Annotated in this window: 56 protein-coding genes, 1 pseudogene and 1 CRISPR repeat array (1 of these 58 running past the window's edge); of the genes and pseudogenes, 6 read left to right on the forward strand and 51 right to left on the reverse strand. The window is 30.3% G+C overall.

Going from position 1 to position 57671, the window contains the following annotated elements:
* Positions 1 to 215: 215 nt before the first annotated feature.
* The 25 genes and pseudogenes from HLB29_RS06215 to HLB29_RS06335 form a co-directional block, all read right to left on the reverse strand.
* On the reverse strand, positions 216 to 446 hold the full coding sequence (locus HLB29_RS06215) for a DUF6870 family protein (protein ID WP_185624307.1): 231 nt from the start codon (positions 444 to 446) through the stop codon (positions 216 to 218).
* A 483-nt stretch (positions 447 to 929) separates the two neighbouring features.
* Positions 930 to 1339, reverse strand: a pseudogene (locus HLB29_RS06220) (RNA polymerase sigma factor).
* 351 nt (positions 1340 to 1690) lie between these two features.
* The gene (locus HLB29_RS06225; protein ID WP_185624308.1) at positions 1691 to 3145 is read right to left on the reverse strand and encodes a sensor histidine kinase; all 1455 of its coding nucleotides are present in this window, start codon (positions 3143 to 3145) and stop codon (positions 1691 to 1693) included.
* 19 nt (positions 3146 to 3164) lie between these two features.
* Positions 3165 to 3857 carry a response regulator transcription factor gene (locus tag HLB29_RS06230; RefSeq protein WP_185624309.1) on the reverse strand — a complete coding sequence of 231 codons (693 nt, stop codon included), beginning with the start codon at positions 3855 to 3857 and terminating at the stop codon, positions 3165 to 3167.
* Between the two features lie 88 nt (positions 3858 to 3945).
* Positions 3946 to 4740, reverse strand: a complete 795-nt coding sequence (locus HLB29_RS06235) for a lantibiotic immunity ABC transporter MutG family permease subunit (RefSeq protein WP_185624310.1) — start codon at positions 4738 to 4740, stop codon at positions 3946 to 3948.
* Entirely contained in the window at positions 4728 to 5492 is a 765-nt protein-coding gene (locus HLB29_RS06240) for a lantibiotic immunity ABC transporter MutE/EpiE family permease subunit (protein ID WP_185624311.1), read from the reverse strand. Before HLB29_RS06240 ends, HLB29_RS06235 begins: the two co-directional genes overlap by 13 nt.
* Positions 5489 to 6190, reverse strand: a complete 702-nt coding sequence (locus HLB29_RS06245; RefSeq protein ID WP_185624312.1) for a lantibiotic protection ABC transporter ATP-binding protein — start codon at positions 6188 to 6190, stop codon at positions 5489 to 5491. The genes HLB29_RS06240 and HLB29_RS06245 overlap by 4 nt, the downstream gene beginning before the upstream one ends.
* A 315-nt stretch (positions 6191 to 6505) precedes the next feature.
* Positions 6506 to 7411 carry a hypothetical protein gene (locus HLB29_RS06250; protein WP_185624313.1) on the reverse strand — a complete coding sequence of 302 codons (906 nt, stop codon included), beginning with the start codon at positions 7409 to 7411 and terminating at the stop codon, positions 6506 to 6508.
* Position 7412: 1 nt separating this feature from the next.
* Positions 7413 to 8561 carry a hypothetical protein gene (locus tag HLB29_RS06255; RefSeq protein ID WP_185624314.1) on the reverse strand — a complete coding sequence of 383 codons (1149 nt, stop codon included), beginning with the start codon at positions 8559 to 8561 and terminating at the stop codon, positions 7413 to 7415.
* Positions 8562 to 8570: 9 nt separating this feature from the next.
* Positions 8571 to 9266, reverse strand: coding sequence for an RAMP superfamily CRISPR-associated protein (locus HLB29_RS06260; RefSeq protein ID WP_185624315.1), 696 nt, complete (start codon positions 9264 to 9266; stop codon positions 8571 to 8573).
* Positions 9267 to 9289: 23 nt separating this feature from the next.
* A complete protein-coding gene (locus HLB29_RS06265; protein ID WP_185624316.1) occupies positions 9290 to 11260 on the reverse strand; it encodes a Cas10/Cmr2 second palm domain-containing protein in 1971 nt (656 codons plus the stop codon).
* Positions 11257 to 12246 (reverse strand): DUF6602 domain-containing protein, encoded by a 990-nt coding sequence (locus HLB29_RS06270; protein WP_185624317.1) that lies wholly within the window; start codon positions 12244 to 12246, stop codon positions 11257 to 11259. Before HLB29_RS06270 ends, HLB29_RS06265 begins: the two co-directional genes overlap by 4 nt.
* Before the next feature lie 474 nt (positions 12247 to 12720).
* Positions 12721 to 12882: a hypothetical protein gene (locus HLB29_RS06275; protein ID WP_185624318.1), complete on the reverse strand. Its 162-nt coding sequence runs from the start codon at positions 12880 to 12882 to the stop codon at positions 12721 to 12723.
* Positions 12883 to 13022: 140 nt separating this feature from the next.
* Positions 13023 to 13235, reverse strand: a complete 213-nt coding sequence (locus HLB29_RS06280) for a hypothetical protein (protein ID WP_185624319.1) — start codon at positions 13233 to 13235, stop codon at positions 13023 to 13025.
* A gap of 204 nt (positions 13236 to 13439) precedes the next feature.
* Positions 13440 to 13646, reverse strand: coding sequence for a hypothetical protein (locus tag HLB29_RS06285; RefSeq protein WP_185624320.1), 207 nt, complete (start codon positions 13644 to 13646; stop codon positions 13440 to 13442).
* Between the two features lie 331 nt (positions 13647 to 13977).
* Entirely contained in the window at positions 13978 to 14607 is a 630-nt protein-coding gene (locus tag HLB29_RS06290) for a DUF6602 domain-containing protein (RefSeq protein WP_185624321.1), read from the reverse strand.
* A 542-nt stretch (positions 14608 to 15149) separates the two neighbouring features.
* Positions 15150 to 21245: a CRISPR direct-repeat array (repeat unit 30 nt; unit sequence ATTTACATTTCAATCTGATTCTATTATAAG).
* A gap of 175 nt (positions 21246 to 21420) precedes the next feature.
* Positions 21421 to 21699: a CRISPR-associated endonuclease Cas2 gene (gene cas2 / locus HLB29_RS06295; protein ID WP_185624322.1), complete on the reverse strand. Its 279-nt coding sequence runs from the start codon at positions 21697 to 21699 to the stop codon at positions 21421 to 21423.
* Positions 21700 to 21808: 109 nt separating this feature from the next.
* Positions 21809 to 22801, reverse strand: coding sequence for a type I-B CRISPR-associated endonuclease Cas1b (gene cas1b, locus HLB29_RS06300; protein ID WP_185624323.1), 993 nt, complete (start codon positions 22799 to 22801; stop codon positions 21809 to 21811).
* 100 nt (positions 22802 to 22901) lie between these two features.
* Positions 22902 to 23390 (reverse strand): CRISPR-associated protein Cas4, encoded by a 489-nt coding sequence (gene cas4, locus HLB29_RS06305; RefSeq protein ID WP_185624324.1) that lies wholly within the window; start codon positions 23388 to 23390, stop codon positions 22902 to 22904.
* A gap of 107 nt (positions 23391 to 23497) precedes the next feature.
* Positions 23498 to 25810 (reverse strand): CRISPR-associated helicase Cas3', encoded by a 2313-nt coding sequence (gene cas3 / locus HLB29_RS06310; protein WP_185624325.1) that lies wholly within the window; start codon positions 25808 to 25810, stop codon positions 23498 to 23500.
* 94 nt (positions 25811 to 25904) lie between these two features.
* Positions 25905 to 26660, reverse strand: coding sequence for a CRISPR-associated protein Cas5 (gene cas5 / locus HLB29_RS06315; RefSeq protein WP_185624326.1), 756 nt, complete (start codon positions 26658 to 26660; stop codon positions 25905 to 25907).
* Positions 26647 to 27531, reverse strand: a complete 885-nt coding sequence (cas7i, locus tag HLB29_RS06320) for a type I-B CRISPR-associated protein Cas7/Cst2/DevR (protein ID WP_185624327.1) — start codon at positions 27529 to 27531, stop codon at positions 26647 to 26649. Before cas7i ends, cas5 begins: the two co-directional genes overlap by 14 nt.
* Positions 27532 to 29271: a type I-B CRISPR-associated protein Cas8b1/Cst1 gene (cas8a1, locus tag HLB29_RS06325; protein WP_185624328.1), complete on the reverse strand. Its 1740-nt coding sequence runs from the start codon at positions 29269 to 29271 to the stop codon at positions 27532 to 27534. It lies immediately after the preceding gene.
* A gap of 21 nt (positions 29272 to 29292) precedes the next feature.
* Positions 29293 to 30030: a CRISPR-associated endoribonuclease Cas6 gene (cas6, locus tag HLB29_RS06330; protein ID WP_185624329.1), complete on the reverse strand. Its 738-nt coding sequence runs from the start codon at positions 30028 to 30030 to the stop codon at positions 29293 to 29295.
* A gap of 270 nt (positions 30031 to 30300) precedes the next feature.
* Entirely contained in the window at positions 30301 to 31251 is a 951-nt protein-coding gene (locus HLB29_RS06335; protein WP_185624330.1) for a helix-turn-helix domain-containing protein, read from the reverse strand.
* Positions 31252 to 31392: 141 nt separating this feature from the next.
* On the opposite strand from HLB29_RS06335, the gene HLB29_RS06340 reads away from it, so the two are divergent.
* The 3 genes from HLB29_RS06340 (at position 31393) to HLB29_RS06350 (ending at position 34187) form a co-directional block, all read left to right on the forward strand.
* Positions 31393 to 32016, forward strand: coding sequence for an MptD family putative ECF transporter S component (locus HLB29_RS06340; protein WP_243155100.1), 624 nt, complete (start codon positions 31393 to 31395; stop codon positions 32014 to 32016).
* Positions 32017 to 32079: 63 nt separating this feature from the next.
* Positions 32080 to 32715, forward strand: a complete 636-nt coding sequence (locus tag HLB29_RS06345) for an energy-coupling factor transporter transmembrane component T family protein (protein ID WP_330604433.1) — start codon at positions 32080 to 32082, stop codon at positions 32713 to 32715.
* On the forward strand, positions 32700 to 34187 hold the full coding sequence (locus HLB29_RS06350; protein ID WP_185624332.1) for an ABC transporter ATP-binding protein: 1488 nt from the start codon (positions 32700 to 32702) through the stop codon (positions 34185 to 34187). The genes HLB29_RS06345 and HLB29_RS06350 overlap by 16 nt, the downstream gene beginning before the upstream one ends.
* 276 nt (positions 34188 to 34463) lie before the next feature.
* Here the strand turns inward: HLB29_RS06350 and HLB29_RS06355 are convergent, their stop codons facing one another.
* The 17 genes from HLB29_RS06355 to HLB29_RS06435 form a co-directional block, all read right to left on the reverse strand.
* Entirely contained in the window at positions 34464 to 35036 is a 573-nt protein-coding gene (locus HLB29_RS06355) for a nitroreductase family protein (RefSeq protein ID WP_185624333.1), read from the reverse strand.
* A gap of 637 nt (positions 35037 to 35673) precedes the next feature.
* On the reverse strand, positions 35674 to 35937 hold the full coding sequence (locus tag HLB29_RS06360; RefSeq protein WP_185624334.1) for a FoF1 ATP synthase subunit delta/epsilon: 264 nt from the start codon (positions 35935 to 35937) through the stop codon (positions 35674 to 35676).
* Entirely contained in the window at positions 35937 to 37334 is a 1398-nt protein-coding gene (gene atpD, locus HLB29_RS06365) for a F0F1 ATP synthase subunit beta (protein WP_185624335.1), read from the reverse strand. The genes HLB29_RS06360 and atpD overlap by 1 nt, the downstream gene beginning before the upstream one ends.
* Positions 37335 to 37344: 10 nt before the next feature.
* Entirely contained in the window at positions 37345 to 38346 is a 1002-nt protein-coding gene (atpG, locus tag HLB29_RS06370; RefSeq protein WP_185624336.1) for an ATP synthase F1 subunit gamma, read from the reverse strand.
* Positions 38347 to 38385: 39 nt separating this feature from the next.
* Entirely contained in the window at positions 38386 to 39882 is a 1497-nt protein-coding gene (atpA, locus tag HLB29_RS06375) for a F0F1 ATP synthase subunit alpha (protein WP_185624337.1), read from the reverse strand.
* 16 nt (positions 39883 to 39898) lie between these two features.
* On the reverse strand, positions 39899 to 40441 hold the full coding sequence (locus HLB29_RS06380; protein WP_185624338.1) for a F0F1 ATP synthase subunit delta: 543 nt from the start codon (positions 40439 to 40441) through the stop codon (positions 39899 to 39901).
* A complete protein-coding gene (atpF, locus tag HLB29_RS06385) occupies positions 40441 to 40941 on the reverse strand; it encodes a F0F1 ATP synthase subunit B (RefSeq protein ID WP_185624339.1) in 501 nt (166 codons plus the stop codon). The genes HLB29_RS06380 and atpF overlap by 1 nt, the downstream gene beginning before the upstream one ends.
* A gap of 45 nt (positions 40942 to 40986) precedes the next feature.
* Complete coding sequence (gene atpE, locus HLB29_RS06390) at positions 40987 to 41244, reverse strand: ATP synthase F0 subunit C (protein ID WP_185624340.1); 258 nt, start codon at positions 41242 to 41244, stop codon at positions 40987 to 40989.
* A gap of 178 nt (positions 41245 to 41422) precedes the next feature.
* The gene (atpB, locus tag HLB29_RS06395; protein ID WP_185624341.1) at positions 41423 to 42130 is read right to left on the reverse strand and encodes a F0F1 ATP synthase subunit A; all 708 of its coding nucleotides are present in this window, start codon (positions 42128 to 42130) and stop codon (positions 41423 to 41425) included.
* Positions 42131 to 42133: 3 nt separating this feature from the next.
* Positions 42134 to 42523, reverse strand: coding sequence for an MG406 family protein (locus HLB29_RS06400; protein ID WP_185624342.1), 390 nt, complete (start codon positions 42521 to 42523; stop codon positions 42134 to 42136).
* Between the two features lie 4 nt (positions 42524 to 42527).
* Entirely contained in the window at positions 42528 to 42758 is a 231-nt protein-coding gene (locus tag HLB29_RS06405; protein WP_185624343.1) for an AtpZ/AtpI family protein, read from the reverse strand.
* Between the two features lie 206 nt (positions 42759 to 42964).
* A complete protein-coding gene (upp, locus tag HLB29_RS06410) occupies positions 42965 to 43594 on the reverse strand; it encodes a uracil phosphoribosyltransferase (protein WP_185624344.1) in 630 nt (209 codons plus the stop codon).
* Positions 43595 to 43655: 61 nt separating this feature from the next.
* A complete protein-coding gene (gene rpiB / locus HLB29_RS06415; protein ID WP_185624345.1) occupies positions 43656 to 44108 on the reverse strand; it encodes a ribose 5-phosphate isomerase B in 453 nt (150 codons plus the stop codon).
* A 51-nt stretch (positions 44109 to 44159) separates the two neighbouring features.
* Complete coding sequence (locus HLB29_RS06420; RefSeq protein ID WP_185624346.1) at positions 44160 to 45221, reverse strand: L-threonylcarbamoyladenylate synthase; 1062 nt, start codon at positions 45219 to 45221, stop codon at positions 44160 to 44162.
* 13 nt (positions 45222 to 45234) lie between these two features.
* Positions 45235 to 46305, reverse strand: coding sequence for a peptide chain release factor 1 (prfA, locus tag HLB29_RS06425; protein WP_185624347.1), 1071 nt, complete (start codon positions 46303 to 46305; stop codon positions 45235 to 45237).
* 228 nt (positions 46306 to 46533) lie between these two features.
* Positions 46534 to 46863: an AzlD domain-containing protein gene (locus HLB29_RS06430; RefSeq protein ID WP_185624348.1), complete on the reverse strand. Its 330-nt coding sequence runs from the start codon at positions 46861 to 46863 to the stop codon at positions 46534 to 46536.
* Positions 46856 to 47563: an AzlC family ABC transporter permease gene (locus HLB29_RS06435; protein ID WP_185624349.1), complete on the reverse strand. Its 708-nt coding sequence runs from the start codon at positions 47561 to 47563 to the stop codon at positions 46856 to 46858. The genes HLB29_RS06430 and HLB29_RS06435 overlap by 8 nt, the downstream gene beginning before the upstream one ends.
* A 231-nt stretch (positions 47564 to 47794) precedes the next feature.
* Here HLB29_RS06435 and prmC point away from each other — a divergent pair, with 231 nt between their 5' ends.
* Both prmC and HLB29_RS06445 read left to right on the forward strand, forming a co-directional pair.
* Complete coding sequence (prmC, locus tag HLB29_RS06440; protein ID WP_185624350.1) at positions 47795 to 48694, forward strand: peptide chain release factor N(5)-glutamine methyltransferase; 900 nt, start codon at positions 47795 to 47797, stop codon at positions 48692 to 48694.
* A 17-nt stretch (positions 48695 to 48711) separates the two neighbouring features.
* On the forward strand, positions 48712 to 49611 hold the full coding sequence (locus tag HLB29_RS06445) for an alpha/beta fold hydrolase (protein WP_185624351.1): 900 nt from the start codon (positions 48712 to 48714) through the stop codon (positions 49609 to 49611).
* 90 nt (positions 49612 to 49701) lie between these two features.
* Here HLB29_RS06445 and HLB29_RS06450 read toward each other — a convergent pair whose 3' ends face one another.
* Positions 49702 to 50412, reverse strand: coding sequence for an HAD family hydrolase (locus HLB29_RS06450; protein WP_185624352.1), 711 nt, complete (start codon positions 50410 to 50412; stop codon positions 49702 to 49704).
* 395 nt (positions 50413 to 50807) lie between these two features.
* On the opposite strand from HLB29_RS06450, the gene thiW reads away from it, so the two are divergent.
* Positions 50808 to 51314: an energy coupling factor transporter S component ThiW gene (gene thiW / locus HLB29_RS06455; protein ID WP_207719536.1), complete on the forward strand. Its 507-nt coding sequence runs from the start codon at positions 50808 to 50810 to the stop codon at positions 51312 to 51314.
* Positions 51315 to 51387: 73 nt separating this feature from the next.
* Here thiW and rpmE read toward each other — a convergent pair whose 3' ends face one another.
* The 8 genes from rpmE to HLB29_RS06495 all read right to left on the reverse strand — a co-directional run.
* Positions 51388 to 51588 (reverse strand): 50S ribosomal protein L31, encoded by a 201-nt coding sequence (gene rpmE / locus HLB29_RS06460; protein ID WP_185624353.1) that lies wholly within the window; start codon positions 51586 to 51588, stop codon positions 51388 to 51390.
* Between the two features lie 98 nt (positions 51589 to 51686).
* Complete coding sequence (rho, locus tag HLB29_RS06465; protein WP_185624354.1) at positions 51687 to 53258, reverse strand: transcription termination factor Rho; 1572 nt, start codon at positions 53256 to 53258, stop codon at positions 51687 to 51689.
* Positions 53259 to 53386: 128 nt separating this feature from the next.
* Positions 53387 to 54274, reverse strand: coding sequence for a UTP--glucose-1-phosphate uridylyltransferase GalU (gene galU, locus HLB29_RS06470; protein WP_185624355.1), 888 nt, complete (start codon positions 54272 to 54274; stop codon positions 53387 to 53389).
* Positions 54275 to 54339: 65 nt separating this feature from the next.
* Entirely contained in the window at positions 54340 to 55284 is a 945-nt protein-coding gene (locus HLB29_RS06475) for a Ppx/GppA phosphatase family protein (RefSeq protein ID WP_185624356.1), read from the reverse strand.
* A gap of 13 nt (positions 55285 to 55297) precedes the next feature.
* Positions 55298 to 55537, reverse strand: coding sequence for an RNA-binding S4 domain-containing protein (locus HLB29_RS06480; protein WP_185624357.1), 240 nt, complete (start codon positions 55535 to 55537; stop codon positions 55298 to 55300).
* Positions 55538 to 55619: 82 nt separating this feature from the next.
* The gene (locus HLB29_RS06485) at positions 55620 to 55898 is read right to left on the reverse strand and encodes an HU family DNA-binding protein (protein ID WP_185624358.1); all 279 of its coding nucleotides are present in this window, start codon (positions 55896 to 55898) and stop codon (positions 55620 to 55622) included.
* A 115-nt stretch (positions 55899 to 56013) separates the two neighbouring features.
* Positions 56014 to 57468, reverse strand: coding sequence for a bifunctional methyltransferase/pyrophosphohydrolase YabN (yabN, locus tag HLB29_RS06490; RefSeq protein ID WP_185624359.1), 1455 nt, complete (start codon positions 57466 to 57468; stop codon positions 56014 to 56016).
* Between the two features lie 3 nt (positions 57469 to 57471).
* On the reverse strand, positions 57472 to 57671 hold the final stretch of the coding sequence (locus HLB29_RS06495) for a putative polysaccharide biosynthesis protein (RefSeq protein ID WP_185624360.1). Its footprint extends 1420 nt past the window's final position; only the last 200 of its 1620 coding nucleotides appear in the window; its start codon lies beyond the right edge, outside the window; the stop codon is at positions 57472 to 57474.

The following is a 57671-nucleotide window of genomic DNA, read 5'->3' on the forward strand; positions in this document are numbered from 1 at the left end:
ACAATCAATCATTAAAATTTTTAAACGACCTGTTCTTTTGTGATAAAAAATTTATTTATCGATGAGCAAAATCTATATAGTTATCTAAAATATTTATAGATCAAGGCCAGCTTTGCTGTGCATTTATCCTTGACCATAATATTTTGATAACTTAAATTTTGTTACCATCAAAAGTGACATTTTCACAAGTTATTGACACCCTTTTTATCATATTTTTAATCAAGTAGCATCGCTTTCTTTTCTAAATAGGACAAAAAGCAATCCGCTAAACTTCTTCCGTTTCTTGCATAACTGCATTTGACGATAACATTTCCAACTTTCATAAAATACATGGAAAGCGGATCCATTTTTTTCTTGTTCTTTATATCTTCAATGCCTGGAACGAGTCTTTGATCAATCTCATCCACCGACATATTTTTGTATCTTGTTAGTTCTTCTGTGTCCATCTAAAAACTCCTTTCTTTGTTTTAAGTTTTATGACATTGGTAGGTGTCTTGGCTGACAACATAGGAATCTCACCTCCGTCTCTTCTTCCAGACGAGCCGGCATAAACTATTGAAGTATCATTATCACTACTTATTTCAACGAACAGATTGCCACCTCTGTTTCTTATGTATTCTTATTCCTCGCTCACTTCTTTATATCCTCATATACAATGGTATTCATTCAAACCGAAACGAATTGCTAAAAAGACTTTAAAAAGCATCCCGCTTCAGCAAAAAGGTTATGGCGTAAGTCATAATCCTCCATAAGTAGATAAAGTCCTACCTTGGTCTATTCAGTTGTCAAAGTACAAGTATTCGAAAGGGTTCTTTCTTTTTATCTTCCAATTTGCCATAACCGGCATTCTCTTATTTAAAAAAGTAAAAGAGGTCAAACTCCCCTTCACTTTATATAAGGAAAATTTGACCCCTTTGGTTACCGAAATTCTAAATTTCTTCGATAAATTTCTTCAGCTTCGCTAAGATTTTGTTTCTTTTCTTAATCAAAGCCGGTGTGTGATACTTTTTAGCCTTGCTACCGATCGAACGGTTTCATCCTGAAAGTACAACCGCTCTATGATGTCCCTTTCTTCTGCATTTAACCTTGATATAGCGTTTCTGACCGCTTCAATCATCATCTGTGTTTCTACAATCTTTTCGACATCAACACTTTCATCCACGATATTCTCTGCAAAATGTCCATCCTAATCCAAGGACTAAAAAAAGAGCAAGTGTTTTTTTCTGTCCACCTGCTCTAAATACTTTTCGTGTTCTTTTTCCCGCCAGTAGACTTTGTAAATATCCTCACTAACTTTAACCTTTTGTCCGCCTACATATAGATAATATTCTTTTTTCATTTTGAAGTCCTCCGTTTCTTTTGACTGACTGTTTTTCAGACAAAAAAAGGAGGACTTCTGCATCTGGGCATAAGAAGTCCTCGAAAATGGATAATGAAATTCCATTTCATATAACTATTCAACCACCTACTTACATTTCGATTCTGCTGTAAAAGAATATATTTAGCAAAGTGAAAAAGGAGCGTTGCATGTATATGTTTCACTTGTCTTCATGGTAGTTTTCCCTTCCTTATATTTATTTATATTTCTTTGTCGACTTTTTCTCCTTAGTATACCGATTCCAGTAAATTTCTTAAAATTATATATTTTAAAGTACTTTTTGAATTACAGTGGAATTTACCGCGTCTATTATTAACTACCTTTTTCCAAATCATTGTCTATTCTATAATTAGGGTGAGTAAAAATCACACAAGCACCCCCATGGGATCCATTTTTTATTTTAATTGTCCCTTGAAGTTGCTCAACCAGTTGCTTGACAATATATAGTCCCAAACCGGAGTGCCCTCCTTTACTTTTACGTGATTTATCACCTCGATAAAATTTGTCAAAAGCTCTATCCAAGTCTATTAAATTAAACCCTTTTCCTGAATCACAAATTTCATAAGATACATTCTCATTATCTGCTTTTACAAAAATTTCTATCCTACCATTAATATGAGTATGTTCTAAACTATTGGATATAATATTGTCAAGAATACGTTCTAATTTATCTTCGTCAATTAAGAATAGCATTCCCAAATCTCCATGTGTCTTAAGTACAAGATTAATTGCTCTTTCCTCAGCTTGTAACTGGTAATGTCTTACTTTCCTTTCTAAAAAATCAAGTAAATTCACTTGTTTCAGCTGTAATTGTAAATCTCTATTCTCTAAGTCAGAGGTATATTGCATTTGTTGAACAAGATTGGAGCTCTTTTCTACATTTTTAATTATAATATTAAGATACATATAAAGTTTTTTCTCATCTAAATTATTAGAATCCATTAATGCCTCCGAATATCCTTTAATAATAGACAACGGTGTTTTTAAATCGTGAACCAATGCTTCAATCATTTCTATTCGTTCCTGCTCTAATTTCCATTGTGTAAACAAAGAGCATTTTAACTCTTCTTTCATTTCAGAAAAAGCATTGCATAGTCTACCGAGTTCATTTTCCGATTGATAATCAATTTCAAAATCGAGATCTTTTTCTTTTATTTTTTGAGAAGCCTCCATTAATAGTTGTAGTGGGACATTTATAGTTTTTACGAACATCCTTGAAAATAAAAGAGTAAATCCAATCACATAAAAAAATGGAGAAAATAGAGCTATAATAATGACTGCAATCATCAAAAAACCATTGTTTTTAGTATATGAAATTCTTAGTTGATAGGAAAGAGTTACAGCTCCTACAATATTCCCATCATGTATGATTGGAACAACATGGATAAAATTACCTTGGTTCATAAAAGTTGTATTTATTCGATTAATAAGTTCTTTCTTAGCAGTAAATATTCTCTTTTTATTTGTTCCATATAATATTTTTCCACTACTATCTAGAACTTGATAAATGATACCATCCCCACTAATAGCATTCCTCAACCCCTCTTCTTTAGAATTAGAGAGTAACTCTATATTTTTTCCACGAATATAAGTATCAATTCCTGGAATCTGCTTTTCATAATAATTTGCGGGATAGACACTATTATACTGACTTTTAATATATATAAAGGCAGCCAGACCATAAGTAATCACAGTTGCTGTAATACTGGCAATTACAATCCAAACAAAAGTCAATCTAAAACCAGTTACAAGTGAACTATTTTTCATTTTACATCTCCAAAATTTCTCAAATTCTATTCCATTTATATCCGATTCCCCACACTGTAGAAATATACTCAACAGACGGTTCAGACTCAGCAAACTTCGCACGGATTTTCTTTATATGTTCAACTACCGTAGCAGAATCTCCATCAGAATCATAACCCCAAACTTTTTCATATATTTGCTCTCGAGAGAAAACTTGCCTTGCATTAAATGCTAAAAGTTCAACAATATCATATTCTCTTTTTGTTAGAGGAATAATATTATTTTTAATCTTGACAGTACGTTCTCTGATATCTATGCTTAGCATTCCGAAATATAACTTGACCCTTTTATTCTCCTCATTGATATACTGAGATCTTTTTTCCCTTCTTAAATTAGCCTCAATTTTAGCTATTAATTCTCTCAAACCAAAAGGTTTTATAATATAATCATCTCTCCCAAGAGTTAAGCCTTTAATTTTATCTGTTTCCGATTGTCGAGCACTCAGAAAAATAATTGGACATAAAACATCGCCTCGAATAGCATTACAAACTTCAAAACCATCAACTTCAGGCATCATAATATCCAGTATAATAAGATCAGGCTGTTCTCTCGATAACTCTATCCCTTTTTGTCCGTCATAAGCTACCAATACTTTATGTCCCTTTGCCTTTAGTTCGTCTTCAAGCAGCATTACAAGTTCTTTTTCATCATCAATAATCAGTATTTTGCTCAACTTATATCCCTCCTATTCAAAGTTCTAAGTATAACAACATCAATATTAGCTATAATTTACAACTAATAAATCAATTTTTATTATAAACTTACTCATAGTATTTTCTTCCTTCCCATTTACTAAACCAAATCATTCCACAAAGTAACACGATAAAAAGACAGACCCCAACAGATGTAATTCCTATCAAAAATTGTTTAACTGCCCAACCTGAAGAAACAAGTGGCGGTGGTGTAGTCATATTAGCTGAAAATAACAAATAAGGACTGAGATTTTTTACAAGCCTTACAGGTACTGTCCATGGAATAAATTGCCAAATAGAGTTTCCAAGACTGGTTCTGCCAATTAAACCAGCCATTAAGAGTCCGCAAATTCCGATTCCAATCGAAACTCCTGTTCCCCAAGCAAAACTAACCCATAAATGAATAGCAATTATAGGAAGTGTTCCAATAATAACGAGAATAGCAGCTATTAGAAAAAACAACCATATATTCGAAAGCTCTGGAAAAATGAGCGTTATACCAATGTAAAACACGATAGTTGCTAAAAAAGTACTAATCATTATAATAATACTTAGTGGAAAAAATTTAACTAAATATAATTTATATCTTGGAAGCCTTAAACTTAGAAAACCATTAAAACTACTAGCAAGCTCTTCTTGATGCACAACATACCCAGCAAGAATACCTACACCTATAGGAATGACAAATATTGTCCATATTTCAAAGAAAGTTTGGAATGTGGTCATTTGAAAATCACTACTCATTCCACGCAAAGCAACATACCCTATTATACATCCCGAAATTAAAAGAGGTAAGAAAAAATTAATCCATCTAACCATAGTTCTTTTTGTTTTCATCCATTCTGATGAAATTAATCTGACCATTTTATTTCCCTCCTATTAAACCATAAAGCAGTTATCATAATAATAATAATAAGGGTAAGCAGTGATATTACAATTCCAACCGGAATTACAGAAGTATCCAAGAGCTTATCACCATCTTCTAATAAAGTCCCATTTGGATGCACACCAATAATTGGACTCATTAGTCGAATTCCCCATGCCCATGGTATAAGAAACCAATATGAAGTCAGAGCGGATACAATACCCGCAATGAATCCTATAAATCCCAATGCCATACTCGGGAATAATCCTTTCCATGTTGCTGCCCATAGCTGAATAGGAATCAATATAAGCGATACAGTCCATGAAACTAAACTTGCAGTAATAATTTGCTTCAAAGGTATTTGTCCTTTTGCCGTAATCATTCCTGATATAAGTATAGCAATAACTAATACACAAGAAGAAAGCAATGTATGAAATGCCATAACTATTATCTTGCTAATCCAAATATACACGGGTGAATTATTACGAGTCAGCAAAGAACGATAATTTCCAGACTTCCGTTCTTGATTATCGACCAGAAAAGCAAATAAAGCCATTCCAAACGGCAAAAATATCACCGCCCATACATTAAAAGCCATAGCGATAACTAAATCCCATGTTCTCACAATATATTTAGGCATCAATGAAACTCCTGCAGCTGCTTGTATTGAAAAAAATAAAGGTATCAATACAATCAGTTTCCTAGTAAATGTTCTTTTATATTTGAGTAATTCAGAGTTTATCTCATTCATCTTTCTATACCTCCCTTTATTACCTGCATATAAAAATTTTCCAAAGTTTCGTTTGAATTAGGCATTCCTTGAAATAGAAGTTTTCCATAACTAATAATCCCAATATCATCAACTACTTGTGATACTTCAGACAATATATGACTTGATAAAATTACCGTTATACCTCTTTTAGGAAAAGAAGTAACCAAATCACGCATTTTTTGAACTCCAGCCGGATCAAGACCATTGTTAGGTTCATCTAAAATTAGTAATTTCGGTTCTCCTAAAAGAGCAATTGCAATTCCTAATCGTTGCTTCATTCCCATTGAAAAATTCGATACTCGTTTTTTACCGGTATCCAATAAATCAACCATTTCCAAAACTTCATGAATTTTTTCTTTTGATATACCTAGTAATCTAGTATGAATCATAAGATTTTCAACTGCTGTAAGATTTCCGTATAATGCAGGTGTCTCAATCAAAGAACCAATTTCAGCTAGATGATCACGCCTCCAAGGCATATTATCAAAAATAATTTCTCCGCTTGTAGGTCGAAGCAGACCCGTAATCATTTTTAGAATTGTTGTTTTTCCTGCACCATTTGGCCCCAAAAGTCCATAAATAGTATTTCTCTTAATTTTTAGTGAAACATTATCCACCGCATATTGATTTCCGAATTTTTTTGACAATGTTTTCGTTTCCAGAATTAAATCACTCATAAAACTCTTCCTTTCAATTCAAAGTATATTTTACTATCATCAAAAGTATAATCAATAAAAATAAAGAATCCATAATATTTTTAAAAAAATATTTATATCTCTTAAATTAAAATATTTGAATAAAAGAATCACTATTCTATATCATTATCTTTATAAATATTTATTTTTACTTACTATATTTATAGTTTTTTAAATATCTTAGTACTTTAAAATTGCATCTTTTTTGTTTTTCACTAATTTATTTTATTAGACAATAAGAATATGGGGGCTTTTGAGTCAGCCCCGTCGCATAGACTTCAGATTTTATTCTTTATATCAACTCTTATATTCTTTTATTTCTAAGCTCGCTAATCCATATAGTAGCTTACTCTCATCATCAATAAAAAAAGAAGTTTCACTGAATCCATCTACTGAAATTCTATAAGATAAACTTTGAAGCAAGCCTTTAAAACCTCCCAGAAAAATATATACTTTGGGTATAGATTTAATATCTGCGTTCTCTATATCTTTTTCTATCTTCTTTAGCTCCTCCCTTAGTTCAAAAAGATCTTTTAATTTTTCTTTATAGTTCCTTTCCAGTTTTTGCTCTATTGATTCTATTGATTTTTCTTTATATTTTATTTCTAACTTATTAATTTCTTCAATATTATTTTTCAACTTTATCGTAGCAAGGCGATTCATATTTTGGCAAGTCTTTTTCCAATCAACTTCAATATCTTTTACAATTATTTCACCCTTCAATTCCGCTGCTTGATTAAGCATTTCCATCCCTACCTTTGGAAAAAAGGGCTCCAGCTTAGGCTCCTTTATTCCTGTTTCTTGATACAAATATTGATATTTCTGTAAGCTTTTTACTTGTATTAATTTTGAATCCACTTTTATATCAGAACAGATAAAATATTTTCCAATTTTTTCCAATTTATTTTCCAGATTCGAATTCTCTTCTTCTCTATCTGATTTCTCATCACTTGTTACCTCTACTGTATTCTCAAGTTGCAATGCGCCTTTAAAAGATGATGCCGGAATGTAGTAGGAGTCTGCTTTCCTATACTCTTTGCCCGGTTGATTATAGCGGTTATCAAAACTGTAAAACGGATAAATAATTTCATAGTCTGCTAAGTTACTTTTTTGATAATCTATTTTATTGTATAATGCACCTTGCATTCTAGGAGAAAGTATAACCGGTGAAACCGTTTTTAATGTAAACTTATATTTTTTCATATTAAACCTCCAATGGCTCTAAATAAGAATTTCCGAAAATAATGGCATTCGAGTATAGTTGGTTATACTCATTCTTTATTGATGTCCCAATACGATAAGCTTCTTTCTGATTAGACACCAAAATACTCCCTATATTAATAAAACTAATTACTTTTTTGCTATTTTCGGTCAATTCAAACGGTCTTCTATCAGACGAATATATATTAACGATAGATTCCTCCCAACAAATGCTATCTTCTTCCGGAAGAAGCATCCCTAAGTTCAAATAATTAACTTCTCCGTCTTTACCCTCTATATAATCGAATTCTTCAATCGTTTTTAATAAATAGCAATTATACCCACTGCTTGCTTTCGGTCCAAACATCCATATACTATCTTTATAATCTTTTGCACTTCGCAGTTCATCTGCCAGGATAGAATTTTCTTCTACCGCTACGTAAAAGCTAAACTCTTTTTGCAAACTTTCTGTTTTATTTCTATACTCAACAGTCGGTAAAGAATATGCAATATTAGGAAAACCTGGTATCTTCCTTACTTGGCTTTCCAATTTAAACTTCTGCACATATTTTTGATTCTTGGTAATGTAATCATACTGTCTAAGCAAATCTGTGCAAACTTCTTCGGTATTAAGATTTTGTATTAATTTTGTCAGATCTTCCCTTTTAATGTATTCCATTTTCTTAATTGTTTCGTAAATTGCCTTAGCCGAAAAAGACTCGAACTTGCTTGCATTTTCCTCCATTATTTTTTTTATTTTATCAATTTCCTTCCCTTTGTCTCTAATTTGATTTTTTAATTCCTTATTTTCTTTATTATTTTTATTATTTTTATTATTTAATTGATTTAATTCTTTAATTAAAACCTTTAACTCTTTAATCTCTTCTTTCACAGTATTCGTGTTTTCAACTTGCTGATTTTTTTTCTTTGTCTGAATCAAATTCATTAAATAATCTTTTGGAGTTGGCAAATATCCTGTTGGCATCAAGTTTGAGACCATACAATTACCTTTTATATTCTTAATGAATCTATCAATCTCATTTCTTGATAATTTTCCACTTAATTTATTCATCAAGTATCCAAATATTTTCTGGGAATCCGGTAATAAAGTGATATCTCCTTCTACCCGTAGTTTTACCTCAAATTTTTTCATTCTTTTCTCCTACTTTGATATAATATTCTTTTCTAATACCTCTATCCGTCCATATCCTCTTGACTTTGAATTCCCTAATCCATACATTCCTTCATTAAAAAGTAAAAGAACTTCTTTTAACTCTCTAAACAAATCCCCCAACAGTTCACTATATTGTTCAAAGTCTTGAAAAACAATATATCCCTTTAATTTTATCCCTGGTTTTAATACTTTATAAGTTCTAGGTCGTGATAATATTTCTCCTTCTTTTTCTTCTAGAGCATTTTTTGTATCAATTAAAAAATAATCTTGATTTTTGCTTTCTTTCATTATTCGTAAATCAGAGAAAAAGAGTCTTGGTGCATTATTAATTCCCTCTATTCCAAAAATATACTCTGCTTTTACAGGCAACTGACAAATCTCTTCTACTTTCTTTATCACTTTCTGTATTGCATCCCTTTCCTTTACATGTTCCTCTAATTCATCATATTTCTGCTTTATATCCTCCAGAATAATCTTCATTAACTCTTTTGTTTTTTTCATTTGATTATCCTGCTCTCTAACCATATTTCGTAAAGCTCCTTTTATCGCCGAGCCATGAATCATCGGATTGCCATTTTCATCCATCGTTGTCGCTTGATCTACACCTCCAATCGAAAAACTCTCTGTTTGATTACCAATTAAGCAATTAGATACTGTTTTTATACTATATTCTATTTTTTTCATTACCTTTCTCCTCTACAAAAACTTTATATTTTTTTGAATTCTAACAAATACTTTTCAGCTTCCTCTTTCTTCATTCTTTGCTCATCGTATTTATAAAATAAGATTAAATTATCCAACCAATCCGCTTTGTGTAATTTCTTTATTTTTTTAAAATATCTTCTGAATTTTTCCTCCTCAAATTCTTTACGGTATTCTACTTTCTTTCCTTCATCTTGTCTGTCTTTTTTTAATTTTTCAAAATCCGCTTCATTTTGCTTAAAGTAATTTATAATTAATCTCTCTATTTGGTCATACTTTTTCTGTTCCATAAATTTTTTCATACGAAATAGCATTGTGACATGCAAAGGCACTTTTTTATAGACGGTAATAATATTTCCATCTATCTTCGGATTTTCTCTACTTATAAAAATCGCTTCTATTCTGTTATTTTCTTTTTTAGGGCAATAAAATTCTATTAAGTAATTCAATGGTTTAGTAAACATTACTCTTATGATGTTTTCAACTTGCTTAGAGTAATTTTCCTTCCTAATAATACTTTTAAATTTACAATCCTTATTTTTATCAAGTGTAACAAATCTATCATCTGTCAACAATAAGACTAGTTTTAATTTTGGAATTAATATAGAGTTTATTTTTTTTGCATCAAATAGCCTTTCTTCCGGCTTATTTTCCTTACTTTCTTTTTTATCTTCCACAACTTGCGAAAGTAAATAATACTTAAAAAGTAAATCATACTTGCTCTTTTCCGTTTTTTGAACATCTGGAATCAAAAAATAAAGTAAATGCCTTAATTGTTGTTCTGTATCTTTTTCACTTGATTCCAAAACACGCAATAAATTAAAAATAAATGAATTGGAAAATGCGTTATGACTCTTTAACCATTTAATTTCTTCAATTTCTTGCGAAAATTTTGAAAAGCCATCTTTTTCTGATGTACCTAGATTCCCTCGATATGAATAGAATAAATTGGCTGCTAAAGATACACCTAAATCTACTCTATCCGTTTTTTCAATTTTCATTTTCTCTTTTATGATACTCAATTCCTTTTCTACCATTTCACGATAGTACCGAATCGGCTGATGATTATCAGTAAAAATCACTCCTACCGCAATCCCTAGCTTTATCTCACTTTGTATATCGGTCTCTATTTCTTCATTTATCTCCTTAATCATCTTACGGAGTAAATCAATTGATGCCAAAAGCGCTTCTATTTGTACTGCATAAAACACATCATCCCCTTCTATATATAACGGAAGTATCTTTTCTGTTAAATCATATTTCTTATAATTTTGTACCAATATTCTAAAGTAATCCACCGATATTTTATTAATTAATAGCTTACTTAATTTATCATATCGTGAGTAATCCTTTATTTCTGAAAAAATCTTCCCCATATTATTAATATCTGCTTTAACAATTGCAATTTTTCCATCTGTACTTTCATTTTCCTTTTTATTGTTATTACGAATCAAAGCATCCATATTTCTTGCAAAAACTCCATCTGTATAAGACACTCCTTGCTTCATTGGTATTTTCGTCAACTCTTGAAAACAGAATAATTCTTCTTTTATATCAAGAATGTTCGTGTTCTTCTTCTTTTCGATATTTAATGCCCTTTTTGCTGATTGAATTATTTTCATTTTATCTTCGGTTGCTTCCGCAGAAAATGAGGTATAACGTAACTGAATATTACCACCATATTCTAAATAAATATCCCTATGTAATTCCTTTAATCTTTGACTAATATCCTTTTGTTCTAAATTAGAAAAAAAGATAACTTTTCCTGAAATCCAAAGAAGCACTGTATTAGAATCCTTTTTATATATTTCAAATTTGTCTTCTATCTTCCCCAAAATATCTTTAGAAACTGCACCGGAAGAAAAAACAATTTCCTGCAATGTTTTACTATCATGCTGATATTCCGCTCGCCTCTCGTCTATCCTATGATAAACATATCTCTGTATTTTTTCTACCTCGATTATTATTCCTCTCATCTTCTCCTTCTTCTCCTTCTTCTCATTATTTCATTTCTTGGAACACTCCGCTTTTTCAAATAGACATTAAACATCTCAACATAGGCTAAATGTGGGAAAAAAATCGGATTATTAATCAGCATCAATAACTGATTAAATTGGAAAATAAAAGATAGTAAACTTGTTTTTCTATCCTCTTCTTCCACCCCAATGGCAAACTCATCTAAATTATGTCCTTTTAAATTTTCAATACTTACAATTGGTTTATTTTGGTAATGACCCTTGTCCTTTTCACTATTATTTAAAAATTCTTCTATTTTATTCTTGCTATCTTCTGTATGATTCAACACTATATACCAGTCAAACAAATTCTTAAGATTTTCACAAAAGAAGACATCTAGCTTCTCTCTGTGCTCATTTGCTTCTAATATAATATCAAACCCTTCTTTTGGTTGATGTCTTACATCCTGTGTAGAAGAAATATAACATAAAATCTTAATTGGTTTTGTTGCTGTTTGTGTATTTAAATACATCGCATTAACATCACCTATATCATCACTACCCACAGCAATCCGACCGGCTATTCGAGCAATAGAACCTTGCGATGTTTTTAAAGTATCCATTTTTTCTAACCAACTTGCAAATTTTTCTGGTTTATGATTACTACTTTTACATTCTATTACCGCTACTACTGCTTCTATAGGTATAAAATTTAAAATTCCATGCTTAAAGATATAAGGCGTATACTCCTCATCAAAAATTGCCAAATCTATTTCCGCAGAACAATTCTTATTAGCATCAATAATAAATACATTACTTGCTATCCGGAATTTCTTGGGAATAATCCTTTCAAATAATCCTTTCCAGATTTTCTCACGATTGCTTCCAATCGTTATTCCTTGCGGATCCCACTTAAAAGTAAGTTGCTTTATAATATCCGCTTCTAAATTTTCATAATTATGAATGATATTGCCCAAATGGTCTTTTGGTTTTTGATTTTTATCCATTTTCTTTTCCCCCATTATACAAAAGTATTATACTGTTATCTATTTCCTTTTCATTTTAATATTATTTTAATAGGAAATCTATAATTTGTTTTATTCTTATCATAAATTTTGTTATCTTTATCCCTACAAAAATGAAAGCCATTCATTCCATCTAAATCTCTACCTCATTCTCTCTTTTTTCGTTTTTTCCTTATCTATCTTCCCCAATCCTACCAAAAAATCATATTCACAATACACTACTTTTATCTCCTAATAAGAATTTACTGCTATCTTTTTCTTTAATTTATCCCTTTCAGCTGGTAAGACTCGACACTTAAAGTATATTTCTATTATAAGATAATCAGACTCTCTTTTCATCCAGTATTCGAAAAAATTTATATTTCAATCTAATTCTAAATCAACTCTTCCATATTTTTCAATTTTCATAGCAACTTTTGCATTGCCAAGTTCCTTTTCCACCTTCTCATGATAATATCAAATTGGCTGATGATTATTGGTAAATACCATCCCGACTGCAATTCCAAGTTTTATATTACATTTAATACTTTTCTCTATATCCTTATTAATCTCATTAATCATCCAGTTCAGCAAATCAATCGACGGCAAAAGTGCATCAATTTGAACTGCATAAAACACATCATCCCCTTCAATATACAGAGGTAATATCTTCCCTTTCAAGTCTGATTTTTTATAATGATCTATTGAGATTTTAAAACATTCTATTGAGATTTTATCAGCCAATAAACGACTTAATTTGCTATAGTTTCCATAATCCTTTATTTCGGAAAAATCTTTCCCATATTATTAATATCCGCCTTTACAACAACAATCTTTCCATCTGTACTTTCTTTTTGCTGTGTCGTATTGCATATTAAGGCATCCATATCTCTTGCAAAAATACCATCTGAATAAGTTACACTTTGCTGTGTCTTTACTTTTTTCAGTTCTTGAAATTGAAACAACTCCTCTTTTATATCCAACAAATTCAAATTATTTTACTTTATAATCTTTAACGCATCTTTTGCAGATTGAATCATTTTCATTTTATCATTGGTGATATCTTCCGAAAACACGGCATAATGTAATTGAATATTTTCACCATATTCCAAGTAAATCTCTCTGTGTAATTCTTTCAGTTTTTTACCAAAATCCTCTTTACTTAAATTCGAAAAAAAGATAACTTTTCCCGAAACCTATAATAAAACTAAGTCAGAATTTGTTTCATTTACTTGAAATACATTCTTTATCTTATGCAGAATATCTTTAGAAATCGAATTTGAAGCTAAAACAATTTCTTGCAAGGTCTTGCTGTCATGTTGATTTTCTGCATGCCTTTCATCTATTCTTTGATAAATATATTTTTGAATTTTTTCTACTACAATCGTTATTCCATTCATCATATCTTCCCCTTTTATTCTTAGACCATATTATCTAAATATTCGCTAAACATCTTAACATATGCCAAATGCGGAAAAAATATCGGATTGTTAATCAGCATCAGCAACTGATTGAACTGAAAAATAAAAGATAGTAAGTTATTTTGTTTATCCCCCTTTTTTCCTTTAACTTCAAAATCCGCTAAACTATTAGCCTTCAATTTTTCAATAGTTCAATCGGTTTGTCATTATAAGTTTCTTTACACTGCTGATGATTATTTAAAAATTTCTCTATTGTGTCTCTGGCATCTTCCGTGTGATTTAGAGTCAGATACCAAACATACAAACTCTTAAACTAATCACTAAAGATAATATCAATCTCTTCTTGATTTTTATTTGCCTCTAACACTATATCAAACCCTTTTTTGGGGTGACCCTGTGTATTTTTAGTGGAAGAAATATAGCATAGGATTTTTATCGGTCTTGATGCTGTTTGTGTGTTTAAATATCCTCCTCCAACTTTATCAATAGACTGGCTTCCAAAAGCTATTTTCCTGGCAATTCTAACAATGGAGTCTTGAGATGTTCTAAGACTATCAATATTTTTCACCCACTCTTGGAACACATCCTCACTCTTGTTTTCACTTTTACATTCTATTACTGCTGCAACCGCTTCTATAGGTATAAATTTTAAAACTCCATGTTTGAAAATATAAGGTGTATACTGCTCGTCAAAAATAGCCAAATCCACTTCGGAAGAACGATTTCCTTCCGAATCTATGATAAACACATTACTTTCTACCTGAAATTTTTTCGGTACAATTCTTTCAAACAATTCTTTCCAAACATTCTCTCTATTACTTCCAATCGTAGTTCCATGTGGATTCCACTCAAAAATAAGTTGCTTTACAATATCCGCTTCTAAATTTTTGTAATTATCAATAATATTTCTCAAATGAATTTTTAAATCTTTACTTTCACTCATTTCTCTCTCCTCCATTCTTAATGAAATAACATCTAAAACTAAAAACCTCAACCTCTAATTACCTGTCGAATTAATTTTCGAAAATAATTCTCACAAAACTCCAAAATTTTTCTTCTTTTTCAATCGACTTTTCTAAAATCTTTAGTTACGATAACCTCCATCGCTACTTGAGGCATCTCTCCAATCAACATATACAGTAGAAAATTTCTTGCTAGCTTCCTATTATTTCTTCCGATATCCTCATAATAACACCTCCATATATTGTTTTAAAACTTATTCCATATTCGTTTGAATAGCGTACTTTAATAAATTTTTACACTACTTGTAAAGTAAAATTTTATCGCTTCACTAAACACTTGTACATCCATTCTGTCTTTATCTTTGATAATATCAAATGTGGTTCTTTCTTTGTCATATACTAATATTTCTCTTCTAACTGGATACATCAGCTTAAAATATTTTTACATCCCATAAAAGCCTCCTTTTAGATCTGATTCTATTACAAATGTGGATTATCAGGAGTGGTTATTATTTAATATTAAATTTATATTTCAATCTGATTCTATTATAAGCTGATAATAAAGATTTATCAGAATGGGTTTTTGATAATTTACATTTCAATCTGATTCTATTATAAGAGGAAGCTTAGAGGGGCACTCAGACTGTATGTAAAGATTTACATTTCAAGCTGATTCTATTATAAGATCGGCCAAAAGCGCCTATTTCCTGTAGCGTCTTTCATTTACATTTCAAGCTGATTCTATTATAAGGACGTAAAAGTATCTAAACAGGATTTAATGTAGGAAATTTACATTTCAATCTGATTCTATTATAAGTGATGATGGTAATTTATATTCAATTAATAAAAATATATTTACATTTCAATCTGATTCTATTATAAGAGGTAATGATAGCAATAATAATTCAAGTATAAAAAGATTTACATTTCAATTTGATTCTATTATAAGTTGCCCTCTACCTACGCCCTTGATTGTCGACGTAGGAATTTACATTTCAATCTGATTCTATTATAAGTTTTCTGAGTATAGATATTTCCCTATTGGAATATCTGCATTTACATTTCAATCTGATTCTATTATAAGTTCAAGTATTCTGCATATATCAACTAATGCAAAATAATTTACATTTCAATCTGATTCTATTATAAGTTATTTCCCTTGCCATCAGTAACCACCTTGACGTTATATTTACATTTCAATCTGATTCTATTATAAGTAACAAAATCAAGCATCGTAATTACATCTTTTTTTGAATTTACATTTCAATCTGATTCTATTATAAGCTAATATATGCAAACTTAATTCATATTTAGCTAAAAGATTTACATTTCAATCTGATTCTATTATAAGAGAAACAAATTGGTATCCGTCACTTCATGATAGCGTTATTTACATTTCAATCTGATTCTATTATAAGAATTCAGAAATGTATAAAGATAGACTTTTCGTAATAATTTACATTTCAATCTGATTCTATTATAAGTATTAAGTGTGATGATAGAATTACTGTAAATGTAAAATTTACATTTCAATCTGATTCTATTATAAGTACTGTATTAAAAGCCATAGTATCATTGGATAATACAATTTACATTTCAATCTGATTCTATTATAAGGAGAATAAATATGGTACAGAAAAATGATAAATTATTATTTACATTTCAATCTGATTCTATTATAAGCTGTGACTGGATTTTCAGCATCTCTTTTACAATCTTAATTTACATTTCAATCTGATTCTATTATAAGGGGTGCAAGAAAAGAGAATCCTGAAATACAAGCTTTATTTACATTTCAATCTGATTCTATTATAAGATCTCCAAACTTAACATGATCTTTACCAATAAATTTTACATTTACATTTCAATCTGATTCTATTATAAGTGCATGATGTCAGTGGTGCTAGTGAAGTTGTAAATCATTTACATTTCAATCTGATTCTATTATAAGCAAAAGGGTATGCATTTGGTATTGTAATAGGTCATGAATTTACATTTCAATCTGATTCTATTATAAGCTATCAGTTCCTGTCATGTGTCACATCCCCCAGAATATTTACATTTCAATCTGATTCTATTATAAGAAATGTTTTAAAGCACTATCTAGCTCTTTAATAACCTGATTTACATTTCAATCTGATTCTATTATAAGAATTTTTAAGATTCATCCAAAACATGTTTAGAAAAAATTTACATTTCAATCTGATTCTATTATAAGGCTAAATTCTGGTTGAATAATCGTAAGCCTGATGAGATTTACATTTCAATCTGATTCTATTATAAGTAAAGCACCTCTTTGTAAGCCTATTCGCACAAATTGCATTTACATTTCAATCTGATTCTATTATAAGTTTTTCTGCTTTTAATTGTTTTGAACTTTTTCCATTATTTACATTTCAATCTGATTCTATTATAAGGCAAAATATGTTTGTCCCAGTGCTATTATATCTTTATTTACATTTCAATCTGATTCTATTATAAGGAGCTTATCAAATTATAAAGGATGCGGCGATAGAATTATTTACATTTCAATCTGATTCTATTATAAGCTGGATCTAATCCCATACTAACACAAGTGTCATAACAATTTACATTTCAATCTGATTCTATTATAAGTCGATAGAAATAATTTTGCTAAGATTATTCATATCGGATTTACATTTCAATCTGATTCTATTATAAGTGATAAATCATTTTTATTAACACCTATTCCATATTTAGATTTACATTTCAATCTGATTCTATTATAAGTGTATATCATTATATAATTATCATCATTGGGCTTATAATTTACATTTCAATCTGATTCTATTATAAGTAGTTATATCGCCTGCATATTCTATATCTTCTATGCAATTTACATTTCAATCTGATTCTATTATAAGAAGTCCAAAGGACTGAATTGAATGAAGGCTTACAAATATTTACATTTCAATCTGATTCTATTATAAGCTTCTAGCAAATCCACTAAATCAACTCTATGTGTTGTATTTACATTTCAATCTGATTCTATTATAAGGAGCAACTACATCTCTGCAAGTCGCGTCATAAAAATTATTTACATTTCAATCTGATTCTATTATAAGAAAACTTAACTTTATATGGTTCTAAGAAAAGGTATAATTTACATTTCAATCTGATTCTATTATAAGCTAATAAAGATACTTGTGAATTACTAAATAAAAAAATATTTACATTTCAATCTGATTCTATTATAAGAGCTTAAAGATGGTGTGTTAAATATACCAAGTGTAGATTTACATTTCAATCTGATTCTATTATAAGTGTTTCTCGCTTAGATGGTTTTCTTTTACAAATTTTATTTACATTTCAATCTGATTCTATTATAAGCAAGCTCTTCTTTTATTAATTCTTCAGTTGTTTTTGGATTTACATTTCAATCTGATTCTATTATAAGAAAAATGGATAAAGAACTTGATAAACTCGAAAAACAATTTACATTTCAATCTGATTCTATTATAAGTGTAGACCTTTATTTTAAATCGTGTTATCTATAACCTCATTTACATTTCAATCTGATTCTATTATAAGGTGGTGAGGTAATATGAGTGAATTTTTCCCTTTTATATTTACATTTCAATCTGATTCTATTATAAGTTGTCAGTTATAAATATTACGCAGTGTATAAAATTGGATTTACATTTCAATCTGATTCTATTATAAGGATATATCTTACAAGTAAGCAAGGCAATTTGCAGAAATTTACATTTCAATCTGATTCTATTATAAGAGTATACAGATGTTCCGTTAACGTCTACAGGGTTTTATTTACATTTCAATCTGATTCTATTATAAGTTTTTAAAACAATGTATCGAATACGAAACCAAAAGAAATTTACATTTCAATCTGATTCTATTATAAGTAGCAGTTACAATAGACCACCATAAGGCATCAGATAATTTACATTTCAATCTGATTCTATTATAAGTACTTTATTTGATTCAGAAAACTACAATTACTTAGATTATTTACATTTCAATCTGATTCTATTATAAGTTGTTGCTAAAAATGAAGACTTAGAACTTTCATATTTTATTTACATTTCAATCTGATTCTATTATAAGCGGTGCAAGGATTACCGCTTGTAGCGGGGATAAAGTATTTACATTTCAATCTGATTCTATTATAAGGCTTAAAGAAGAGCTTAAAGGTAGAGACGGTATTGAATTTACATTTCAATCTGATTCTATTATAAGAGTGGATAGCAAATCCCGAAACCCTGAAAGGACCAAATTTACATTTCAATCTGATTCTATTATAAGAGAGTAGATATAAAGCAAAATAATTATAAAAAAATAATTTACATTTCAATCTGATTCTATTATAAGATTAAGAGAAGTTTATAGAATAGTTTTCAAAAAGAAATTTACATTTCAATCTGATTCTATTATAAGCCAATATAAAACTATAAATGCAGTTCCGGTATATGAATTTACATTTCAATCTGATTCTATTATAAGACAGTATTTGTACCTATAGAAAGATCGACTGGTAAAGATTTACATTTCAATCTGATTCTATTATAAGGAATACTAACCAGATACTTATTCAACGAATACAAGCATTTACATTTCAATCTGATTCTATTATAAGGAGAAGAATAAAATGATTAAAATATCATCAATAATTGATTTACATTTCAATCTGATTCTATTATAAGTATTCTATAACAAAGGTTGATAATATACATACACTAATTTACATTTCAATCTGATTCTATTATAAGTAAATTGTTGCATCAATTAATACCAACAGATAAAGAATTTACATTTCAATCTGATTCTATTATAAGGAAGAATTATTCTCTTTTATGACAGGTATAATTGACATTTACATTTCAATCTGATTCTATTATAAGTAATAGAAGAAGCAAGAAAGCTTCTTAATGATAAAAGATTTACATTTCAATCTGATTCTATTATAAGGAGAAGGTTGGCGACCTTCTCTTTTTCATTGAAAGAGATTTACATTTCAATCTGATTCTATTATAAGTAGTAATTATTCTGATTAGTAGCATTGTAATTTCTAATGATTTACATTTCAATCTGATTCTATTATAAGATGAGTTCGTATTATGAAATAGCTGAAAATCCTGAAATTTACATTTCAATCTGATTCTATTATAAGACTTAAGAAATGCTAACTTAATAGGTGCTGACTTAATATTTACATTTCAATCTGATTCTATTATAAGTAGACCTTTATTTTAAATCGTGTTATCTATAACCTCATTTACATTTCAATCTGATTCTATTATAAGAGGTATTACACATGAATCAGATGATAGTTTCAGAGCAATTTACATTTCAATCTGATTCTATTATAAGTGTACTTCTTATAAAATTCAGGGTATGTCATGTCCTTATTTACATTTCAATCTGATTCTATTATAAGCTTACAAATCCACTTTATTTTAGCACAAAAATAAAGATTTACATTTCAATCTGATTCTATTATAAGTTAATCCTAATCTTTCTTCCCAAATTTTTATTCCCCATTTACATTTCAATCTGATTCTATTATAAGTCTGATGCTAAAAAAGCTGCAGAAGCAATGTTTTCTGAATTTACATTTCAATCTGATTCTATTATAAGTAGTTGTTAATGCTCTATTTGCATTAGCTTTAAGAGATTTACATTTCAATCTGATTCTATTATAAGACAAAACCAATCTTGTAACTGCTATAAATGAAGTGCTATTTACATTTCAATCTGATTCTATTATAAGAGATAAAACACATAAACATGAAAGCTATGCAAGACAAATTTACATTTCAATCTGATTCTATTATAAGAGGAATTCCTACCCATGGAAGCGAAAATAAAATCAGGCATTTACATTTCAATCTGATTCTATTATAAGCAAATAAAATTAAAACTAAAGATAAAGAACTTTTTAATTTACATTTCAATCTGATTCTATTATAAGAAAATTGTGATGTTTCATTCATATTAGCAAATTCTTCATTTACATTTCAATCTGATTCTATTATAAGGTGGTGCAAGTGCAATTGCTGTACTTATATATCTTCTATTTACATTTCAATCTGATTCTATTATAAGTAGTTAAGAAAATAATAGATAATAAATTTGAAACAATATTTACATTTCAATCTGATTCTATTATAAGGATGATGAATGGGTTGATATGGTATTAGTGCAAATTGGATTTACATTTCAATCTGATTCTATTATAAGTGAATAAAACATTGAAGAAATATATAAATAAATTATATTTACATTTCAATCTGATTCTATTATAAGTTCATCCGAGCTTACTATTAAAGCTAATAATTTATTATTTACATTTCAATCTGATTCTATTATAAGTCTTTAAACATATACTCATCTTCTGAAGCTTCAATATAATTTACATTTCAATCTGATTCTATTATAAGCAATTCTTTTTCTGAAACTTTCCTCATCTTCTATATCATTTACATTTCAATCTGATTCTATTATAAGCTATAGTTAATGATGAAAAAACCCCAGTTAATTCTCATTTACATTTCAATCTGATTCTATTATAAGCAACATACGTACAAGGTATGGTGAGTATGACAAGGCTATTTACATTTCAATCTGATTCTATTATAAGACGATTTATTTCCCCCATTATTATACCACCATCACAGCACACATTTCTGTCTATCTGAATAAAATGATACAACAAACATCAATTTTTTTCAATATAAATAAAATTTTTCTCTAAATTCCAATACAAACCAGCACTGTCAATCTACCACTATTTTTAGCATAATACACATCGACAGCTAAATAAATCTACTGGTAAAATCATCTTTTTTACCCCAAAATTCTTTTTGAAGCCACCTTTCCTCTCTGCTTTTAAATATTACCACTGAATCCAAATCTTGTCTAATATGTTTTTTCAGTTCTTTTTCCAGCTCCATAAGTTTCAATTTCGTTAAATTCCCCTCAAATACTGATTTTTGTATGTGAGTTAAATATTTTTTACAAATCGAAAAAACTTTTCGCTGTACTTTAGGACTATTTTCATCTGTATAAATATCATATACTAATATAACATACATTTTTTCACCTTCTCAATTTCTAAATTATACATTAAACTATCAAATATACATTTATTAATTAAAATAAATTTAAAATTTCAATACATTATATTCCGAGTTTATTTTCCAACTACCACCACATTTTAAACCCTTCATATTCCTTTTCCCCTGTAATATGTTTTATTAATTTGTAACATTCTAGTCTCATCAAATACCTATAAGAAACATTTCTATTCAAATTCTTATGTTTAATAGTCTTCTTTAATCTTTCATCAAATTCTTGGATTATTTTTTTTCGACCATTTTCTTTTAAATATGTATAATTCGAATCACTTTCAAAATCTTTTTTGGTGATTTGATTCTTATTTAACATAGAAAAAAGCATTCTGTCTATAATAAGGGGTTTGAATATTTCAGTAATATCCAGAGAAAGTGAAAATCTCCTGGTTCCCGGCTCGTGTAAATAACTTATATATGGAGATAAATTAGTTTTATATATTTCTGATAAAGCCACACTGTATAATAATGAATTTCCAAATGATATTAAAGAATTAATCATATTATCAGGAGGATTTTTAACTCTTTTTTCAAAATCTATCTCCTGTTTTATTATTTTATTCCAAGCTGAGTAATATACTTTTCTTATATTTCCCTCTATTCCCATCAACTCAGATACATCTTTACATTTCCATATTTTTCTTTGCAGCAATTCTATATCTTTTATTTCTTCATTTAAATCTATCTCTCTGGCATTATAATATCTTATATTTCTATGAATATTATGTGAGGCCGCTTCTATTATTTTTTGTGCAATAAACAGCCTCTTATTTTTATTTTGATAATGTTCGACTTGATTCACCAAAATATACCCCGAGCCAGTTTTGTCTCTAGGAAAAAAACTTCCACTGTAAAAACCATAATAATTAAAAATATGCATAGTTACATTATTTTGAGACATAAAATTTAATATTTTAGTATTCATACTTGATTCACCAAATAAAAAAATTTCATCTAACATTTCAACCTTTAAATTCTTTTTAATTCCTTCTTCTGTTATATATTCGATATTATTATCTCTTCTTTTTAAGTTTCCATTACTAAATAAATAATAAGTTTCTCCCATCAATTTCACCTTCTAACTTTTTAATATTAAGCACTAGCAATCACAAAACATAGCAAGCAAGTACATTTTTAAGGTTAATCATATATTTTAATATTAGATACTAGCAATAACAAAACTCATAAAAAGCACATTTTTTACAAATTTTGCTGTTTATATTGTCCGGTGCCTTCTCCTTTTTGCCTATTTCTTCTATTTCCACAAGTACTTGTTCAATTATTTTTCTATCGTCATCGGATAATTCTACTTCTTTTCTTTGTTTTAATAGAGGATAGTCTATCATCCCTTTTTTTATCAATATGCCTTTTTTCTCCAAATAATATATATAATATTTCATTTGCCATATACCGGCCTCTTCAATGGATTTGGATTTTTTAATATCGTGAAGTATTTCCCATCTTTTAATAAAATCGATATTTATTACATTATCTATAGAAATATGTTTATTTTCTTTTGAATATGTCGTTTCATCCAGTAATTTTCCAATACCGACATTTTCACTTTCATTCTCCAGGTTTAAATTTTTTAAATGATACCAAAGCTTTTTATGGCAAACAAAATAATAATATACCATCAATCCTGTTATTTTCATAATACTTGTAACACTTCCTTTATAAAAATTTGATGTAATTTTTAAACCATTCTATCCAATGTACTCAAATGTATGCAATGCATAATCAGTAGTAATTATCGTAAATTCTAAACCATTCTATCTAATATGCTCTGCGGTGAATTTTTTTTCTTATTTGTTGCTCTTTTAATCCCAAAATTTTCAGAATAATCAATCTCAGAAATTATAATGGATTGATTTCTAGTTATATCGATTCTTTCGCTTTTTATTTCATTATATTCAGTAAAAGGAATAGTTATCGTGAAACTATTTAATTTTTCTTTTGCCCTTATCTTTTCGATCGTATATTCTTTTATGTTTACAACATCGCTTATTTTCATCCCCAAAGTATAAATAGATTTTTCTATTTCCAGCCTGTTATTTTCATAAACACATCTAGGAATTACATCAATAGAATTAATATTTCTAAATTCATTTATTGCCTCTTTATGACTTTTTTCACCTGAGTACAACAAATTCAAGTATTTATATGCCCCTCTAAATTGCTCATAAAATTTCGTATTAATCAAATTTCCGGTACTGTAGACTTGATTTATAATATTTTGTTTATCGATTTCCGAAATTTTCCCATCAATATTTTCTATTGCTTTTTTACTAAGTTTAAATATATCTTCATCAACCACTCTGCCTATGCCACTTGGATATTTATTACCTTCTCCTGAAAAAATATAGCAATTATATCCTTCACCATAAAAACTTCTTTTTCTATAACATCTACCTAATCTTTGGAAAAGACCATTGATATCGGATAACTCCGTGATCAAAATATCAAAATCTATATCTAATGATGCCTCTACAACTTGCGTACAGATCCATATACCTTCATCCTGACTTTTTGCAAATTCCAATATTTCTTTTTCTCTTTCTACCCTGTCCTTTTTTATAAAAGCTCCATGAAAAATATGTACATCATCTGCTATGGATTCAATTTCAGATAGTTCTATATATAGTTGTTGTGCTATTCTAACAGTATTACAAATTACCAATATTTTATTGTCTTGATATTTGTCTATTACAAACTCACAATTTATATTTTCTTCCAAAACTTGAATACTATGTCTAATATCATCATTTAGAAACGGTTCCGGTAGAAGAAATGGAATTTTTCTTTCTTTCATTTCATCAATAAAAAATTTTGGCATCGTAGCAGTTAAAATAGCAAATTTTCCGCCTAATTGTACTATCCACTCCAAAGCCGATATAACAACAGCCAATAACTGCGGATTGTACATCTGTATCTCATCTATAATAACTTTTGAATACGAAAGCGTTGCCATTTTCAATTCGCAACCTAAATATTTGTAAACAAAGTCAAAAATCTGATCAATTGTACAAATAGTAAGAGGCATACTAAACTGCCTGGTTCTGGTAATATAATCTTCTAATTGCAAATTTTCATGTTTTTCATCTTCTATTAAGTTAAGATATCTGGAAGCGGTATCCGAATGAAGCAAACCTACTTTTTCAGATAAATTCCCTTGCATATCGGATATAATTCTTTCGTATATAGAATTTATTGCTGTCTTAAGTGGTAATGTAAAAAAGCCTTTGCTATTATCTATCCAAAGCAACCCGGCTTCAGTCTTACCCATACCCGTCTGGGCAATTGCGATAATATTATCGTCTTTATGTTTCTTCATATAATTTTGAAGTTCATTCCATCTTGCTAATGAATTATTCTCTTTCCATTTTTCAAGTACCCCGTCTAAATGATTTCTCAAAAAATCATTCGGATACTCTACTATACCATGAGCACTTGCAGCATAATCTATCCTATTTAATAAACCTTTTATTTTACAGTACTCCAAAAATATAAGCCTATTGTTTTTGCTTTCTTTTGAACCATTAGTATCTCCAACAGACAAGGTAGCAAAGTTGAAATGTTTTTTACTTGGTAGTTTTTCTACTGATATGCCTTTTAATTCATCACTATTAAAGCTTATTTTTTTTCTTTTTATTATCTCTAATTCTGATTCTATCATACTTCTTAATTCATTAGCATCATAAGTCGGTCGTTGTCTATTATGATGAAAAAAAATAGATGAAGCTAATATTTTTTTTCTTACATCTTCATATTTATCGATTTTTTCATTTATATAACAGTCTTTTTCAAATATATTTCTATAATTTATAAAACCTATACTTAAAAAACCATGATGTATTTCATCACCGCTTTTTTCTTTTTTCCCTCCATTTAATTTACTCTGAAATTTATCGTTAATTTTTCCCATATCATGATATATCACCGCTTTTTTCAGTAAAAACCAATCTATTTCTATATTGGGGTATATATTCTTTAAAATATCATAGTTCTTTATTAGTTCCAAAGTATGTTCTTCTAAAGTTTCAGGAGGATTTGATTTAGCCATATATTCATCCATATATATTATCCTTTCAAAAATACTTAAAAGGGGCATAATATAAGCATTATATAAAAACCATAATTATCCCCTTTTTCAAACTATTATTAAGTTATTAATTCAATACAAAAATATCTTCTTTATCACTATAAACTTTACAATCTTCCGTGAAACTGATTTGTGAACCATAAATAACCTTGACCTTATTCCAGTCTCTAAAAAATTTTGGAGCTTTTTTACTGCCATAGTTTTTTAATTGATAATCTCTCGTTAAATTATACATAGTTCCCCTGTATTCTTCCGGTATGCCAATATGTCTATCTATTTTTATATTATTAGTATTGTATATGTCTATTGGTATATAAGTAGAAAACTTATTTCTCAAATTTTTATCTTCTTCAAGTTCTATTTCATCAAAATCTACTATCTCTACTTTATCCAATATAACTAAATCTTCTCTTCTACCTAAACTTATATATTCTCTGGGATATAGAAAGGAATCATATATTTTTTCCACCAACTCCTGTTCTTCCGGAACTATATGTATCATTAATTCCACATCAACAAGCAGCTCAGTAGTTGAAATACCTCTAGCTATTCCATATTCACCGACCTTAATATTATGTCTGCCTTTCTCAAATTTCATAGCATTTTTGAATTCATATCTTGTAAATAAATCATTTACCTTAGAATTATACTTCCCTTGAATACTTATTTTCATAGGCATATATTCTTCAAATTCACATAGATTATGAACCATACCGATTACCGTAGAAAAAGGTGGCAGTGGGTAACTCTCTTTTAGCTGAAAACTGCTAGGCTTTTTATAATTTGCAGTTTCTTGTTTTAAAAAAAGTTTAATTGCCTTCATAATACGCTTTCACCTGCTCTTTTATTTTAGCAAAAAATTCCGGAACGCTTTTGGCGTCTAATTTAATTGCGATATCTTCGCTATTTTCAAATTTACCATTCGAAAAACCTACAATAGTATTATCTTTAATAGCATCAAATATTCCTTCTTTTATTTGATTTACATCAACTTTATTATCTTTTACACTCACTATATTGTGGAAGAAAGGATTTTTTATATCGTATACACCACCAATTACAAAAATCGGTTTTAAGTCTTCTCTTCTTCCTCTTATATCTCTATACAACATTGATATTGTATCTAATAATTTCTGTACTCTTCTAGATTTTTCAATATTATCTATTTCGATTATATTTTCTTTATCAGCATCATCAAACCCTATTTGATCAAGATCTATGACCACTGAGTATTTATACAATGAATGATGTATTTCCGCTTGAGCTATATTCATATTTGAACCAATTCTGTCCGCTAGTCCTTTATTTGTTAAAAAGTCTAAATCTCCTTTATAAGATTCGAGTGAAACTGCATTTGATACTCTGACCTTTGCAGATCTTTTTAGACCGCTACTTTCTTTTTGTGTTTTTAAATATCCAAAAAAGTCCAACTCCGGATAATCCCTAATTGTACAATCTTTAGAATACTGAATTACTCCTTTTTCTCCGCTACCTTCTAAAACTACATCTGCTAGTGGTTCTGATAATTGCTCTACCATATTATACGTTAGAGCTTGTCTGGAAATATAAGTATATTGTTCTCCTTTTCCTCTGGCCATCTTCTTTAAAGATGCAACATTCCCAACTGATTCTCCATAATTTGCACTTTCCGCTTCGAAAATAATAGTCGATGTAAGCCCCTTTATACTATTCATCTATTTTACCTCCTTATCATTATCATTTGATTCTTTATCATTTAATTCTCTATAATCTACTCCGTTAAATCCCATAACAAATGCATATCCATTTGTTTTAAATTCTTCCTCACTGTTTAGGCAATCAATAAATCCCTTTGGTATTTCTTTTCCAATATACATATAACAACGAATAAGTATATCCATAAAAGCATTTACGTTTGATGTTTTTAAAGAGTTTAACATACGATATGATATACCATCAATTTTTTTTACGGCATCTTTGGCCTTATATTCCTGTCTCATATGCCATCCGTATTTTCTCATAGACTCAATAACACTTTTATCCTTGTTTTCCATCAATCCTACCTCCTTTAAATATTGAAAGTTAATATATAGTATGTGTTCTATATTTTTCAAAGTATAGTAACAGCTACTTTTATTTGAAATATAATAATGAATCAATTTGTTTATCCACAAAAATAAATTCTGATTATTAAATAATTTTCTAAGTGTTTCTTCATATAGGTAAATATATTTTTTATTTTCCTTAAAACAACCATATTTCAATCTATCCAGATTTAAATTGCATTTCAAAATTATTTTCAAAATATTTTCATGTAATATATTAAATCTGTATTTTTCATCTTCATAGAAAACAACCTGAACATCTGAAAGCTCATAATGGACGCTCTCTTTTTTCATACTCATTATTGATTCCACTATACCTTTGTATGTAACACTCTTTTCACCGTTAAAGGCATTCTCCAAAACATTATTTTTTAATTTACTATTTACATTCAATAATGCTTCAATATTTGAATTTGCATTAATAAAAATTCCTTTATCATAACCGTAAACAAAACCGGCCGGCATACAAGAATAAACTAATTTACAAAAATCACATATTGCTATATCATTTTGAAAAAACCATATATGAGAAGGTTTTCTCGCCGTATCAAATCCCGTATTAGTTAAAAAACTCAAATTAACGTCTAGATTCTTTATGGGCGATTCACAACAAAAACATTTATATTTATATTTACTCTTATCCGATTCCAAATATTCAGTAGCAGATTTAACAAAATAATTATCAAATTCTTTATAAATGTCTTTTTCTTTTACCTGCCTATTTAAAACACTTACTCCATCCCAATTTTTTCTAATTAGACTATAGATAATATTTTTTCCACCCAAATATTTTTTATATTCGGGTTTTTCCAATATATTAATTGCCTCCAATATTTTATTGCAAACATCATAAATTTCTTCTTTTTTATCCAAAACTGATTCCTTTTTCTTTATGGAAATAGCTTTTATATTCGCAACAATATCTACAACGCAATCAGAGCCTTCAATTAATTCAAATGCGGATTTATAGCTGGCACTTTTTATATAATAACTTAATGTATCCCTTATATAACTATTAATCCTGTCCAACTTTTCATTATTCCAATCTTCATCCTCCAACTTCAAAAAATCTTCTGCTACTGACTTAAAACCTATAATTTTACCATAGCTTATTTGATTGATATAAGTATCAATTAAATAAGAATAATATTTTTCTGTAAAATTTTCCAAATAAGTTTTAGGCATACAAAGTTCGTATCTAATATCAATATTTTCTATATTCTCTCCCTCTACATATTCTTGAGTAAATTTAAAAATATCCATTCCAAACTTTTCAAGAATATTATAAAGACCTACTATCCCTGCATTGTATTGCCAATCACCAAGAGATATTCTAATAATATCACTCAAAGAAATCCCTCCTTTTAAAGCTTAATATTTAATCACTGTTAGCATTCCAAAACCACTTGAGCTCATACTACTTAAATTTCCTGATAAGTAAATATATTTCAATAAATATGGTTTTGCATTTATTCTTAAAGCACATAAGTTTGCCGGAATATTTATATCATAATGTCTAACAGTTACCATCTTTGACTTTATTATTTCTACAGATAATAAATCTATATCAATAGCTGCTTCTTCGCCAAATTTCTTAATTAACATAGCCTTTAAATTTTTCAGAAAAACTTCTTGCCCTCTTTCTGTAGATATATCATGAAAATATGTTAGATTGTTATTATTTTCCTTATGTTCTCTAACAATTATAGGACTTGCAGTCTTAAATTCCGAATAGTCATTAGTAAAAATCTCTTCTCTATCGACATTTAATTTAACGGCTTTTATAATAAGATCCTTATAGGTATGTTCAACATTAATAGATCTCATAAAAATATTGTAGAAACTTAATCCAAGTTGTAAATCATAACACGAAAAATGCATTATAATTTTTTTCTCCGGTACTAATATAGTTTCACGTTCAAATTTTACTCCTCTTTTAAGGTAAAGTGAAAATGTATAGTCTTTTTCCAAAGCCCCATTTTCATAAAGCTCTCTATACAATCTGTTATCATATTTATTCATAAAAAACTTTAACCAGGATAGAAAAATTCGATTTTTATCTTTATATATTTCTTCCTTGTTGATCTCAAACTCCAGCGTTATTCTCAAACTCATCACTCCTTTTCTTAAATTACTCCAAAAAAATATTCCTTGTCATTATTTCTAAAAACCTGTACACTCAGTTTTTATCTCTAAATTTCAATCTGATTCTATTATAAACTTAAAATTTAATAAATATTTTTACATTTCTTATAGATTATATTATTTTTTCTTTAAATTCATTATACATCCAAAAAAATATTTTGTAAAGCTTTTTTAAAAAAATCCTATATAAAATTTAATTAATATAGGATTTATAGTTTTCTACAGACTATATCCTTAAACCATTTTTTTCAAGTCATGCGGATACAATCCGGTATATTTCTTAAACAGTTTAGAAAATCTACTATGCGAATTATATCCAACCAACTTAGCAATTTCCTTTATACTCAATTCAGTAGTGAGTATCATATGCTCTGCCACTTTCACTCTTCTCCTCTGGATATATTCAGTAATTGTCATCCTATATTTTGCCTTAAAAGAATTTTTCAGCTTTGTCTTACTCATCAAAGCTATTTCGCACAACAAAGCTTGTGGAATTTCAGATGAATAATGATCATCAATATAACGAGCCACATTATTCAAAGAAACATCATCATCCATAGACAGTTTACCTTTTTCTCCGGATTGGAAATATTCATTAATAGTTATACTCAACCACTCTTTTGCTTTCACCTCATAAAATAACTCACTTCCGGGAGTGTTTTTTCTATACATCAGTATTTCGTTGGCAATTTTTTCAATATCGCAAGATATATTTAGTGAATTCGAACTCTGAAAAATATTAAATAATTCCTCCTTTTCTATCCCTATCTTTTCAGGTATATATTCTTCCAAAAATTTCTTTTTAAACTCTACTCCCAGAGAAAAATATGGAAAACCTCCATGCAGGAAAAATCTAAAGACATTTGCCTTTACAAAATTGACAAATACCATATTATTACTGACTTCCTGGTATGGGGATAAACACTCGCCATGAACGCACTTTAAAAAAGATGATTGAACCAGAATCTCATTTTTATCTGTAAATTTATGATTTACTATTAAATCTTTTTTAACCTTGAAATCGTGAATATTTATAGAAAATAAATCTGTATCGTAAAACCAATAGTATCCGTCCATTTCATCTGATGTTATTTTATATGTTACTCCCAGCGAAGAGTATTTTTCACAATTGGGATCCAATACAAATCCCATATCAATTAGAAACTTTTCCTGACTGTATGACATTGCTACCCTCCTTAAAATGCTATGATTAGCCCGTTAATATAGTTAGCCATAATACCTGTGATTATATTGAATTGGCATTTTTTTTGATATATTATTAATTTAAAGTTATTATCATTATATATTAAAGGAGGCGTATTAACAATGACACAAAATAAAATTAATGAAAAAATGAATTTAAAAGACGTAATTAAAGTAACTCTTTTTGGTGTTATAGGATTTGTAATCAGTGTAGTTACAGGAATGGCAGTAAGTGCATTAGGCACATTTGGTACATTTGTCCATACTTCATTGGGAGCGATTCTTACCGGACCGCTTGTAATTGTTATGTGTCAAAAAGTGCATAAAAAAGGAAGTATCTCACTATACTATTTAATTAGTGCAATTGTATATTTAGTAATGGGACTTTGGCCAATGTCAATAATTTTAATATTATCCGCTGTAATTTCAGGAATTTTACTGGGAAATAGCAATAACTACTTTGACTATAAAAAAATTGGAATAGCTTATGTAATAGCGGAACTTATATACTCTTTACATGGATTTATATTTATATTAGTAATGGGAGTAGAGGGATTAGTTAGACAATTCCCTAATATGTTTACAGTAGAAAAAGCACAATGGATGAAAGATTTCTTCCTAAATCCAAGAAATATGGCAATAATATTAAGCATTCAAATAATAGCCTCAATCATCGGTGTTTTCTTTGGAAAATACATTCACAAAAAATTCTTTGCCAAAAACAATAATGGTACAGTACTAAATTAGAAAATGAATACTTACACGGAAGAAAAAAGATATTTTCTGCATTTACTCACAATAGTAGTAGTGATGATTATTTTTTCTATGATTTTAATGATTGGGGATAGAAAAACATATGTTGTTACGCTAATATTATCTTTTTTAATAGAGTTAATTATGGCAAGAAAGTACTTAATTAAATCTCTGATAAGTTATTTTTTACTTTTTTGTATTGTATATTTAATGAATAAATATATGATGATGAGCCATATATCAGGTGCTCTATATACCATGCTTTTGATAATCTTAAAACTTTGCCCTATATGGATATTGGCAAAAGTATTATCTTCCCATACTTCTTCAGAGCTAATGAATGCTTTTAGAAAAGTCCATTTTTCTCAAAAGATAACCATATCTATAGCAGTGTTTTTTAGATTTGTTCCTGAGTTTATTACCAGACTTAAAGAAATAAAAGAAGGCGCTAAAATAAGAGGGTTGGGATTTAGTATATTACATCCTGTAAAGAGTTTTGAAATATTTGTTGTTCCCCTAATGTATAAGGCATTGTCGATAAGTGATACATTAACATGTTCTATTATTACTAAGGGAATCGAGTACCCTTGCAAAAAAACCTGCTATAGAACTATGAATTTTACCTATCGGGATGTACTTTTTATTTTTCTGTCACTAGGTATATTGGGAGGTGCAATATGGACGAGATTATAAAAATTAAAATAGATTCTTTTTCATATCACGATAAGCCTCAACTTACTGATATTAATTTAAATATTGTAAAAGGGGAATTTATAGTACTTACCGGATTATCCGGTTGTGGAAAGACAACTTTGACAAGAATTATAAATGGTTTAATACCTGATTTCTATGAGGGAACACTAAATGGAGACGTTCTGATTTTTAATAAAAATATACATAGTTATAAAAAAGGTGAAATCGCAAAATACATGGGAAATGTGTTTCAAAATCCAAGTGATCAATTTTTTTCGACTGTAGCCGAAGATGAAATAGCTTTGGTAGGTGAAAATTTGGGAATGAATACCAATTTGCTAAGAAAAAAAGTTGAAGATGCAATGATAAAGTTAAATATAAAGGATTTAAAAGGAAAATCAGTATTTGAACTTTCCGGCGGTCAACGTCAAAAAGTGGCAATTGCTTCTACTCTAGTATATGACACTGATATAATTATCTTTGATGAGCCGTCTGCAAGTCTGGATTATAAGTCTACCGATGAATTGAGAAATATAATGAAATTATTAAAATCCCTTGGCAAAACAATTATAGTTGCAGAACATAGACTCTATTATTTGAAAGAACTAATGGATAGATTGATAATTATGAAAGATGGAAAAATATCCAACATATATAAAAAAGGTGAGTTAACAGATTTGGTAAGAAAGGAAAATAACCTAAGGTGTTTTGATGAAGAAAATCTCATATCCGAAAAAGATACTGCTTACAAAAATTTTTTAAATAATAAAAATACAAGTAATGATGATTACAATATTAATAAAGAAAATAATATTGAAATAAAAAATCTAAATGTGTGCGTGAGAAAAAAACACCTTGCTGAAAATATTAGTTTTTCCTTGTCGAATGGAGAATGTATGGGAATTATAGGTAAAAATGGCATTGGTAAGACCACAATGACAAAACAACTAACGGGTCTCTTATCAATAAAGTCAGGATATACAAGTTATGGAAACAGCAAAAAAGAAAGAATAAAAAATGTATACTACGTGATGCAGGATTCATCAATCCAGTTATTTTCGCATACAGTTGAACATGAAATTATACCTAAAAATAAATTAAATGATCAAGATTATCTGGAAAAAGCAAAAAAATATTTGAAATCCCTTGATTTGTGGGAAAAAAGAAATATGCATCCACAGGAGCTATCTGTAGGCGAAAAACAGAGACTCGCTATAATTACCGCCTTTTTATCAGATAAAAAGATTATTATTTTGGACGAACCAACTGCCGGACTGGACTATAAAAGAATGAATATAGTTGCCGAACATATTAACGAAAAATCAAAAGAAACTCCTATAATCCTAATAACTCATGACTTGGAGCTACTTTTCAAATCTTGTAATACCGTGTTACTTATGAGTGAAAAAAATAGCGAAAAGATAAATGTCAAAGGTAACGAAAAAAAAATTCTGAACTTTATCAAGATGTAAATTATTTTGTTTTTTCCAAATATTATTTTATTAGTTAATTTAAAGACTGCTATTTCGTTTTTTTAAATTTTTACTAAGAATTTTGGAAAATAAAGAAAAGTATCTCAATTTTATTGATTTTTATTATTAATAATGTTGGTCACATCTTTAATATATGCATTTGATACAATTAAAGAAATAATAAATAAGAATAAATTAAAATAAAAGAGAGCTAGATTCTTTCTAGTCTCTCTTGTAGTAAATACTTAAACTTTAAAATTTTCTTATTTAAAATGATTATTTTAATATAACGACCCTCTTACTTATATCTTCTTTTTCCTTTTTATCCGGTTCACTCACTATACCACCAAAAGGCATCTGAGCAAGAAGAACATAATCTTCAGGTATATCAAATAACTTTTTCACTTTTTCATCAATTACCGGATTGTAGTGTTGCAGTGAAGCTCCGATACCAAGTTCTCTAAGAACAGACCATACACTTAACTGTAACATACCATTAGCCTGATTTGCCCAAACAGGAAAATTATCTGCATACAACTCAAATTTTTCCTGTAACCCCTTTACTGTAGAATTATCATAGAAAAATAAAACTGTTCCTGCTCCTGCCTTAAATGAGTCTATTTTTTCTCTTGGTACATCTCCATTAAATGCATTATAAATCTCATCCCAAAGCAAATCATGTTTATCGCCAAAAGCCACAAATACTCTTGCACTCTTCATATTAAAAGCATCCGGTACCAATTCTGTGACAGATTTTATTGCACTTTCCACTTCCTCAGTCAATACAGGTATATCCTTACTTATATTATAATATGTTCTACGGCTTTCTAAAGATTTAATTATATTCATACTTATTCCTCCTATATAATAAAATTTATATCATAAATATTACATTCGCTTAATTATTTAAATAGTATAATCTCCAAAACTGATTAAATAACTATTCAACACTTAAGACAAACTTCTAAATTATTATCGATATTTTATACATACCCCAATAATAATAAATATATCATAATATATTTATTATTTAGAAGAAATATTAAGTGAAAATCAAAATCCTACAATAATACTCATCCAATTTTTATATCAAATCAAATTTGAATATAATATGACTAACAGGCTTGTACATTAATATAATGAAATCGACCAACTCTATAGCCCTGTGCTCTTATTCATATTCGTTACTACTATTGGTTCTCCCATTTCGTGGGATGCATTTATGAGATTATTAATCTTATCCTGAGTAACTATATTCGTAAAATCATAAGTTAAACAGTTATTTTTATTTATATTTTCCAGTTCATTTTTTATGTCTTCTTTATTGTATTTACCATATTATAAATCTCATTTATTAATTCGCAATAGATTTCCTTTTTTACTAAAATTTTTCATAAAAAAAGAAGTTTAATAAAAACTTCTTTCGCTTAAACTTTATTTTCAAAAAGAATTAAATCCGTAAGCGATTACTTACGGATTTAATACTTTATTCTTCTGTACCCCAGCTAGCTTTTTCAGTAACAATAACAGTTTCAGTATTTCCATCTACTGTTACAAATCCATTACCTATATCTGCATACCTGAAAGTACCATCTTTTTTTATTTTCAATTTACCTTCTTTTATACCGGCAACTATAGGAATATGACCGTTCAATATAGCCCTATCACCTACAGTCGTTTTGAAAATAACCATTTCTGCATTTTCATTATAGAAGGTATTTTTAGGAGTTACTACCTTTAATTTGAACATTAGCTAGCACTTCCTTTCGCCTTTCTCACTGCATCTTCAATAGTTCCAACAAATAGAAATGCTGATTCAGGAAGATCATCATGTTTTCCTTCAAGAATTTCCTTAAATCCTCTAATAGATTCTTTTACCGGAACATATACACCCGGAATACCGGTAAATTGCTCACCAACTGTAAAAGGCTGAGAAAGGAATCTTTGAATCTTTCTAGCACGTGCAACTATTGTTTTATCTTCCTCAGATAACTCGTCCATACCCAGTATGGCTATAATATCCTGAAGCTCCTTGTATCTTTGAAGTATAGACTGAACTCCTCTTGCTACCTCATAATGTTCTTTTCCTACTATATTGGGATCAAGAACTCTGGAAGTTGATTCTAATGGATCAACTGCCGGATATATACCAAGTGATGATATTTGTCTTGAAAGAACCGTCTTTGCATCCAGGTGCGAGAATGTTGTTGCCGGAGCAGGATCGGTTAAGTCATCGGCAGGTACATATACCGCCTGAACAGATGTTATAGACCCTTTTTTTGTAGATGTGATTCTTTCCTGAAGAGCCCCCATCTCTGTTGCAAGTGTTGGCTGATAACCAACGGCAGATGGCATACGTCCCAATAATGCTGAAACCTCGGATCCGGCCTGAGTAAATCTGAATATATTATCAATGAATAATAAAACATCCTGTCCCGCTTCATCTCTAAAATGTTCGGCCATAGTAAGTCCCGTCAAAGCAACTCTCATCCTTGCTCCCGGCGGTTCATTCATCTGTCCGAATACCATCGCAGTTTTATTGATAACGCCTGACTCGGTCATTTCGCCATAAAGGTCGTTACCCTCTCTCGTTCTTTCTCCAACACCTGAAAATACTGAAATACCACCATGTTGTTTAGCTATATTATTTATTAATTCCTGAATCAATACCGTCTTACCAACACCGGCACCTCCAAATAGACCTATTTTACCACCTTTTAGATAAGGGGCTAGTAAATCTACTACTTTTATACCTGTTTCAAGTATTTCAGCCTTTGTTTCCAACTCATCATACTTAGGCGCTTCTTTGTGTATTGGTGATAAAGCTACCCCCTCCGGCATTGGTTTTAAATCTATTGGCTCACCTAATACATTAAAGACTCTTCCTAATGTCTCAGTTCCTACCGGTACAGATATCGGAGCACCGGTATCTACAGCATCCAGTCCTCTTACCAGACCTTCCGTTGCACTCATGGCAATACATCTAACAGTATCATTTCCTATATGCTGAGCAACTTCTGCGATAATCTTTTGATCACCCATCTTTATCTCTAATGCATTTAATAAGTTAGGTAAGCTATCTTCACTATCAAACCTAACATCAAGTACAGCTCCTACAATCTGTACAATTTTACCTACATTTGCCATTTTATCCTCCTTACTTTAGAGCTTCAACACCTGCACTGATTTCAGTTATTTCCTGTGTTACAGCACTTTGTCTTGCCCTATTGTAGCTAAGTTCCAAACTTTGAATCATTTCATTAGCATTGTCAGTAGCAGATTCCATAGCAGTTCTTCTGGCACCTTGTTCGGATGCATAAGATTCGACTACACCACCATTTATTATTCCGGTAATATACGTCGGAATTAAAAACTCGAGAACTGCTTGTGGAGAAGGAAGGTATTTAACCTTCGATCTTGATTTCTCTGACTTTTCTTTTATTTTATTGACAAATTGCATGGCCTCTTCAGCCTCTCTTTGTCTTCTTTCTTCTCTTTCTTTTATTATTTCTTCACTGATGTAGATGTCCGGATCACTTTCTTCCAAAATTTCCTTATATCTCTCGCCACCATATTCAAGAGGAGTGTCAAAAACAAGCGGCAACACCTTAATTACTTTGGCTTCTTGAGATAATGCAGTCTGAAATTCGGTATATGTGAATAATACTTCATCCACTTCACCATCTAAAAACATCTTCATAACCTTATCAGAAATTCTTTTTACATCTTCATAACTGTATTTTTCAGTATATTCAATGCTATCTATCAATTCGATGCCATCCATTTTTGAATAACGATCATATGCTTTTTTACCAACGGTTATTACATAATCTTTTAAAAGTCCCATATATTTTTCGGCTTCTTTAAATGCATTTCCGTTATATCCACCGGCAAGACCTCTATCTCCTGCCACTATTATATGACATCTATTTTTTAATTCACGCTCTTTCAAAAACTCGCTATTAATGCCCTTAGTGTTCATTGATATTTCAACAATTGTTTCATACATTGTATTGAAATACATACTCGACTCATCTGCAGCCTGTTTCGCTTTTCTAAGTTTTGAAGAAGCTACCAGGTGCATGGCATTGGTTATCTGTTTTGTACTATTTACACTGGCAATACGAGTTTTTATCGCCTTCATATTGGCTCCTGCCATTTACATACCTCCTTATTGGATTATGCCTGTATATTCTGACTATGCTTTAAATTTAACCTTGTACTCTTCTATTGCTTTTGTTAAATCTTCATTAAAGTCTTCAGCCTTCAATATTTTCTGAAGTATTTCCGGATATTCATTTTCCATAAATACATATAAACCATCTTCAAAATCTTTTATATCTTCTATTTCTATATCGGCTAATAAATTATTAATTACCGCATAGATAATTACAACCTGATTTTCAACAGTTATAGGTTTATGCTCATCTTGTTTCAATACCTCAACTATTCTCTGTCCTTGGGCAAGTCTTCTTTTAGTATCTTCGTCCAAGTCCGAACCGAACTGTGCAAATGCTGCCAGCTCTCTATACTGTGAATATGCCAGCTTCAGTGTACCCGCAATTTTTTTCATTGATTTAATCTGGGCAGAACCACCTACTCTCGATACGGATATTCCGGGGTCTACTGCAGGTCTGATACCCGAATAGAATAACTCCGGTTGTAAATAAATCTGACCGTCAGTTATAGAAATAACATTAGTCGGTATATATGCCGAAACATCACCGGCCTGAGTTTCTATAACCGGAAGAGCTGTCATTGAACCTCCACCTAATTCATCAGAAAGTTTTGCAGCCCTTTCAAGAAGTCTTGAATGCAAGTAAAATACATCACCCGGATAGGCTTCACGACCCGGCGGTCTTCTCAACAATAACGACATTTCTCTATACGCGACTGCCTGCTTACTTAAGTCATCATATACTATTAATACGTGCTTACCATTGTACATAAATTCTTCTCCTATTGCAGCACCTGCATATGGTGCAAGATACTGAAGCGGAGCGGACTCAGAAGCAGTAGCTGATACGACTATTGTATAGTCCATAGCTCCAAAATTTTCCAAAGTCGATACAAGCTGTGCAACCGTAGATCTTTTCTGTCCAATTGCAACATATATACAAATTACGTCTTTTCCTTTTTGATTAATAATAGTATCTATAAGTATAGAAGTTTTTCCCGTCTGTCTATCACCGATTACAAGCTCTCTCTGTCCTCTACCGATTGGAATCATTGAGTCAATAGACTTAATTCCCGTCTGCAAAGGTTCAAATACAGATTTTCTATCCATTATTCCGGGAGCAGGAGCCTCTACCGGTCTTGTCTTATTAGTAGCTATATCTCCTTTTCCATCTATCGGCTGACCTAGTGAATTTACAACTCTACCTATAAGAGCTTCTCCAACCGGAACCTCAACTATTCTTCCAGTTCTTTTAACTATGTCGCCTTCCTTTATTCCCGAATCATCACCTAGTATAACAGCACCAACTACCTCTTCTTCCAAATTTAGTGCTATACCGTAAATCTTTCCGGGAAATTCAAGTAGTTCACCAGACATTGCACTTTCCAATCCATACACGCTGGCAATACCATCCCCTACATTTAATACGCTACCAGTATCTGTAAGTTTTATTTTATTCTCATAATTTTTTATTTGATTCTTTATTATGGAACTTATTTCTTCTGGTTTTAAATTCATGGGTTCACCACCATTTCTATGATATTACTTGAGATAATACTTCCTTTAAACTATCCAATCTGGTCTTCAAAGTTCCGTCTATCTCTTCATTTCCAATTTTTACAAGGACACCTCCAATGATATCCTCGCTTATTTCATTCACTAGCTTTATACTTCTGTTATATTTAGCAGAAAGATTTGATTCCAACTCCGACAATTGTTCTTCAGTAAGTGCAATAGCAGTAATGACTTTTCCTTCTGATACATTATTCTTATCATTTAACATATTTTTAAATGACAATACGATAGAATCAAGTTCAGTAGTCCTGTTATTATCTATCAAAACCATCAAAAAATTTCTGGAATTTATACTTACACTGTCCGTAAATATCCTGTCCGCTACATTTTTCTTTTCATCCCTTGAAATAAAAGGTGATCTCAATACATCGTATAAATCTACATTGTTTTTGATAAGATCATTCATTTCAAAAATTTCAGAGTATACTTCGGAAGTTTTATTTTCCTCCTCTGCCAGTTGAAATAAGGCTTCTGCATATCTACTTGCCACTTGACTTATCATTATCTAGCATCTCCTACATCTTTAATAAAATCATCGATTAAATCCTCGTGTTTTTCCTTATCAATATCCTTTTCAATTACTTTCGACGCAGCCAAAAGAGCCATATCTGAAATCTCGCTCTTTATATTGTTAAATACTGTCTGTCTTTCTCTGGCTATATCTTCTGAGGCTTTTTCTTTGATATTAGTAGCTTCCACTTTTGCCTGAGCTATTATTTCCGAAGATTTCTCCTCAGCTCTTTTTCTTGCCTTATCAAAAATCTCCTGACTTTCATTTTTAGCAAGGTCAATTTTTTCTTCATATTCTGACTTTAGTCTTAAACCTTCCTCTTTAGCTCTTTCGCCAATTTCCATATCACTTTTGATACCTGCTTCCCTCTCGTCCATAACATGCATTACTTTTTCAAACAAAAGCTTTTTTAATACCAAAAATAATATCAGGGTATTAGCAAGAACAATAAAAAGTTCCGGTGTTAAGCCTACTAATGGCTTAAATTCCATATTTTTCCTCCTCTCCTAGTTAGCAAATCAAACTATGATTTTTAACTATATCCAAGGATTTACGAATATTAATATTATTGCTATAACCAAACCATAAATAGCCGAAGATTCCGCAACTGCCTGACCTAATAGCATTGTTGATATTATATCACCCTTAGCTTCCGGCTGATTTCCTACTGCTTCTGCACCTTTACCTGCAGCGAATCCCTGACCGATACCTGCACCTAAACCTGTTGCGACTGCTATACCTGCACCTATTGCTGAACCTGCAATTGCTATACCTAAACTTAATCCTTCTAACATTTCTTATTCCTCCTAAAATTTTAATTTTCTTTGATATACGGCTTTTTCAATCCGTCATTCTCTGAATACATCTAAGTACAATAAGTTTCTCTCAAAACTTAGACTTTATTTCCCTTTTTTCAATTCTTTCTAATTTAGTTTCATAGTAATAAACTATGCTTCGTTGAATTTATCAACCCTACTGTTCACCTGATGCACTTCCTACAAATACCATCGTCAACATTATAAATATAAATGCCTGTAAACTTCCTGCAAATAAATCAAAATACATATGCAATGGAACCGGTATTAATAACTGGCCAATCGGTATACTGACATTAGGTATCAGGGTTGAAATATAACCTAATAGTTTGTATAGTAATGCCATTATTATAGAACCACCCAAAATATTACCAAAGGGACGGAAACTCAGCGAAATCGGTCTTGCTATTTCACCAATTATATTCAACGGTGCCATTAAAGGCGTTGGCTCCAAAAGCCCTTTAAAGTATTTCATACCTTGGAACTTAATACCCATAGCATAAATCATGAAAAATGTGATTAATGCCCAGCCTACTGTCGTATCCAGGTCAGTAGTCGGGGACCTCAGCCCAAGAAGAGTAACTAAATTCGACGATAAGAAAAACAGGAATATCGTTCCTATATACGACACTATACCCGGTACCCTATTGACAAATTTCTTGCCCATTGTTTCAGTAACTAACTTTCTTAGAGAACCGACAGCCATTTCTAAAAATATTTGTCTCTTTGTAGTTGGAACTTTTTTCAAATCTCTAGTCAAATAAATAGACATGGCTATCAAAAACAGCATTATCAACCACTGAACAATTATCGTCTCGCTAAGCTTAAAGTTACCGATATACAGGACGTATTTAGCTTGGTACATAGACTAGTCCTCCTTTCTGTGTTTTTTCTTAAACACTAGCTGTTGAGTCTTTATTACTATATTTGTGCTAATCAATCCAATAGCTACTGTATATATATTAATATTTTTACTTAACGCAGCGTATATTAGCACTGCGGCATACATGGTTAATCTAATTATGTATCCAAAAGCAGCTACAAAACCAGCTTTTCTTTTTTCTTTCTCTACTAAAGCCTCTATGTTTCTGGCCAGCAAAAAAAGTGCAATCATCGACACTACACTTCCTGCAATAAGACCACCAACAGTATTTACGGAAGCTTTCTTAATTACAAATAGTATCAATATCCCCACTATATTATATATAAATATCCCGGAATATATCTTTTTTATATTTTCTAATAATTGCCTATCCAATTTTTCACTTCCTTTTCTGAATGAAGGATCGAAGAATTCTATATAAACTTGAAAATGCACTTCCTATACCTATTATTATAAAAATAATAGAAAATAATGGAGTCGTTCCGATTTTTTTGTCTATAAATATACCTAAAAATCCACATCCAAATATACATATTACCACTATCAATCCTAGTTGCGTAATCAAAGAAAATGACTTCATTATTTCCATCCATTTTGTTTTCTTCGACATAAACTACCTTCCTTGTCAAATTATACATCGATATTAATATATAATACCACATTTTTTATCATATTATTCAAAAATATATAGTAAATTGAACTAAATTCATAATATCAAACAAAATTCATAATATGTTTTAAAATATTTCAAATTATTTTTATAAAACAATTTAGAGGCTGAGTGTTCAAAAATTCAAACACGCAACCTCATCAATATTATTTAGTGCCAAAAAGTCTATCTCCAGCATCTCCTAAGCCTGGTACAATATACTTATGTTCATTTAATTTTTCATCTACAGCAGCAACATAAATATCTACTTCCGGATACTTACTGTGTACTTCTTCAATTCCTTCAGGAGCAGCTACAAGATTTATCATCCTTATATTTTTTGCTCCTTTTTCTTTCAATAATTCTATTGCTGCAGTCGCTGAACCACCAGTAGCCAACATAGGATCTACTATAAATACTTCTCTCTCACCTATATCCTGAGGCAGCTTGCAATAATACTCAACCGGTAAACATGTTTCCGGATCTCTATATAAACCTATATGACCAACCTTTGCAGCCGGAATTAAACTTATAAATCCATCGACCATACCTATACCTGCTCTTAAAATAGGCACTATTGCCAATTTCTTTCCGGTAAGAACTTTTGCAACAGTTTTTTCAACCGGTGTTTCTATTTCTATGTCTGTTAGAGGCAAATCTTTTGTTACTTCATAACCCATTAACATAGTTATTTCAGTCAACAACTCTCTAAAGTCTTTTGATCCTGTCTCCTTTTTTCTCATTAATGTCAACTTATGTTGAATTAAAGGATGATCTGTAATTATTACTTTCTTCATTTTGTCCTCCTGTATTCTTATCTTTTTATAAAATTATCATCTTTAGTATTATAAAACTTTTTTATCTATTATTCAATAGCTTTTCTATTTCCATTATTTTATCGACTCTCTTCTGATGTCTACCACCTTCAAAAGAAGAATTTAAATAAGCATCTACTATATCCAGCCCAAGACCGATACCGGTAACCCTTTCACCGAGTGCTATCATATTCGCATCATTATGTGCTTTTGTCATTCTGGCTGAAAAAGTATCACCTACTGTTGCGCATCGAATCCCTTTTACCTTATTAGCGGCTATTCCTATTCCTATTCCTGTGCCACACACTAAAATTCCACAATCTGCATCTTTTTGTGCAACCGCCGTTGCAGCCTTAAACGCATAATCAGGATAGTCCACAGAATCCGTTGTGTCAGTTCCAAAATCAACAACTTCATAATTATTTTTTTCAAGGTGTTTTTTTATAGCTTCTTTCAAATTAATACCACCATGATCACAAGCCAATGCTATTTTCATAATCATCCTCCAAATATATTAATATTTTCATCTTAATCAATAAAGTATTCACTAATCCGCCAAGATAATTTTATATCCCGCAGACTTTTTTAATCTGTTCATTATGGCTACTCCTACTCCTACTTCTTCAAAACTTTCAGAATAGGCAATATCTATATTATCTTTATCAAGCTCTATCAAAACATCAAATAAGTTTCTTGCCACATCCTCATAGGTTTCTCCCAACCCATAAACAATTGCATTATAAAGAGGCTTGTTTTTATTTAAGCATAGTACGGCAGACTTTAATCCTTTCTTGGAATTATCGTTTACAAGACTATTTATCTTATCAGCCACTTTTTTAGTTCCTGCACCTGTTTTATCATCGGAATTTACTATAAATATATCCGCATTTGGAGAATAGTGTTTATATTTCATACCAGGTGCTTTGGCATTTATATTATCATCTTTATTCAATATGGAAGGATCAATTTCCACATTGCCCAAAACATCCCTCAACATTTCCAATGTTATTGAACCCGGTCTCAATACAAGGGGAGTATCCCCCGACAAATCTATAATTGTAGACTCAACCCCAAAATTGCATGCACCACCTATTAATATACCATCCACTCTTCCATCCATATCAGATATAATATGTTCCGCCTTTGTCGGAGAGGGCCTTCCCGATATATTTGCAGAAGGAGCCGCTATAGGAACCCCTGCAGAACTTATAAGCTTTCTTGCCACTTTATCCGACGGCATTCTAATTGCCACGGTATCCAGACCTCCACTCGTTCTGTCCGGAATTATAGGCTTCTTCTTAAATATGATAGTAAGCGGTCCGGGCCAAAATTTTTCCATAAGAAGTTTTGCCCTATCTTCTACAAACTCCACTATATCATACACTTGCGATATCTCCGACACATGAACTAAAAGGGGATTATCACTCGGTCTTCCCTTCGCAGTATATATTTTTGATGCCGCATCTTCATTGAGTGCATTCGCTCCCAAACCATATACGGTTTCCGTCGGAAAAATAACCGTCTTGCCATCAGAAAGCATTTTTCCAAATTCATCTATTATTTTATAATCAATATTATCCGGATCTATAGTCTTTACTATAGTTTTCATACTCATCAACTCTTTACTCATTAATTGCAGACATTTTCTCTGTCTGATCAACAGTGATTAACGAATCTATCATCTCATCCAAATCACCATCTATAAAAGAATCCAGCTTATATAGTGTCAGGTTTATTCTATGATCACTTACCCTACCTTGAGGAAAATTATAAGTTCTGATTCTCTCGGATCTATCTCCGGTACCTACCTGACTCTTTCTTTCAGCGGCAATATCTTTTTGCTGTTCCGCCAATGCCTTGTCATAAAGTCTCGCTTTCAATACCTTCATAGCCTTTTCTTTATTCTTTAACTGGGATTTTTCATCCTGACATGAAACGACCTCTCCCGTAGGTATATGAGTAAGTCTCACGGCCGAATCCGTTGTATTTACACACTGTCCGCCATTCCCGGAAGCCCTGAACACATCCACCCTAATATCTTCGGGATTAATATCTATTTCCACATCTTCTACTTCCGGAAGCACTGCGACTGTCGAAGTGGAAGTATGAATTCTACCTCCCGATTCTGTAGTAGGTATTCTCTGAACTCTATGAACACCTGATTCATACTTAAGTCTTGAATAGGCTCCTTTTCCCTTTATCATAAAAGAAACTTCCTTAAATCCACCTACACCCGTTTCATTTGAAGTCAATAAGGATGTTTTCCACCCTCTTCTTTCGGCATATCTACTATACATTCTAAATAAATCGCCTGCAAATAGAGCAGCTTCATCTCCACCTGCTCCTCCTCTTATTTCAACTATTACATTTTTTTCATCATTAGGATCTTTTGGCACAAGAAGGATCTTTAATTCATTTTCTATCGCCTCAAGATTACCTTCAGCCTCCGATAGTTCCATCTTCGCAAGCTCTCTTAACTCTTCATCACTTTCCTCTTCAAGAATCTGTTTAGACTCCGATATAGTTTCACTTACAGCTCTATACTCCCTGTATTTCATAACGATTGGTTCCAATTCCGAAGTTTCCTTCATTAGCTTTTGCCAAGTAGGTTGATCATTTATTATTTCGGGATCTGCCACCTTTTCGCTAAGTTCTGTATATTTATCTTCCAAAACTTTTAGTTTATTTAGCATTTCAAACTTTCCTTTCTAAATTATTACATATTACATAAATTATTAAATATATATAAAACATTATTAAAAAATCAATTTTTTTATTGTAAATAAATATCAATTTTTTATCAGTAGTATGACTCTTTATATGTATTCACCCAATATCGTATTATATCACAAAAAAAACACCTTTAAAAGATTTTATATGGAAAAGCGATATATTTGAAGAGTATTTAGATAGTTTATTTTTTAAGAAAAAAAGTGTAATACAATATAAATTATAACCCCACCGGAAATGACTGAAAGACCGATATTTTTAAACTTAACAGAAATTATTATAACCAATAAAAGTGGAATTAATTTTATATTATCCGGTGATAAAAATATATTCCCCTCTTTAAAAAATACATCTTTTATTACCAAAGCGGTAAATACTCCAAGCGGTATGTATTTTATGAATCTTTCAAATTCTTTTGATGTTCCTTTTTCACCTAGTAGTGCGAATGGTGTATACCTCATTGCAAACATAGCTATAAAAGATACAAATATTATTCCTAATTTCAATACTGTACTACTCATCTTCAATAACCTCGTCTTTATTCATTTTTTTGTCCAAAAAATAGCCTATTGTAGTGACAGTCATAGCTATCACTATCAAATCCAATCCTCCCTGGTATACACTAAGCAGTAGGAAAGATACAATTATCGATACTAATAACATTATAAAATCCAGTTTATTTCTCATTTGTAGTGTTATTAGTACAACAAACATACTGGACATCATAAAAAAACCTAAATCAAGTGGTATATCTACTACTTGTCCAAAAAATCCCCCCAATCCGTTTCCTATCAATCCATAAATACATCCAAAAATGTTCACATATAAAGCCAGTTCTCCATCCCAATCTTTATCTTTTTCATACATGATTTTATTTATAGCAAATGTCTCATCTGTCACATACTGGGCAAATAAAACTTTTTTCCATCCCTTTATATCCCTGGTGTCATTTACTAAGGATGAACTATACATAATGTTTCTCAAATTTGTAATTATAATTGTTGCAGTCAAATAGAGTGAAATTTGAGGGTATATCCCCGCAGATAGCATATTTGCAGATATAAATACAGCACTTCCGGAAAAAACCAGAGTTGACATCAACAATATTTCAACCAGATTGAATCCACTCTTTTGTATTATTGCCCCTCCCATAAATCCCAGCGAAATATACCCAAAAGCTATTGGAAGAGACACAAAAAAAGCCTTCTTAATTTTATTCATTTTTACCTCGCAAAAACCATATCAATATTTACTTTTATTTAATCTAAAGATACTATAATTTTAACATATAAAATTATTTATTTAAATATAACTAAATATATTTATATATTAAATTTTTCATTTTTATATGTTAAAATATATATTATAGTTAGATATTAGAACTACTTATGTTTTGTTTTTCCAATATCAAATTTTAAGCAAGTTCGAACATAGGGTAGAAAGGTAAATCAAATGTTATTGCGAAATTTAATAATAGAATATACTGATAGACTGAAATATATCAGCTCTACGGCAAGGCTTGATGTAGAAATAATGATTTCAGAGGTATTAAAATATGATGATAAAGTACAACTTATTATGGATTATAATAGGGAGATTAAAAAAAGTGAAATAGAATCCTTTGAAGCTCTTTTTGAGAAAAGGCTAAATAATATGCCAATCGCATATATTACAAATAAAAAAGAATTTATGGGGCTTACTTTCTATGTTGATGAAAATGTTCTTATTCCAAGACCGGATACGGAGGTTATTGCAGAAGAATTTATAAGTAAAATTAAAAAACTTCTCTTAAATAGGGATTGTGAAATTATAGCTTTAGATATGTGTGTAGGTTCGGGAGCGATTTTGCTTAGTTGTGCACGTATACTGAAGGATGAACTGGATAAAAATACATTCGAACGGATAAAATTTATAGGTGTTGATATATCGCCAAAAGCACTTAATATAACTAAAATGAATATGCAAAACTTTCAACTGGATAATATTATGTTGGTTGAGTCTAATTTATTTGGCTCCAATGTTTTAGATTGTTTTAAATCAAATATAGATATAATAGTTTCTAATCCTCCGTATATTGAAAATAGTGTTATAAAAACACTCGAACCGGATGTACGTGACTATGAACCAATTATAGCATTGTCCGGAGGGGATTCCGGGATGGATTTTTATAATTCAATAATAGAAAGTTCCGTTAATTATTTAAAAAATGGGGGTCTTTTAATATTCGAAGCCGGACATAATCAAGCGGAAAAAATAGAGTCAAAAATGAAATCTTGTAATTTTCATGATATTTATACAAAAAAAGACATACAAAACTTTGACAGACTTGTATGTGGTAAATTTAAAGTTTAAGTAAAGAAGGGAGTTATATGAGTAGTTTTATTAGTTCAGATGGAAAAAAAATATTTTATAAAGAATGGAACCAGGTGAAAAATCCCAAGGCAATTGTTCATATAGTTCATGGAATGGCTGAACATATAGAAAGGTATGATCATTTTGCAAATTTTTTAAATTCTAACGATATCCTGGTATATGGTTTTAATACCAGAGGTCATGGCAAAACGGGTCAGAATGACGGAAAATTAGGTCACTTCGAAAAAGACGGTTGGAACAAGATTATGGTAGATATTTATAATCTTATGAAAATGCAAACGGAAAAATATCCCAATATTCCATTATTCATACTGGGCCATAGTATGGGTTCGTTTTTGACAAGAAATTTTGTGCATAAATTCCATCCCAAACTGTCGGGTGTAATTTTAATAGGTACAGGTTCTGCCGATGAACATATAGTTTATAATTTTACCAGAAAAGTTGCCAATATGAAAAAACAGGAAGATTTAGCATACTTTATTCATAAAACAGCATTTAAAAACTATAACAATCATATTGAAAATCCAAAAACAACTTATGACTGGTTATGCTCGGATAATAACGTTGTAAAAAACTACATTGAGGATCCTTTATGTGGATTTTGGGTTACAAATGGATTTTACTCTGAAATTATGAGTGGTTTTTTACAATTGTCAAAGTATGAAAGAAATATAAAATTGGATAAAAAACTGCCTATTATATTATTGGCTGGAAAAGATGATCCCGTTGGAAAACTTGGAAAGTATGTAAAAAATGTGTATGAAAAATATAGGAAACAAGGAATGTCAGAAATTGATATTATTCTTTATGAAAATATGAGGCATGAAATATTGAATGAAATAAATAAAGAACAGGTATATAATGATATTTTAAAGTTTATAAACAAAAACATATAGGCACTTAAATCTATTTTAAAAAGGAAGATTAGTTGAAACGTAAATCGAACTAATCTTCCTTATTTTTATATAACAGTTCTTCGCAGACTTTTAAAGTAAGAAGTCTAAATCCAAATTTTCAATATTATCGACTACAGTTTGGGCACCATCCGGCAAAAAATCATTTTTACTTATAAATACGCCTTTGCATCCGGAGTTTTTGGCAAACATCATATCGCCAACCGAATCTCCAATCATTATTATATCTTTAGCCGGAATTTTCCATCTTTTATATACCAAGTTCATTGTATCTGATGATGGTTTTGGATTTTCAACTAAATCCGCAGAAAAAATATCGTCCACTAAATGACTTATTCCTAACTTATCTATACAAAAAACCGCAGAATCGTATTCATCTGAAGTTGCTATTCCTATATTATATCCGATTTCTTTGAGTTTTTTAAATATTTCAATCAATTTGTCTGTGGTGGGAACAACTTCACCACACCCGCAAAATTTTATGAAGCTTTTTTCCATAAAGTCGATTACTTCTTTATCTAAATTGTATCCGTTTTTCTTCATTACATTATGCCATACTACAGAAATTTCATAATTCGTTCCGGCAATTATAAGCCCCTCGTCTATTATTTCCCCTTTATCATCCACTCCTATTTCCTTCATCATTTCCCTGTGAATGTTTTCATCGGTAATTCCTATTAATTCCTTTAATACATACTCTGCTACTTGAGATGATAAACTTACCCAGTAACTTGCCACGTCCATTATAGTTCCATCCTTATCAAATAAAATCCCCTTTTTCATACTTTTCACCTCAAAATCAAATTTTTTAGACTTACTTTTAAATCTTATATATCTATTTTAATAATTATAGTACCAAATTTAACTATAAAATCAAAAATTCATTATCAGTTCCGGGTTTAGAATATAAAATACATAGAAATAAAACTAAAGAAAAAACATAATGAATTAGCTTAATTTTAACACAGATATAATTTTTTTTGAACACTCATATTTTTTCGGAAAAAATACTATACATACTCAAACACAAATTATTAAATATACTTTCTTATTGAATCATAAATGGAAGATAAAGTGGAAATAAAGTAGGGGATATATATTGAAATCCAATAAAAATATGTTACAATTATTTCGTAGGAGCTTGATAAATAGCTCAATATCTTAAAAGGAGAAAAATTATGAAGGAAACAATATCAGTAAAAAAGGTCGTTTTCAGTGGCATCCTGATAGCAATAAGCGTAATCTTTTCATTTTTCTACATTCCGGTAGGTGTGGCAAAATGTTTCCCAATACAACATATGATAAATGTTATAGCAGCAGTAATGTTGGGTCCCGCATGGAGTGTTGGTTGTGCTTTTGTAACTTCGGTGATTAGAGTTTCAACCGGAACCGGAACTCTTCTGGCATTTCCAGGAAGTATGTGTGGAGCACTTTTAGCCGGATTGGCATATAAATATATGAAAAATATTTTTTCGGCTATGATTGGAGAAATATTGGGAACCGGATTATTAGGCTCTTTATTGGCATATCCGGTCGCCGTTATATTACTTGGAAAAGAAGTGGCTATATTTGCATTTCTAATACCTTTTCTTATCAGCACATTAGGCGGGTCAATTTTGGCTGGAATAATACTAAAAACTATGGATAAAACCATAAAAATCGATAATTTAAAAGACAAGTTTTAAGTAAAAAAAGCAACCAATTTGGTTGCTTTTATAATATGTAAATTCGAATTTAAATATTAATTTACAAGAAATATTATTCCATATTGAATCTCTTTTTAAACTTATCGATTCTTCCACCTTTTTCTATATTCTTCTGCTTGCCAGTATAGAACGGATGGCATTCCGAACATATTTCCACTCTGATTTCATCCTGAGTTGAACCTGCTTTGAAAGTGTTTCCACATGCACAACGTACTTCAACTTCATTGTAATTTGGCTGTATATCTTTTTTCATTATTTTCACCTCTTTCTCTAAAAAAATATGGAATCCGTCCCGATCCCTTTGAATTCAACTTAATCATTATAACATAATAATTTAAGTAGTTCAAGAGTTTATAAGTCACTAAAAGTTATTTTTTTTATCATTTCTAAAAAGGCTTTATTACTATTAGTTTTCTTCATTTCCTCAATAATTTTATCAGATACTATCTGAGTACCCTCGTTGCTAAACATTCTTCTTAACTTGTATAATACTTCCATTTCCTCTGATGAAAGTAACAGATCTTCTCTTCTGGTTCCGGATTTATATACATCAATCGCCGGATAAATTCTTTTCTCAGCAAGTGCTCTGTCAAGATGCAGCTCCATATTTCCCGTACCTTTGAATTCTTCAAATATTACATCATCCATTCTGGATCCCGTATCAATAAGTGCCGTTCCTAGTATGGTAAGTGAACCGCCATTTCTTATATTTCTGGCTGCTCCAAAGAATTTTTTAGGTCCATGCAATGCTCCGGGATCTATCCCTCCAGATAAGGTTCTTCCGGTAGGAGAAATTGTTAAGTTATATGCCCTCGCAAGCCTCGTGATACTATCTAGTAAAATTACCACATCTTTACCATGTTCTACCAATCTTTGAGCTCTATTTAAAACCATTTCTGCAACTTTTACATGATGAGAGGCAACCTGATCAAATGTAGAATAAATTACTTCTCCATCTATCGACTCTTTCATATCTGTAACTTCCTCAGGTCTTTCATCTATCAATAATACTATAAGTGTAATTTCCGGAAAATTTTCCGTAATACTGTTTGCAACTTTTTTCAATAACACTGTTTTCCCGACTTTAGGCGGTGCAACTATCAGTCCCCTTTGACCCTTTCCAATAGGCGAAAATAAATCGATTATTCTCGTTGAAAGAATTTCACCATTTGTTTCAAGTCTTAACTTCTCATCAGGATATACAGGTATTAACTGTTCAAATGAGATTCTTCTTTTACTTGTAAGCGGATTTTCGCCATTTATGCTATATACATACATCAAACCCTTGAATTTTTCTGTGGGATTCTCAGGTTTTGTGATACCAAACACATAATCTCCGGTTTTTAGTCCAAACCTTCTAATTTGAGTCGGTGATACATATATATCATTTTCAGTGGAAAGATAATTGCTACCTCTAAGAAATCCGAATCCTTCCGGCAATATTTCCAATACGCCTTCAGCTTTGTTTTCTTCGGTAATTTCAGGTATGACTCTCGGAGTTCCATCAAGATTTCTATCCAAAGGCAATTGACCGTCATATTTGTAATAGTCATTTCTATCTTTTTTTTGTTCAAAATTTTTGGTTTGTTTTTCTGAATCAGGATTATTTGAGTCATTTGGTTCTTCTGATTCTTTAAAAACCTTTCCATCACTTTGTTTATTGCGGTTTAAATTTTCTCTGGAATATTCTTCATCTTTAAAAATAATGGATTTATCAAAGCTAATAGCTTCTTCAAGAAAATCAATCGCCTTTAATCTTTCATCATTATTTTCAATTTCTTTTATTGCTGTTATTATTTTTTCAACAAGAGGTCCTTTTTTGTATGTTGTAACAGACTTCATGCCTATATTTTTCGATCCTACTCTTAATTCGACCAAACTTGCTTTTTTTAAAATATCTTCTAACTTATTATAATTTATCATATTCCCTCCAGCCTTACTGACCTAATAATATATTGATAGTAAAAGCCACACTAGACAATATAAACATTACCGCTATTAATACAGATACAAATTTATATAAGTTACTGCTTTTTTTCGACATATTATTCCTACTCTCTATTATCTTTACATATTTCTTTTATATAACTTAGGAAATTATCTCTAAGTTCAGGTCTTTTTAGTGCAAAATCTACTGTTGCTTGTAAAAATCCAAGTTTATCTCCTAAATCATATCTTTTTCCTTCAAATATATATGCGTACATACTACTTTTTTCATTTAATTTTTCCAAAGCATCTGTAAGTTGTATTTCTCCATTTTTTCCGGGTGGCAAATCCCCTAAAATATCAAATATCTCAGGATTAATAATATATCTACCTAAAATGGCCATATTAGAAGGAGCTTCGTCCGGATTCGGTTTTTCAACCAAAGTATTGACCTTGTATGTGTCATCAGATACTTTTATCCCATCTACTATTCCGTATTTATCAGTATCCTCATTTTTTACTTTTTGAACACCCAGAATTGTAGTATTATACTTATCATAGGCATCTATCAACTGCTTTAAACACGGTTTTCCATCTCTGTTGTCTACTATATCATCTCCAAGCATTACTGCAAAGGGTTCGTCACCTATAAAGTATCTTGCACAGTATATGGCATCACCTAATCCTTTTGGTTCTTTTTGCCTGATATAGTGGATATTCACCATATTGGAAATATTTCTCACTACTTCCAAAAGTTTATCTTTACCTTTATTTTCAAGCTCCAATTCCAATTCAACTGACTTATCAAAATGATCTTCTATTGATTTTTTATTCCTGCCGGTAATAATGAGAATTTCTTCAACACCTGATGCCACCGCTTCTTCAATAATATACTGTAAAGTAGGTTTATCTACTATTGGCAACATTTCCTTGGGTTGCGCCTTTGTAGCCGGCAAAAATCTTGTGCCTAATCCAGCTGCCGGTATCACAGCTTTTTTTACTTCTTTCTTCATAGTTTCCTCCTCTTTTCTATGATATTTAAACTCAGAATTAAAAAATACCATAGATTTTGTAGTCTTTAGATATTGTATAACTTTAACGATTTATTTATCGTCTTATCAAATACACATCCCTCCAGGTTATCATACTCACTTATTACTATTTCATTTATCTCAATATTTTTCATAATTTCTTTCAAAATCAACTCTCCAGAAAGTATAATCTCCGCTCTTTTTGGCTGAAGTCCTACTATTTTTCTTCTCTGCCCGATATTCATTGATTTTATAAAATTTATTTGATTTTCCAATTCTTCATAACTAACCTTACTTGAGTGAATTTTTTCCATAGAGTATGTTTCCAGCTTTTGATTTATAGCAGAAACCGATGTGATGGTTCCACCTATTCCTATTAGTATAAGTGGAATTTTTAATGATTTAATTTTTATAATGACAGATTTAATTCTGTCTTGAATATAATCGACGATATTTTTAATTTCCATTTCATTTTCCGGAAATGAGTTTACAAACGTATCAGTTAATCTAAGTGCTCCAATATCTATGCTTTCTCTAAATAGTATATTTTTAGCATTACCTACTATGAATTCAGTAGACCCACCTCCAATATCGATTATCAAGGCATGTTGATCAAATAATTCAATACCACCTGTAACACCTTTATAGCCCAATAAAGCTTCTGTATCGCCGGAAATTATCTCTACATCTATTCCGGTTTTTTCTTTTGCTATCTTGATAAATTCCTCTTTATTGGCTGAACATCTTAGTGCCGCAGTTCCTATGCAAACTATTTTATCACAACAGTATTCTATTGTAATTTTCTTAAATTTAGCTAAAGTTTCTACACTTTTTTTAATAGATTCTACACTAATTTTTCCTGTTTCATCTATACCTCTGCCTAGTCTTGTAGTTTCTATCATCTTTGTTCTGTCATTGAAATTTTTTCCATCAAAATCTGCCAACAATAATCTCATTGAGTTGGTTCCTATATCAATTATACCATACTTCATTCGATACACCATATTATATTATTTCATAAAGTTCTTTTGCTTCATCTTTAAGAACATGCTCTTTAATATTCGTTATCCTATACTGAACTACCTTTTCTCCAAATGTAAGTTTCAGTATATCTCCTGCTTTTACTTCTGTAGAAGATTTTGCTACCTTATTGTTTACTTCTACCATACCTTTTTCACATGCTTCTTTTGCAACGGTTCTTCTTTTTATAATTCTCGATACCTTCAAATATTTATCTAATCGCATAATTCACCTCTTTTTAATAAAAAAATGGTATTGACGAGTTAAAGCACTAGTCAATACCATTATAGTCTGTTTAGTATAATTCTTATTTGTTTACTAATTCTTTAAGACCTTTTCCTGCCTTGAAAACTGGTGCCTTAGAAGCTGGTATTTCAATTACTTCTTCTGGCTTTCTTGGATTTCTACCAGATCTAGCAGCTCTCTCTCTAGTTTCAAAAGTCCCGAAACCTACTAACTGAACTTTTTCTCCAGCTACTAAAGTTTCTTCAACAACTTTCATGAATGCATTTAATGCCAATTCACTTTCCTTCTTAGTTAAATTACTCTTTTCTGCTATTTTCGCAACTAATTCTGCCTTGTTCACAATCATTACCTCCTGTATTAACAATTATCTTTTTAATCTTAAAACTCGAAATTTTTTCTTTTACGAAACTTCTTTCTAGTTGACAACACTATTATACATAAGTTTTGGCTATTTTTCAATGATTTTTATTAATTTTATTTTTGGATTCATTCCAATAGCTATCCATTATTTCCAAATCAACCTCGTCAAAAGACTTTTTTGATGCAATTATCTTGTCTTCAACATATTCAAATCTATCCACAAATTTAGTATTTGTAAGGTTTAGAGCATATTCTGGATCAATCTTTAAAAACCTTGCTAGATTGACTAAAGCAAAAATCAAATCTCCAAATTCCTCTTGGGTTTTTTTATGATTTTTTTCTAAATATTCTTTATAAAACTCATCATATTCTTCTTTTACCTTAGAAAATACGTCTTCAATATCACTCCAATCGAATCCTACTTTGGCAGCTTTTGATTGTATTTTTTCTGCTTTAATAAGAGCTGGAAGTGATTTTGGTATCCTTCTTATTCCCTCGGATACTTTTTTTTCACCTTTTTCCTCCATCTTATTTTTTTCCCAACTAAAATCTCTCTCATAATTTACAGACCATTTTATGTCAAAAACATGTGGATGACGGCTTATCATTTTTTTTGTAATATTATCACATACTTCATCAAAGTCAAAAAAGCCCTCTTCTATGCCTATCTGGGAATGTAGAACTATGTGATATAACAAATCTCCTAATTCCTCTATCATTCCCTCTATATCGTCTTTTTCAATACTATCAATTAATTCATAGCTTTCCTCTATTAGATATTTCGTCAAACTTTGATGTGTTTGTTTTTTATCCCAGGGACATCCATTTTTCCCTCTCAAAGTTTTCGTTACTTCTATTAAATCGAATATATCCTGAAACCTTTTTTCGGATGTCTTTGGAATATATAAACTGGTCAAATGATCAAATTCATTTTCAATCCTGTCCAACTCACACAACTTTACTTTTTTCTTATATTCCTGATTTTTTATACCTGCCGAACGTACCAACCATATCTTTTGCTCGTCATTATAGTAATCCATCAGTTTTATTTTGATATTTGAAGCTATATACCTATCATATACTTGCGTAATAATTATATTTGAGTTAAAATCCATATCCTTTTTACTTATTGAAAAGGCATCCAATAACCTGAAACCTTCAGAAGGATCAAATCCAAGATAATTATATATAGCATCCACAAAACTCATAGAGGCTATCATATTAATCTTTATATTTTTTTCATATGCGTATTTTTCAATAAGTGTAACTGTACTTTCTGCAACCCTGGGATGCCCGGGAACGGCGTATATGATATCACCTTCACTGCCGAATTGTATTATTTTTTCTGCTATTGATTTATATACATCTTCAAAATTTTCGCCATTGTTATAGTATGAATCAAAGCTCTCATACTCTATATTTAGCTGACTTATAATCGGATGATTTTCAGTTCTCAGATATATTTTTTTTCCGGATTCAAGCTCTTTGACTGCACCAAAACTAATTTGTGATATATCACCGGCTCCAAGTCCTAATATAGTAATACTCATATTTTACCCTCTTACCAATTTTAATTTCTTCAATTTAGCGAGTATGCTTCTTCCCTTAGGCATAGCTAGAATTTCCTCTTGAGTTATTCCTCCGATACCTATTATGACCACTACATATATAATTCCCCCCACTATTATGGCAAACAATGTAGAAATCTTATTTCCTAAAAACATACTTAGACCAATATATGTATACCTGGCCC

This window comes from Peptostreptococcus canis (assembly GCF_014229965.1).
GTDB classification, from domain to species: domain Bacteria; phylum Bacillota; class Clostridia; order Peptostreptococcales; family Peptostreptococcaceae; genus Peptostreptococcus; species Peptostreptococcus canis.

Coding starts and splice junctions, on each gene's coding strand:
- HLB29_RS06445 (WP_185624351.1), top strand. CDS start 48,712: ATGAGTAGTTTTATTAGTTCAGATGGAAAAAAAATATTTTATAAAGAA.
- HLB29_RS06255 (WP_185624314.1), bottom strand. CDS start 8,561: ATGAAAAAATTTGAGGTAAAACTACGGGTAGAAGGAGATATCACTTTA.
- atpB (WP_185624341.1), bottom strand. CDS start 42,130: ATGTACCAAGCTAAATACGTCCTGTATATCGGTAACTTTAAGCTTAGC.
- cas5 (WP_185624326.1), bottom strand. CDS start 26,660: ATGAAGGCAATTAAACTTTTTTTAAAACAAGAAACTGCAAATTATAAA.
- HLB29_RS06265 (WP_185624316.1), bottom strand. CDS start 11,260: ATGAGAGGAATAATAATCGAGGTAGAAAAAATACAGAGATATGTTTAT.
- HLB29_RS06420 (WP_185624346.1), bottom strand. CDS start 45,221: ATGAAAACTATAGTAAAGACTATAGATCCGGATAATATTGATTATAAA.
- cas2 (WP_185624322.1), bottom strand. CDS start 21,699: ATGTATGTTATATTAGTATATGATATTTATACAGATGAAAATAGTCCT.
- atpA (WP_185624337.1), bottom strand. CDS start 39,882: ATGAATTTAAAACCAGAAGAAATAAGTTCCATAATAAAGAATCAAATA.
- HLB29_RS06245 (WP_185624312.1), bottom strand. CDS start 6,190: ATGAGTGATTTAATTCTGGAAACGAAAACATTGTCAAAAAAATTCGGA.
- galU (WP_185624355.1), bottom strand. CDS start 54,274: ATGAAGAAAGAAGTAAAAAAAGCTGTGATACCGGCAGCTGGATTAGGC.
- cas4 (WP_185624324.1), bottom strand. CDS start 23,390: ATGAAAATAACAGGATTGATGGTATATTATTATTTTGTTTGCCATAAA.
- HLB29_RS06430 (WP_185624348.1), bottom strand. CDS start 46,863: ATGAGTAGTACAGTATTGAAATTAGGAATAATATTTGTATCTTTTATA.
- HLB29_RS06360 (WP_185624334.1), bottom strand. CDS start 35,937: ATGTTCAAATTAAAGGTAGTAACTCCTAAAAATACCTTCTATAATGAA.
- cas7i (WP_185624327.1), bottom strand. CDS start 27,531: ATGAATAGTATAAAGGGGCTTACATCGACTATTATTTTCGAAGCGGAA.
- HLB29_RS06225 (WP_185624308.1), bottom strand. CDS start 3,145: ATGAAAAATAGTTCACTTGTAACTGGTTTTAGATTGACTTTTGTTTGG.
- atpF (WP_185624339.1), bottom strand. CDS start 40,941: ATGGAATTTAAGCCATTAGTAGGCTTAACACCGGAACTTTTTATTGTT.
- rho (WP_185624354.1), bottom strand. CDS start 53,258: ATGATAAATTATAATAAGTTAGAAGATATTTTAAAAAAAGCAAGTTTG.
- HLB29_RS06405 (WP_185624343.1), bottom strand. CDS start 42,758: ATGTCGAAGAAAACAAAATGGATGGAAATAATGAAGTCATTTTCTTTG.
- cas1b (WP_185624323.1), bottom strand. CDS start 22,801: ATGGGAGAAACTTATTATTTATTTAGTAATGGAAACTTAAAAAGAAGA.
- upp (WP_185624344.1), bottom strand. CDS start 43,594: ATGAAGAAAGTAATAATTACAGATCATCCTTTAATTCAACATAAGTTG.
- atpG (WP_185624336.1), bottom strand. CDS start 38,346: ATGGCAGGAGCCAATATGAAGGCGATAAAAACTCGTATTGCCAGTGTA.
- HLB29_RS06285 (WP_185624320.1), bottom strand. CDS start 13,646: ATGATGAATGGAATAACGATTGTAGTAGAAAAAATTCAAAAATATATT.
- HLB29_RS06235 (WP_185624310.1), bottom strand. CDS start 4,740: ATGGTCAGATTAATTTCATCAGAATGGATGAAAACAAAAAGAACTATG.
- atpE (WP_185624340.1), bottom strand. CDS start 41,244: ATGTTAGAAGGATTAAGTTTAGGTATAGCAATTGCAGGTTCAGCAATA.
- HLB29_RS06435 (WP_185624349.1), bottom strand. CDS start 47,563: ATGAATAAAATTAAGAAGGCTTTTTTTGTGTCTCTTCCAATAGCTTTT.
- atpD (WP_185624335.1), bottom strand. CDS start 37,334: ATGGCAAATGTAGGTAAAATTGTACAGATTGTAGGAGCTGTACTTGAT.
- HLB29_RS06240 (WP_185624311.1), bottom strand. CDS start 5,492: ATGAATGAGATAAACTCTGAATTACTCAAATATAAAAGAACATTTACT.
- HLB29_RS06290 (WP_185624321.1), bottom strand. CDS start 14,607: ATGAGTGAAAGTAAAGATTTAAAAATTCATTTGAGAAATATTATTGAT.
- HLB29_RS06475 (WP_185624356.1), bottom strand. CDS start 55,284: ATGAAGTATGGTATAATTGATATAGGAACCAACTCAATGAGATTATTG.
- HLB29_RS06350 (WP_185624332.1), top strand. CDS start 32,700: ATGGACGAGATTATAAAAATTAAAATAGATTCTTTTTCATATCACGAT.
- HLB29_RS06480 (WP_185624357.1), bottom strand. CDS start 55,537: ATGCGATTAGATAAATATTTGAAGGTATCGAGAATTATAAAAAGAAGA.
- rpmE (WP_185624353.1), bottom strand. CDS start 51,588: ATGAAAAAAGATATACAGCCAAATTACAATGAAGTTGAAGTACGTTGT.
- HLB29_RS06450 (WP_185624352.1), bottom strand. CDS start 50,412: ATGAAAAAGGGGATTTTATTTGATAAGGATGGAACTATAATGGACGTG.
- cas3 (WP_185624325.1), bottom strand. CDS start 25,810: ATGGATGAATATATGGCTAAATCAAATCCTCCTGAAACTTTAGAAGAA.
- HLB29_RS06260 (WP_185624315.1), bottom strand. CDS start 9,266: ATGAAAAAAATAGAATATAGTATAAAAACAGTATCTAATTGCTTAATT.
- HLB29_RS06335 (WP_185624330.1), bottom strand. CDS start 31,251: ATGTCATACAGTCAGGAAAAGTTTCTAATTGATATGGGATTTGTATTG.
- HLB29_RS06250 (WP_185624313.1), bottom strand. CDS start 7,411: ATGAAAAAATATAAGTTTACATTAAAAACGGTTTCACCGGTTATACTT.
- HLB29_RS06355 (WP_185624333.1), bottom strand. CDS start 35,036: ATGAATATAATTAAATCTTTAGAAAGCCGTAGAACATATTATAATATA.
- rpiB (WP_185624345.1), bottom strand. CDS start 44,108: ATGAAAATAGCATTGGCTTGTGATCATGGTGGTATTAATTTGAAAGAA.
- HLB29_RS06345 (WP_330604433.1), top strand. CDS start 32,080: ATGATTATTTTTTCTATGATTTTAATGATTGGGGATAGAAAAACATAT.
- yabN (WP_185624359.1), bottom strand. CDS start 57,468: ATGAGTATTACTATATTAGGACTTGGAGCCGGTGATATATCACAAATT.
- HLB29_RS06340 (WP_243155100.1), top strand. CDS start 31,393: ATGACACAAAATAAAATTAATGAAAAAATGAATTTAAAAGACGTAATT.
- HLB29_RS06380 (WP_185624338.1), bottom strand. CDS start 40,441: ATGATAAGTCAAGTGGCAAGTAGATATGCAGAAGCCTTATTTCAACTG.
- prfA (WP_185624347.1), bottom strand. CDS start 46,305: ATGCTAAATAAACTAAAAGTTTTGGAAGATAAATATACAGAACTTAGC.
- thiW (WP_207719536.1), top strand. CDS start 50,808: ATGAAGGAAACAATATCAGTAAAAAAGGTCGTTTTCAGTGGCATCCTG.
- HLB29_RS06215 (WP_185624307.1), bottom strand. CDS start 446: ATGGACACAGAAGAACTAACAAGATACAAAAATATGTCGGTGGATGAG.
- HLB29_RS06270 (WP_185624317.1), bottom strand. CDS start 12,246: ATGGATAAAAATCAAAAACCAAAAGACCATTTGGGCAATATCATTCAT.
- prmC (WP_185624350.1), top strand. CDS start 47,795: ATGTTATTGCGAAATTTAATAATAGAATATACTGATAGACTGAAATAT.